General features: G+C 56.1%; 37 protein-coding genes and 2 tRNA genes (2 of these 39 only partly in view). 17 read left to right on the top strand and 22 right to left on the bottom strand.

What is annotated here, in order from left to right; all coding sequences use genetic code 11:
• From FIU92_RS00280 to FIU92_RS00300, 5 genes are all read right to left on the bottom strand, one after another.
• On the bottom strand, positions 1-613 hold the 5' portion of the coding sequence (locus FIU92_RS00280; RefSeq protein WP_152456662.1) for an ion transporter. 347 nt of this gene lie to the left of the window's left edge; 613 of the gene's 960 nt are visible here — the first part of the coding sequence; it begins with the start codon at positions 611-613; the stop codon falls past the left edge of the window.
• Positions 606-1,796: a low temperature requirement protein A gene (locus tag FIU92_RS00285; RefSeq protein ID WP_152456663.1), complete on the bottom strand. Its 1,191-nt coding sequence runs from the start codon at positions 1,794-1,796 to the stop codon at positions 606-608. Before FIU92_RS00285 ends, FIU92_RS00280 begins: the two co-directional genes overlap by 8 nt.
• 198 nt (positions 1,797-1,994) lie before the next feature.
• Positions 1,995-2,648: a DsbA family oxidoreductase gene (locus FIU92_RS00290; protein ID WP_254705331.1), complete on the bottom strand. Its 654-nt coding sequence runs from the start codon at positions 2,646-2,648 to the stop codon at positions 1,995-1,997.
• 3 nt (positions 2,649-2,651) lie between these two features.
• Positions 2,652-3,371: a glutathione S-transferase family protein gene (locus FIU92_RS00295; protein WP_152456664.1), complete on the bottom strand. Its 720-nt coding sequence runs from the start codon at positions 3,369-3,371 to the stop codon at positions 2,652-2,654.
• The gene (locus FIU92_RS00300) at positions 3,358-3,966 is read right to left on the bottom strand and encodes an NAD(P)H-dependent oxidoreductase (protein ID WP_152456665.1); all 609 of its coding nucleotides are present in this window, start codon (positions 3,964-3,966) and stop codon (positions 3,358-3,360) included. The genes FIU92_RS00295 and FIU92_RS00300 overlap by 14 nt, the downstream gene beginning before the upstream one ends.
• 213 nt (positions 3,967-4,179) lie before the next feature.
• Between FIU92_RS00300 and FIU92_RS00305 the strand changes: the two genes are divergently transcribed.
• The 5 genes from FIU92_RS00305 (at position 4,180) to FIU92_RS00325 (ending at position 10,754) form a co-directional block, all read left to right on the top strand.
• Positions 4,180-4,458, top strand: a complete 279-nt coding sequence (locus FIU92_RS00305; RefSeq protein WP_254705332.1) for a helix-turn-helix domain-containing protein — start codon at positions 4,180-4,182, stop codon at positions 4,456-4,458.
• A gap of 506 nt (positions 4,459-4,964) precedes the next feature.
• Positions 4,965-6,260 carry a DUF3300 domain-containing protein gene (locus FIU92_RS00310; RefSeq protein WP_152456667.1) on the top strand — a complete coding sequence of 432 codons (1,296 nt, stop codon included), beginning with the start codon at positions 4,965-4,967 and terminating at the stop codon, positions 6,258-6,260.
• Between the two features lies 1 nt (position 6,261).
• Positions 6,262-7,152, top strand: coding sequence for a DUF2950 family protein (locus FIU92_RS00315; RefSeq protein WP_172978440.1), 891 nt, complete (start codon positions 6,262-6,264; stop codon positions 7,150-7,152).
• A gap of 236 nt (positions 7,153-7,388) precedes the next feature.
• A complete protein-coding gene (locus FIU92_RS00320; protein ID WP_152456669.1) occupies positions 7,389-8,687 on the top strand; it encodes a TAXI family TRAP transporter solute-binding subunit in 1,299 nt (432 codons plus the stop codon).
• 192 nt (positions 8,688-8,879) lie between these two features.
• Positions 8,880-10,754 (top strand): DUF3604 domain-containing protein, encoded by a 1,875-nt coding sequence (locus tag FIU92_RS00325; protein ID WP_152456670.1) that lies wholly within the window; start codon positions 8,880-8,882, stop codon positions 10,752-10,754.
• 556 nt (positions 10,755-11,310) lie between these two features.
• Here FIU92_RS00325 and FIU92_RS23160 read toward each other — a convergent pair.
• The gene (locus FIU92_RS23160) at positions 11,311-11,514 is read right to left on the bottom strand and encodes a DUF6538 domain-containing protein (protein ID WP_371419724.1); all 204 of its coding nucleotides are present in this window, start codon (positions 11,512-11,514) and stop codon (positions 11,311-11,313) included.
• 43 nt (positions 11,515-11,557) lie between these two features.
• Positions 11,558-11,633, bottom strand: a tRNA-Thr gene (locus FIU92_RS00330).
• A 145-nt stretch (positions 11,634-11,778) separates the two neighbouring features.
• Here FIU92_RS00330 and FIU92_RS00335 point away from each other — a divergent pair.
• The gene (locus FIU92_RS00335; RefSeq protein ID WP_152456671.1) at positions 11,779-12,684 is read left to right on the top strand and encodes a hypothetical protein; all 906 of its coding nucleotides are present in this window, start codon (positions 11,779-11,781) and stop codon (positions 12,682-12,684) included.
• Between the two features lie 111 nt (positions 12,685-12,795).
• On the opposite strand, the gene FIU92_RS00340 is transcribed toward FIU92_RS00335, so the two are convergent.
• The 4 genes from FIU92_RS00340 to FIU92_RS00355 all read right to left on the bottom strand — a co-directional run bounded on the left by FIU92_RS00340 (position 12,796) and on the right by FIU92_RS00355 (position 17,138).
• On the bottom strand, positions 12,796-13,515 hold the full coding sequence (locus FIU92_RS00340) for an alpha/beta fold hydrolase (RefSeq protein WP_152456672.1): 720 nt from the start codon (positions 13,513-13,515) through the stop codon (positions 12,796-12,798).
• Positions 13,512-15,053, bottom strand: a complete 1,542-nt coding sequence (locus FIU92_RS00345) for a proline/glycine betaine ABC transporter permease (protein WP_152456673.1) — start codon at positions 15,051-15,053, stop codon at positions 13,512-13,514. The genes FIU92_RS00340 and FIU92_RS00345 overlap by 4 nt, the downstream gene beginning before the upstream one ends.
• A complete protein-coding gene (locus FIU92_RS00350; protein WP_152456674.1) occupies positions 15,050-16,105 on the bottom strand; it encodes a glycine betaine/L-proline ABC transporter ATP-binding protein in 1,056 nt (351 codons plus the stop codon). The genes FIU92_RS00345 and FIU92_RS00350 overlap by 4 nt, the downstream gene beginning before the upstream one ends.
• A 67-nt stretch (positions 16,106-16,172) precedes the next feature.
• Positions 16,173-17,138: a glycine betaine ABC transporter substrate-binding protein gene (locus FIU92_RS00355; RefSeq protein ID WP_152456675.1), complete on the bottom strand. Its 966-nt coding sequence runs from the start codon at positions 17,136-17,138 to the stop codon at positions 16,173-16,175.
• Between the two features lie 242 nt (positions 17,139-17,380).
• On the opposite strand from FIU92_RS00355, the gene FIU92_RS00360 reads away from it, so the two are divergent.
• Complete coding sequence (locus tag FIU92_RS00360) at positions 17,381-18,292, top strand: LysR family transcriptional regulator (protein ID WP_254705333.1); 912 nt, start codon at positions 17,381-17,383, stop codon at positions 18,290-18,292.
• A 53-nt stretch (positions 18,293-18,345) separates the two neighbouring features.
• Here FIU92_RS00360 and FIU92_RS00365 read toward each other — a convergent pair whose 3' ends face one another.
• Together FIU92_RS00365 and FIU92_RS00370 are read right to left on the bottom strand one after the other, a co-directional pair.
• On the bottom strand, positions 18,346-19,053 hold the full coding sequence (locus tag FIU92_RS00365) for an aspartate/glutamate racemase family protein (RefSeq protein WP_152456677.1): 708 nt from the start codon (positions 19,051-19,053) through the stop codon (positions 18,346-18,348).
• Between the two features lie 3 nt (positions 19,054-19,056).
• Positions 19,057-20,070, bottom strand: a complete 1,014-nt coding sequence (locus FIU92_RS00370; RefSeq protein ID WP_152456678.1) for a D-cysteine desulfhydrase — start codon at positions 20,068-20,070, stop codon at positions 19,057-19,059.
• Positions 20,071-20,192: 122 nt separating this feature from the next.
• Here FIU92_RS00370 and FIU92_RS00375 point away from each other — a divergent pair, with 122 nt between their 5' ends.
• The 3 genes from FIU92_RS00375 (at position 20,193) to FIU92_RS00385 (ending at position 25,556) form a co-directional block, all read left to right on the top strand.
• On the top strand, positions 20,193-21,116 hold the full coding sequence (locus tag FIU92_RS00375; protein WP_152456679.1) for a LysR family transcriptional regulator: 924 nt from the start codon (positions 20,193-20,195) through the stop codon (positions 21,114-21,116).
• A 127-nt stretch (positions 21,117-21,243) separates the two neighbouring features.
• Entirely contained in the window at positions 21,244-22,581 is a 1,338-nt protein-coding gene (locus tag FIU92_RS00380) for a serine hydrolase (protein WP_152456680.1), read from the top strand.
• Between the two features lie 182 nt (positions 22,582-22,763).
• A complete protein-coding gene (locus FIU92_RS00385; RefSeq protein WP_152456681.1) occupies positions 22,764-25,556 on the top strand; it encodes a bifunctional aconitate hydratase 2/2-methylisocitrate dehydratase in 2,793 nt (930 codons plus the stop codon).
• A 194-nt stretch (positions 25,557-25,750) separates the two neighbouring features.
• Here the strand turns inward: FIU92_RS00385 and FIU92_RS00390 are convergent, their stop codons facing one another.
• The 6 genes from FIU92_RS00390 to FIU92_RS00415 all read right to left on the bottom strand — a co-directional run bounded on the left by FIU92_RS00390 (position 25,751) and on the right by FIU92_RS00415 (position 29,718).
• Positions 25,751-26,272 (bottom strand): GNAT family N-acetyltransferase, encoded by a 522-nt coding sequence (locus FIU92_RS00390; protein WP_152456682.1) that lies wholly within the window; start codon positions 26,270-26,272, stop codon positions 25,751-25,753.
• A complete protein-coding gene (locus FIU92_RS00395) occupies positions 26,269-26,823 on the bottom strand; it encodes a helix-turn-helix domain-containing protein (RefSeq protein WP_152456683.1) in 555 nt (184 codons plus the stop codon). Before FIU92_RS00395 ends, FIU92_RS00390 begins: the two co-directional genes overlap by 4 nt.
• Before the next feature lie 117 nt (positions 26,824-26,940).
• The gene (locus tag FIU92_RS00400; protein ID WP_152456684.1) at positions 26,941-27,957 is read right to left on the bottom strand and encodes a Fe(3+) ABC transporter substrate-binding protein; all 1,017 of its coding nucleotides are present in this window, start codon (positions 27,955-27,957) and stop codon (positions 26,941-26,943) included.
• Between the two features lie 195 nt (positions 27,958-28,152).
• Positions 28,153-29,313 carry a sialidase family protein gene (locus tag FIU92_RS00405; RefSeq protein ID WP_152456685.1) on the bottom strand — a complete coding sequence of 387 codons (1,161 nt, stop codon included), beginning with the start codon at positions 29,311-29,313 and terminating at the stop codon, positions 28,153-28,155.
• Positions 29,314-29,427: 114 nt separating this feature from the next.
• The gene (gene ykgO / locus FIU92_RS00410; RefSeq protein WP_008755722.1) at positions 29,428-29,553 is read right to left on the bottom strand and encodes a type B 50S ribosomal protein L36; all 126 of its coding nucleotides are present in this window, start codon (positions 29,551-29,553) and stop codon (positions 29,428-29,430) included.
• A 90-nt stretch (positions 29,554-29,643) separates the two neighbouring features.
• Positions 29,644-29,718, bottom strand: a tRNA-Val gene (locus tag FIU92_RS00415).
• A gap of 148 nt (positions 29,719-29,866) precedes the next feature.
• On the opposite strand from FIU92_RS00415, the gene FIU92_RS00420 reads away from it, so the two are divergent.
• The gene (locus FIU92_RS00420; protein ID WP_152456686.1) at positions 29,867-30,727 is read left to right on the top strand and encodes an N-formylglutamate amidohydrolase; all 861 of its coding nucleotides are present in this window, start codon (positions 29,867-29,869) and stop codon (positions 30,725-30,727) included.
• A gap of 2 nt (positions 30,728-30,729) precedes the next feature.
• Here the strand turns inward: FIU92_RS00420 and FIU92_RS00425 are convergent, their stop codons facing one another.
• Both FIU92_RS00425 and pyrF read right to left on the bottom strand, forming a co-directional pair.
• Positions 30,730-31,983, bottom strand: a complete 1,254-nt coding sequence (locus tag FIU92_RS00425; RefSeq protein WP_152456687.1) for a DNA polymerase IV — start codon at positions 31,981-31,983, stop codon at positions 30,730-30,732.
• Between the two features lie 336 nt (positions 31,984-32,319).
• Entirely contained in the window at positions 32,320-33,033 is a 714-nt protein-coding gene (pyrF, locus tag FIU92_RS00430) for an orotidine-5'-phosphate decarboxylase (protein ID WP_152456688.1), read from the bottom strand.
• Between the two features lie 100 nt (positions 33,034-33,133).
• Here pyrF and FIU92_RS00435 point away from each other — a divergent pair, with 100 nt between their 5' ends.
• From FIU92_RS00435 to dgt, 4 genes are all read left to right on the top strand, one after another.
• Positions 33,134-34,114: a tetratricopeptide repeat protein gene (locus FIU92_RS00435; protein WP_152456689.1), complete on the top strand. Its 981-nt coding sequence runs from the start codon at positions 33,134-33,136 to the stop codon at positions 34,112-34,114.
• A gap of 100 nt (positions 34,115-34,214) precedes the next feature.
• Positions 34,215-34,529 (top strand): hypothetical protein, encoded by a 315-nt coding sequence (locus FIU92_RS00440; RefSeq protein WP_152456690.1) that lies wholly within the window; start codon positions 34,215-34,217, stop codon positions 34,527-34,529.
• Positions 34,530-34,654: 125 nt separating this feature from the next.
• Positions 34,655-37,273, top strand: coding sequence for an ATP-dependent chaperone ClpB (clpB, locus tag FIU92_RS00445; protein WP_152456691.1), 2,619 nt, complete (start codon positions 34,655-34,657; stop codon positions 37,271-37,273).
• A gap of 101 nt (positions 37,274-37,374) precedes the next feature.
• Positions 37,375-38,712 carry a dGTP triphosphohydrolase gene (gene dgt, locus FIU92_RS00450; RefSeq protein WP_172978441.1) on the top strand — a complete coding sequence of 446 codons (1,338 nt, stop codon included), beginning with the start codon at positions 37,375-37,377 and terminating at the stop codon, positions 38,710-38,712.
• A gap of 8 nt (positions 38,713-38,720) precedes the next feature.
• Here the strand turns inward: dgt and FIU92_RS00455 are convergent, their stop codons facing one another.
• Positions 38,721-39,536, bottom strand: coding sequence for a cyclase family protein (locus FIU92_RS00455; RefSeq protein ID WP_152456693.1), 816 nt, complete (start codon positions 39,534-39,536; stop codon positions 38,721-38,723).
• Positions 39,537-39,867: 331 nt separating this feature from the next.
• Between FIU92_RS00455 and msrP the strand changes: the two genes are divergently transcribed.
• Together msrP and msrQ are read left to right on the top strand one after the other, a co-directional pair.
• Positions 39,868-40,770: a protein-methionine-sulfoxide reductase catalytic subunit MsrP gene (gene msrP / locus FIU92_RS00460; RefSeq protein ID WP_152459796.1), complete on the top strand. Its 903-nt coding sequence runs from the start codon at positions 39,868-39,870 to the stop codon at positions 40,768-40,770.
• Positions 40,771-40,774: 4 nt separating this feature from the next.
• Positions 40,775-41,026, top strand: the start of a protein-coding gene (gene msrQ / locus FIU92_RS00465) for a protein-methionine-sulfoxide reductase heme-binding subunit MsrQ (protein WP_152456694.1). The gene runs 363 nt beyond the window's last position; the window shows 252 of its 615 coding nt (coding positions 1-252); it begins with the start codon at positions 40,775-40,777; its stop codon lies beyond the right edge, outside the window.

A 41,026-nucleotide genomic window follows, 5' to 3' on the forward strand; every position in this document is an offset into this window, starting at 1 on the left:
CGGTCGTAAGCGTTGCCATCGCCCACCACATCGCCGCTGGGATCGATCCAAATGCCTCCGGTTGCGCCTCGTGCTCTGCCAGCCATGCACCGCTGGCAGCAAAGATCAGCATCACCATCAGGATGAAAAAACCTGCAAAAAAGGCGCCGGCCTCTTCCTCAAACACAGCGAGCAGCATTCCGAGTGCAGGCGAGTACCGAGTGAGTTTGAGGAGCCGCAACATGCGGAAGGTCCGCAACAGACGCAGATCAACCGGGAAGATCAAATAGAGCAGCGCAGGTAAAATCGCTAATAAATCGATGATGGCGATCGGGGAGACGGCCCAGGCAGCGCGCGTTTTGTAACTTGGATTTTCGGTGGCGACCCACAGTCTTGCCGCGTATTCGACAACGAATACGAATAGAGAAAAACCCTCAAAGAGGTTCAGCGCCAGGCCCCAACGAGTATATATGGAGTCGACCGTTTCCAGGATAACGGCGGCCACGTTCAGTGTGATGAGGGCAATTAGAGCTATTTCAAGCAACCATGGACCGGTGGCCGCCCTGTCCGGGCGCTCGAGCCACCAATAGACTTTCCTTTTTAGATAGCCCGAATTTGTAACTGCCTCACTCATGTCGAAACTGCGTCCAGGCGCGCGTCAGGGGGATCGCGATTTGCGATAGCAAGGCTGTGCCCCAGATCAGATTGCCAACCAACGAGGGAACATGGGGGACGATAAAGAAACAGGCAATAGCCAGAACGATCCCAAATACCCGCACATCCCAGCGCCCAAAGTCCGATGCAAGACGGTGTTCAATAACGTTCTGGAGCACCCAAAGCATGGCGATATATCCTGCAAGGCCGAAACAGCCAATGGCGGCATATTCGGTCGGGTATGGCTCCCAAAAACCGACTTTGACCTCGGCAGCTAAGGCCACGCCTACCATGACGCCGCATAACATCAATATCAGATGCGCAAGCCACCAGATGACCAATGTCGACACCTTCTTGTCGTTGGGCTTGGCGTTGCCGACAAAGTCAAAATAAATCCAGCACATGACGAACATCGAAACGCCACCGATGACGAAATTAACAAGCACATCAAGTGAGACTTTGTAGATGCCTTTCTCGGACAAAGTAACGACGAGTTTGAAGAACCCTTCGCCCAGAACGATCAGTGTCAGCAGAGCAAACCGTTCCGCCATATGGCCAAGGCGCGGGACGAAACGTTCGAAGCGCAATACAGTGAGGCCTGGGATCATATACATCGCCTGTGTGGCCGCCATTGCGGCAGCAAACACCCAATAGGCCAAGGGTGTTGGCAGAAATGCCGTGATGGCAAAGATCACCGCAAAAACCGAAAAATTCCGGATCTGGGCCGTCGACATGGACTCGCCAGATGAATTGACCCGCCGGGCGCGATAGTACAGCGCCGCAAGCAGGACCCTGTTCGCGGCAAATCCTAACGCGAAGAAAACCCAACCCTTTCCGTCAATAGCCGGGATCGCCGCTGCCATGAACATTACCGTGCAGATCATCACGGCCATAATCAGCCGGTGCCAGAAATCGGTGCTGACGAAGATCGAGTTGAATATGCTGAGTTCGCCCCACGCGTACCAGAGCGTGATGAAGACCCCAGCGAACACAAGAAACCCATGCAGATCGAGATGATGCGACAAGTAATTTCCCAGCAGAAAGATCGTCACGACATGGATCAGGTCGTAGAACAGCTCGGCCCAGTGGACATGATCATGTGCATGGTCAAGGTCCTGGTGATGTTGGGGCTTTCGCCACATGGGGTGGTCATGCAATGCCATAAAATGGGAACTCTTCAAGGTTGAAAGGCTGTGGTGGCCGACAAGCGGCCACCCAGATTGAGTTTCACTATAAGATGAAGGTTGTCGCGGAGACTTTCGTCATGCAACCCCCACAATGGTTGTTCAGCGATGGCATGCCAGGCAATACCCGCCCGATCGTGGGTTTATTGCGCTGGCAGTGCCCGGTATTCACGGATGTCACGCGGCCCTGTCGTCTCGTAGATGCAGCAGGATGCGGGCGTAGTTTTCCTCGCCCTGCGCGCCGGTCACAAGGTGACGTTTGTCGAACACCATTGCGGGCACACCCTGAACTCCTCGGCTGATCCAAAATTGCTCTTTCTGGCGCACGTGATTGGCCCGATCTTGGCTTTGCAACATGTCCAACGCATCCGCGCGGTTCAGCCCGATGCCAGCAGCCGCATCGGCCAGAACCTGTATGTCCGAGACGTTTTCGCGGCGTGTAAAGAACGCCGAAAAAAGGGCCTGCTTCATTTCATGGCCGTTGCCTGGTTCGGCGGCCCAGTCAATCAATTGATGCGCACGGAAGGTGTTATACATCCGCATGTCATCGGCGTAATTGAACGTGAACCCCAGTGCCGCGCCCATCTCTGTCAGGCGGGCTCGTGCCTTGATCGACCCTTCCAGCGTCGTCCCGTATTTCGATGCCAAGTGGTCGCGCAGGTTCTTACCACCCTCGGCCATCTGTGGATTCAACTCGAATGGATGCCAATGGATATCCAGTTCGGTCTGAGTGTCGCGCGCGGCTTTGGCAAGTTGGTGATAGCCGATCACACACCAAGGACAAACAACGTCTGACACGATATCGACGCGAATAGGCAGAGCAGCTTGCACGGCTCAGGTTCCTCTCACGTCGCCGGAAAAACGCGCCGCGTTTTCCTTGGCAAAGGCGCTGGCATCTGCGTCAGCATCCCAGAACTGTGGGTTAGCCTTGGGGATGGTTAGCGCTCGCTGGACGGCAGGTCGCGCATCCATACGGTCGAACCAGGCGTTCAGATGCGGTAGGTCCGACACATCCACCCGTGCCCAGACATAAGCACGCGCCCACGGGTACAGCATCATGTCGGCAATGGTGTATTCGTCCGCTGCGATCCAGTCCCGCCCGTCCAGACGCGTATTCATCACCTCCATCAACCGGCGGCTTTCTTCCACGTAGCGACGGATTGAAAAGGGCTCTTCATGGCCATTAGGCGCAGCGATGTGCTGGAAATACATCGCTTGTCCCATCATCGGCCCGACGTGACCGACCTGAAAAAGCATCCACTGCATTACCTCGGACCGCTTGGCCGGGTCCGAAGGCAGGAATTTTCCGTATTTCTCGGCCAGATGCCACAGGATCGCGCCGGATTCGAAGATCGCGCGGCCTTCCGAACGGTCCTCAATCGTTGGGATCTTTCCGTTCGGATTAAGCGCTAAATAGTCTGGCGCCTTCTGCTCGTGTTTGGAAAAGTTGATATGGGTCAGGTCGTAGGCGATACCTGCCTCTTCCAGAAAAATGACCGGTTTGTAGCCGTTCATCGTGCCTGCGGTATACAGGTGAATATCAGGCTGGGACATGTTCAACCTCGGCAAATGTGGTTTTCAGATGTGCGTCAAATCGAGCAAAATCGGCCTCGATTTCCGGGTTCTTCATAACATCGAATGCAGCAAAAGTCGTAAGGGGCTGCATGGCAAAGAACTTTGCGTTCAGGTGCATTGGCGCTAGCAGGTCGTCGACGCTGGCACCCGCAAAGAAAGGCTCGGACTCGTCATCGAATGCTTCTTTCGGGGCGTTGAAGGTAACTGACAGCATGTATTTCTTACCGTTTAGCGTGCCGCCGGTACCGTAATTGACTTTGGGCGCGTCGGTCGTTCGGCCGTCACCTGCACACAAGCGGCCGTCCATACCGGTCGTGTACACCTCATCGATGTATTTCTTGAAAACCCAAGGAACGCCCATCCAGTTCACCGGGAACTGCATGATGACTGTATCGGCCCACAGGTGCGCGTCGACCTCTGCATTCGCGTCATATCCATCAGCGACAGTGGTCACGCGCACGTCGTGCCCCATTGCTGCCAGCGTATTCCGCGCACGTTCAACGAGGCTTGCATTCAACTGTCCGGGGGCGAATTCGTAGGGCTGGGTGCCGTTCACGATCAGGATTTTGCTCATGTCCATATCCATATGTGCAGTTTCTGAACCCTTGACTTTCGCCGGGTTCAGAAAGCATTTGAGAGTGTAGGTATGAGAAATCAACCAGTATACTTTTGGTAACCTGGCTATCTGAGCGGAAGGATGACAATGCGAGCGCGGATTGAAGAGGACGCCAAAGGCCGTCGACAGGTCTCGGAGGCCTGTCTGGAGCCATGCGCAATCGAAAGAGGTATGCGGATCATTGGCGGAAAATGGACCGGATCGATTTTGTGGCACCTCAAAGATGGCCCCGTGCGTTTTAACGATCTATCGCGTATGATCGGTGGGGCTAGTAAGAAGATGATCGCTGAGAGATTACGCCAACTTGAGGAGCAGGGTTTGGTTGCAAGACAAGTGATGGATACTTCCCCTGTTTCGGTTCAATATTCCATCACCGAGTTTGGCAGCACAGCCCTTGGATTCCTCGATAAGCTAAGAAAGTGGAGTGAAGAGCTGCCTAACGATTTATAGCGATGACTTTTATATGCTTGCTCTTACCTTAAAGCTTAAGTTTTTAATGACCCCGCAACAAACTTGTAATTTCTTCAACACTGCAAATGAAGGGGCTTGGCGACGCAGAACAGAATTCCGCGAGACTGTTGTTTATGAAAGCTATTTGCGCGAGTTTTGACAAGAAATGATCGAAATATACCAAAGCGAAGCTTTGGTGCAGCAGTGTGTTTTGGAACGACTTTCTACGGGGCCGTTCAATGACATTTGAACTGACACGTGCCGTAACAGCCGGCCCGCAGACTGCTAGTTCTGCCAAATCGAGTTCTCGCATCCGCAGCGAACGGCTGCTTTGTTCGCAAAGCTGTCATTCGAGGTATTGTGTCAAACGTCCAAATCGAGCCCAAAGAGGCCACTCGCTCAAACTTGGCTGGGTGCCGATAATTGTCCCATAACCGTCTATTTGACTGATTGGTTGCCAGAATCGCAGTCTTAGGTGATCCTTCAAGAAATCGAAGGATCGCAATATGTTCAGGTTTCTATTAATTGCATTCGGTATTTGCGTATCTACTTCCGCGTTAGCGCAAGAGTCGTCCGAAGATGTAGCGGCAAAAGATGATATCTCGGCGACCTCATCCAGCCTGCTAACTGGCGCTGAGTTGCAGACATTGGTCGCCCCGGTTGCTCTTTATCCCGACACGCTTCTCATACAGATATTTGTCGCGGCCACCCAGCCGTTGGAAATTGTTAAGGCTGAACGGTATCTGCTGGACAACGCCGATCGCGACCCTGCTGAGCTTGAGCTGGAAATCGAAGCAATGGGATGGGATCCTTCCGTCAGTGTGTTGGCGACGGCGTTCCCCGAAATTGTTGGTCAGATGGCCACCCATATTGACTGGACCGAGACAGTCGGCACAGCCATGTTGGCCCAGTCCGATGATGTGATGGATGCGGTGCAGGTCATGCGGGATCAGGCAATTGACAGCGGCGCTCTTGTTTCAGGGCCCGAGCAAACTGTCGAAGTATCTGACGACGACACAGTGATAATTACACCGACGGAGCCCGAAACGGTATACGTCCCACAATACAATCCCGAGACTGTTTATACTGGCCGGTCAACCGGGGATGTTGTGGGCGCCGCATTACTGACTTTTGGCACTGTTGCCCTGATCGACGAGATTTTTGACGACGACGATGATTGGTACGACTATTGGGGGTGCCGAAATTGTGGTGGTTGGGGCGGCGGTCCAATTTACAGAAATCCAGACATCGATATTGACGTCGATGGCAACGTCAATATTGGCAATGATATAGATTTAGGTGACCGAACGAATATCGGATGGAATCCCGATCCTGACCGGCAACAGGAGGCCCGGAACAAAATAGCTGACCACAAAAGACCTGAAGGTGGCCGTGGCGACTTGCCGGTTAACCGTCCTGACGGTCGCACCGATGAACTGCGTGCAAAGTTGAGCCGAGAATCTGGTGCTGCGGATATTAGCCTAGACCGCGGGGCGGCCGCGGCTGCGGTCGGTGCAGGGGCTGTAGCAGGCGGGGCTTTGGTGAACCGTGGCAACGCTAATCGGGACAAGGTCGCCGCAAAGCAACAGGCTATTGATCGCACCAAACGTCCAGATGCTACGAAAAAGCCAGTCGCGCAAGGACCGCAGACTGCGAAGAAGCCGTTGGCGAAGAAGGCCGTATCGGCGCAGGGCAAGCCCAAGGCATCCAAAGGGCAAGCGATGAAGAAAAAAGCGTCCGGTAGCAGAACGCAAAGCGCGTCCAAGCGTGGACATGCAGCTAAAGGCAAGCGGAGACGGTAAGGTGCGTAGATCAGTATTTACAATTTTGTTGCTCGCCGGGAGTGCAAGCCCGGCCCTCTCTGGCGGGGCCAACTTCGATACCCCGCAATCCGCACTGGATGCTTTTGTTGGTGCGTTGAAGGCCAATGATCAGAGCAAGATGCTCGAAGTTTTTGGTCCTGAAGCCGAAGACTTGGTGGGAACGGGCGATCCGGCGGAAGACCAAGAAAGAAGGCAGGAAGTGCTAAGCATGTACGCTGAGGGGTATCGCTTTCAGCCTGAGGATGAAGGGGTTGTACTTCTCCTGGGTGAAGACAGTTGGCCTTTTCCAATTCCAATTCTGCGTACAGATGACGGTTGGCGCTTTGACCTGGAAGCAGGGATCGAAGAGCTTTCAGCCCGCGAAATAGGTTTGAATGAGTTGGAAGTGATCGAATTGCTTGAGGCCTATGTCGATCTGCAGGCAGCTTTCCGGCTTGTGGATCATAACGGGAATGGCGTTATGGAATTCGCTCAGACGATCATTTCAGATCCGGAAGAGCAAAACGGACTCTTCTGGCCTGGAAAAGACAGCCTTGTCGGTGCAGCGCTTGCCCGCGCCGCAGCTTCGGGGTGGAGTGACGGTCAGGTTGACTATGAAGCCGAACCGTTTCTTGGCTATTATTACACAATCCTGCAAGAGCAGGGCCCTAACGCTCCGGGGGGTGCCTACTCTTATTTTGTCGGTGATCACTTTGTTGCAGGACATGCCTTGCTGGCAATACCGGCAGACTATGGAGAAACTGGCATCCATTCCTTTCTGGTTGGCGAAAACGGCATAGTCTACGAGGCAGATTTTGGCCCGGAGACACTCAGTATTGCAGCTGAAATTTCTGCCTATGATCCAGGCACGAATTGGTCGCCGGTCGAATAGTATTTGGATTGATAGTGGCGCTTAAGCTCTGCGCTTTGCTGCGACAGCCAGTTTTTGATTTCAAACTCCTTCAAGCGCATTTGGTTTTTTGCGCACCCACTAAATATGTCGGGATACTTGAACCGAAGAACTCGAACTTTCGAGTGCTTCTCACTGTGATCGGTTTCTCGGTGGCAAAAAGATTGCTATCAAATGAGAACGAATTATCGATTCCGATCATCTGAATGTGAGAATAAATGCGCTTAGCTCTTTTCATTCTCTTTCCGATTATATTTGTCGGTTTGCTTGTTTTTCTGATCTTTGGCTTGAAGCCGCCCAACAGTATTAAGCTAGCTGCTGGCATAAACGGCGGGGGATATTGGCAAGTTGGACAACTCTACAAAGCAGAACTTGCACGTGACGGCATTCAGGTAGTTTTAGTAGAAACCGAAGGGTCCGTTGAGAATATTCAGAGACTTGTTTCTGGCGAAGTGGATGCCGCATTTGTTCAAGGCGGCCTCGAACTCCCTCAGGACGAAAGCTTACAGTCTCTGGGTGCCATTTTTCTTGAACCCATGGTGGTGTTTCGCGGAAAGTCTAGTCCAGTCGGAGCTAATGCAGGAGAATGGGGAGACATACGCTTAGCTGCAGGATCTCAGGCGTCTGGTACTCGCGCCGCCGCTTTAGCGCTAATTGAGGCCGCTGGGTTGCAAAATGTCGGCATAGACCTCGTCGATGTCGGGGGCCATGATGCGATAGGGGCGTTGTATGCCAACGAAGCGGATGCCGCGTTGTTTGTCGCTCCACTCGATGCACCTTACCTTATGGATGCAATTTTTGATCCAGAAATCATTTTCGTCCCTATGGCTTTGGTCGACGCCCTTGCATTGAAACTTTCCGGAGCGAATTCGGTAACTGTGCCGGCAGGATCAATCACACTCGACCCTCCGAGACCACCAGAGGATGTTAAGATCTTAGCATTGCGAGCTTCACTTATCGCCGCATCCGATCTGCACCCTGCAGTAACCGATAGGTTGGTAAATGCAGCAAAGAACATTCATAGCGAACCTAATATTTTGCAAAGTGCGCGCGAGTATCCAAACACGGCTTCGCCACCTGTACCATTAAACAAGATTGCCACAGAACTTATAAACTCTGGGCCAAACTTTTTGCATGGCGTCCTGCCATATTGGATCGCGGCGCAGTTTGGCAGCGTATTGTTATTGCTGTTGCCTTTGTTGTTCTTAGTACCGTTTCTGCGGATCGTTCCGTCTAGTTACGTGTGGTTTCAAAAGCGCCGGGTCTGGCGTTTTTATCAGCGCATCGCTGCGCTTGAGGAGGAACTCGGCAAGGCACAGACCTCAACTGAAGTAGAAGAGGTCGCCAAAAACATCGAAGAAGTGGACACCGCCCTTGCAAATCTGAATCTGCCTCTCGCATACCGCCAGGGAGCATATGATGCACGTTTGCACATAGATCTAATTCGACAGGAGATTGCGCGTCGTCGAACTGCCAAAAATGATGGAACCCCGGCCTTCTCAAGCAAACCAACTTAAAATACCATTTCTATTTGAGACTTAGGTACGGTCGTATGCTTTAATCATTGCGGGACAGTACTTTGGGCTCGCAGCCATCATTAGCAGAGTTTTCTTTTGCGGCAGCTATGCTAGGCGAAAATAGTTTAGATTTTGCGTCATGGTTACTTGTATTGAGCGTTGTAAGCTCTGAACAAAATAAGAGGTTAGGAAATGTTCCGTTTAGCATCTATTTTGACTGTTGCTTTTACTGCTGCCGCGCATGCCGAGGACATCCCGAACACTCAACCCGGTGACAGAGAGTATTCCCCCTACCCACAACAAAACTTCCTTAATCAGGTCTTTTTCGGCGACACCCATTTGCATACATCATACTCTGCCGATGCTGGGATGATCGGAAATGTACTTGGCCCTGATGAAGCGTACAGGTTTGCCAAAGGCGAAGTCGTTACATCCAGCACCGGCGTCGAAGCGAGGTTGCGCCGACCATTGGATTTTCTGGTTATTGCCGATCACGCCGAGAACCTTGGTCTTGCGCCGCTGCTCTCAGCCAAAGATGCCACGTTGCTCTCTACAGAGTTTGGCCAGCAATTGAACGCGGCTGTCGAGGCCGGTGATCCCGTCGGCGCATGGTCGATTTGGAGCCAAGCCAAGTCCACTGGCACAGACCCCTTGGCGGATTATCAGGAGATTTACCAAACAGCGTGGAGCAACATTATCTCTGCCGCAGAGGCACACAATCAACCGGGTTTGTTTACTGCGCTTATTGGGTTCGAGTGGACCTCAAACCCACAGCGGAACAACCTGCACAGGAATGTCATATTCAATGGTGGCAAAGAGGGCGCTGACAAGATCATCCCGTTCTCGAACTTTGACAGCTTCGACCCCGAAGACCTTTGGGCATGGATGGAACAAGCCGAAGAGACAACAGGCCAAAAGCTGCTCGCGTTCCCGCACAATGGCAATTTGTCCAACGGGTTGATGCTCGACGAAGTGCGCTTGTCCGGCGAACCGTTCGATGTTGAGTATTTCAAACAGCGTGCCAAGTGGGAACCGATCTACGAAATCACACAAATGAAAGGTGACGGCGAAGCACATCCCATGCTGTCACCTGACGATGAATTTGCCGACTTTGAAACGTGGGACAAAGGACAACTTGGACCAGAGCCCAAGACACCGGAGATGCTTCCACGCGAGTATGCACGCGCGGCATTGCGTCGTGGACTAGGATACGAGGCGGAAACTGGGACAAACCCGTTCAAGTTTGGCGTGATCGGCTCAACTGACGCTCATACATCGCTGTCCACGGTTGGCGAGGACAATTTCTTCGGGAAAGTCGCGGCTGTTGAACCTACTGCTGACCCGATCCGATTTGAAGAAGTCGTCGGCGGTATTGGTGGTGACGAGAGTGTTGCACAATATGCATGGCAGACTTCGGTGTCGGGTTTGGCGGCCGTTTGGGCAAGGGAAAACACCCGCGAGGCGATTTGGGATGCTTTTGCTCGGAAAGAAGTCTATGCAACCACGGGGCCGCGCATGCGTGTTCGCGTTTTTGCCGGATTTGAATTCGACGAAACCGACCTGCCACGTGCGGATTTTGCCGCGTATGGATATGAAAATGGCGTCCCTATGGGGGCGGATTTGCCAGTTGATAGTGATGGTCGATCTCCGCGATTTCTCATCCGTGCTCTCCGCGACCCCGATGGGGCCAACCTCGACCGTATTCAGATTGTCAAAGGCTGGCTGAACAGTGACGGCACAACGTCGGAACGTATTTATGATGTTGCTTGCGGCGAGCGTGAACTTGTAAACGCGGCGTGTGACGGCCCGGTTGGCAATATGGTGGATGTAGAAAACGCGTCTTGGACAAATGACATCGGCGAGGCAATTCTCGCCGGATATTGGGAAGACCCGGACTACGACCCGACGCAAAGCGCGTTCTACTACGTCAGAGTGCTGGCCATACTAACGCCGCGCTGGACGACATACGATGCCAAGGTGTTCGGGACAGAAATCCCTGACGAAGCCCCTTGGTCGATACAAGAAAGGGCTTATACGTCGCCTATCTGGTACACAACTCAGGGATGATTGGTATTAGACTAAGATTGAAATTCACTTAGTCTGCCCTGGGTTCGAAGCCCTCTTCCAAGTGTTTTATTTAACGTCAGCTTTCGGACCATTTGCAGACGCCGATTCCCGTGCGTTCAAGGTAGCGAGGTCAGACATTTTGCGGATGTGTCACATCTTTATTGGCGGTGGCCACAGATTTCTGAACTCAGAACCCTCACTTTGTTTAATAGAAGCGGATCGAACTTCCTCGTGCCGCAGTGAGCAAATGAGGTTGATATACCAAACATGACGCAAGATCAGCTGGCGGAGCGGTGGCACATGGTGACTGCGATGGGCTGTGATCTGACGGTTGCAGCACGCTGCGCCATCACCAAGGGTCTCTACGTAACGCGGTCCTACAGGCACTTGGGCATGGCCCTTCAGTCGAAGATAGTTGGCCCAGCCTTCGATAGCTTGACCGTCTCCCGCATAGTGGAAAACGCAACGAACGTCACCGGAGCGGTATTGGCGTATTGCGCCGTCGAAGCATGTGTTTGCCCGGTAAGTCGCTGTCCTTGACCCGAAGGTGATACCATTATTCGTCAAGATATTGTGCAGCTCTTGTAGCCCTTAGTGCTGTCACTGAAGCTGATCTGGTTCTCAGTATGTGTGAGATTTTCGACCACGTGTAGAGTTGCTTCAGATCCTTCGGGACTATCCGCACAAAGTAGAAAACGCCATCTTTGACAAATGAGTGGGGTGCAGTTTTGTTCTCCGCCACGTTCTGCGGTGGCTCCATCCTGAGATAAAGTTGATGATTTACAATGTTTTAGCGGATGCTGTGGTGCCCCCACACGGACTCGAACCGCGGACCTACTGATTACAAATCAGTTGCTCTACCAGCTGAGCTATAGGGGCACTGGCTGTCGATTACTTCCTCTGGCAGTAGACTGCAAGCCTGAATTTTAGCCCAAACTTAGACATTGCCCGATTTCCTGAGAACGTGCAAAAAAACGCTGAATTCATCCGTTGCAAATATCTCGCGAGTGTAACGGACGCGGCTATGCAGAAAAGCCAAGGGGTAAAGGAAAAAATGCAGGTTGCCATACACGCCGGTGTTGCCTTTTCGGATGAAGGGCTGGTGATGTCCTCGCTTGGCGCGAACAGGAGCGTACTGGCCAAATACCGAACTGCGGTTCTGGGGCCGCGTCGGTCCCGGCTATTCGTCAAAGTGATGTCTGACTCGATTCTGCAGGGTGTATCTGATGCAGACGCACGGAACAGATTGTCCGAGCTTGTTGCCGGAAACCAGAATCTGGACCGTGTGGTTGTGTCGAGCGACAAGTTCTTTGGCCCCAGGCGCACCGCGCTGCAAGACGGCCAGATCTATCCGTTTGCAGGGAATAGAACAGCCCATACGGGCACTCTGCTGGACGGCGTGCAGGTTCAAGTGTTTGCAGGGCTGGTGAACCCCGGGGTTTTTATCCCAAAGATTCTGGCCTCGATCCATGAAGACCATCGGCGGGACATTCTGGCCAGCACTGATTTAAGCTGCCTCAGCTGGCTTGGCATGATCGAAGACCTGCGGGATCTTGCGCCTCAGGTTCAGCTCACCTTGTGGGAACACGAGAACTCCCCGCTTATCTGGGGCGATATCATCCGCGCCATAGCGGGACTGCCTGATGAGGCTGTGCTTCATGAAGAGTTTGCATTCCTGTCCTCCCTTTTGACAGAAGCCGGACAACGTCATGTATTGGACATCGTGAGAAAAGGGAACGCCATCGATCACGGCCGCCGACGTGAAGAGATGGCGAATACTCTGGACGAATACGCCCGGCCGGAGCAAATCGAAGAAGAGCTCGATTTACCGGGCTGGAATTCCGACATAGTTGAAGCGTTCACAGAGCTTTACGAACAGGATCTGGCCACGATCCGGTCCATGCCTGACGTTCGTTTTTTGCAAATCTGATCGGTTTGCGCAGTGCCGTTGGATTGGGTGCACAAATGGCGCGAAGGGAGCTTTTTTCACGAATCCAGCGTGATAGCAGGAACGCATGGGTATTTGGGGCCCTGCCGAATATCAGGCAACTAAGTAATCTCGCAATATCCCGTTGAACAGTTCAGCTTTTTCCAGATGCGTCGCATGTGCAGAGTTTGGTATCACCGCTAGGTTTGCATTCGGGATGGATTGCCACAGCTGTTCCGTCTGACTCCATGGGTAGGTGCGATCACGATCCCCCCAGATAATCAGCGTCTTGGTCCTGATTGCCGGCAGGTTTTCAGCACCGCTCCACGAATGCATCGCATCCAAACCTGACAGCATGGCCTTCAGGTTGCTTTTCTGGGCTATCGTGGCGCAAAGCTCGTATTCCAAGGCATTTTCGCGTTCGAGAAACCAGGTTGCCGCAATCCGCCGCGCCGTCACTTTCGGCCCGTCTGCACAGGCACGGGTTTTCGAGGTGTCGATGGTCTCAAACCGCCCGGGCAGCACACCTTCGGACCCGGTGCCATAAAGAACCAAACGGTCAACACGCTCGGGCGCACGGGCAACCATTTCCTGCACGACCATTCCACCCATCGAGTGACCAACCAGGTGGAATGTCTCGATGTCGCGCGCCTTCAGCTCATTCAGCGCCCAGTCCGCGAATCCCGAGATGCTGCAAAACGCGTCACGTTGCGCATTTTCGCCAAAACCCGGCAGATCCAGCGTGATGACATCGTAACCTTGCAAAGCCTCGACCTGCCGCTGCCATTGCCGACTGCCGCCCAGGAACCCGTGAACAAACACGATGGGTGTCATTTCCGGCCGCCCTGCACAATCCGATCGAGGATCATGGCACAGAACAGGATTGAGAACCCCGCAAGAATACCCTGGCCCACATTCGCGTATTGCAACGCTTCAAGAACATCCTCGCCCAGCCCTTTGGCACCGATCAGAGACGCAACAACAACCATTGCCAGTGACAACATGATTGTCTGATTGATCCCCGCCCGGATCGACGGGCTTGCCAGCGGCAAGTCGACTTTGGTGAGCAGGTACCATTTGTTGGCGCCGAAACTGATCGCCGCCTCGCGTACGCTTTCGGGCACGCCACGCAAGCCCAGGACGGTCAGGCGCACCACTGGCGTACCACCGAAAATCATCGTGACCACAACCGCCGCCGGCTTGCCGACACCAAAAAACGCGATCACGGGGACCATGAAAACAAAGGCGGGCATGGTTTGCATGAAATCCATGATCGGCTGGATGAAAGCGTAGAACCGAGGGCGACGCGCCGCGAACATGCCCAGTGGAATTCCGATGACAATCGACAGGCATGCCGCTGTCCCCAACAAGGCCAGCGTGGTCATTGCGCCCTCCCAAAAGCCCAACAGCCCCATATAGGCCAGAAACGCGCCCGAATAGATTGCCGTGCTGACGCCCGCAGTCAGCCATGTCAGCAGAATGATGAGACTGGCGATCACGATCCATGGCGTCTGCACCAAGATGACCTCAAGCGCGTCCAGCAGGGTGCGGATACCGAATGTCAGCCCGTCAAAGAACGCTTCGCTGTTGCGCACGCACCAGGCGATGAAGTCTTCCACCCAGGTGATGCTGGTCAGGCGGATATTGGGGTCTGTCGGGAAATGGCTGAGCAACGAGAAACGCCCCGGAAAGCTGTAATGCATCATCGCCGCAGCAACGATCAGCGCCATGAAGATCGCGCTGAACACGATCTGCGATACCGGCATTGCTGATCGGATTGAACGATCTGACAGCCATTCCGAGAAACGCGCCTCGAGCGCCCAGTTTGCCACCTGAGACTGAACAAGCTTGACAATGATCAGAATGATCAGGCCGGTCAGAACGATGTAAGGCCCTTCAGCAGCCATTGCTTCGGCTTCGGCGCGGATGCCGCCTATGTTTTCCTCGAGCGAGTCCACCGTTCGCTGATAGACGTCGATCTTGTCCGAGTTGTTTTCGATGGCAGCGGCCAACTGCTGACGGCGCAGCTCAAGCGTCCCTTCAATTGACGCGATGCGTTCCATTGCCTCGGCCGCCAGGTCGCCGAACATCCCGCGCGCGATCTGCACATAGGCTATTGTTTCGAGGATCAGAAATGGCAACGCCCATGACCACAAGCCCCGTGCACCGAACCAGACCGGGCCAAACAACCCGGCCATCAGATTGAAAGTCGGCGTAAATCGGGACGACGCGCCGATCTTGTCGAAGTTGCGGATGTAATAGTCGGGGCTGGTGCGAACGAAGGCACGGATGTTTTCGCGCCGTTCTTCGGCATATGCCTGGGCTGCTTCGCTCTCGGTATCTTCCAGCGGGTTCACATCTGAAGAACTCATGACACTTCGGTTCCTTCGATCACGGTGCGCAACAGATCGGCACGGGTTATGACGCCAACATCCACGCCGCCGTCCTCCACAAGGATCGCGCTGTCGGTGTCGATTGCCAGATTGATCAGCGTGCTCAGGTTTTCGCCTTCATTCACACGCGGGGCGTCCGAGGGCAGAGGGCCATGGGTCGCGACATGTTCCGGTATGGGCCGCATGACGGCGTGGGCACGCACCACCTTGAGCCTTGAGATACCCGCCACGAAATCGGCGACATAGTCATCGGCGGGGTTCATTACGATGTCTTCGGCCGTTCCGATCTGCACCACCTTGCCGTCGCGCATGATCGCGATCCGGTTCCCGATGCGGACGGCTTCATCCAAATCATGGGTGATGAAGATCGTCGTCTTTTTCAGGATTTTGCTCAGTCGAATGAACTCATCCTGCAATTGCCGCCGGATCAACGGGTCCAACGCCGAGAACGGTTCGTCCATCAACAACACATCCGGGTTCGCTGCCAGTGCCCGGGCAAGGCCCACACGTTGCTGCATACCCCCGGACAGCTCGTGTGCGAATTTCGATCCCCAGGCTCCGAGTTCGACGATATCCAGAATAGCAGCGGCCTGACGCATGCGTTCATTCTTGCTGACCTGCCGGATCTCCAGCGGCATTGCGACATTGTCCAGCACAGACCGATGCGGCATCAGCGCAAAGTTCTGAAAGACCATGCCAATCTTGTTGTTGCGAAACTGCTGAAGCTCTTTCGGGCCCAGGGCCATCACGTCAGTGCCTTCGATTTCGATCTTGCCTGCGGTGGGTTCCAACAGCCGGTTGAAATGGCGAACCAGAGTGGACTTCCCGCTGCCTGACAGGCCCATGATGCAGAATATCTCGCCCCGATTGACCGAAAGACTGACATCCGCGACGCCCACAACGCAGTTGTATTCCGCCAGCACCTGGGCTTTGTCCAATCCACGGTCGCGGATTGCCTGCAGCGCCACCTCGGGCCTGCCCCCGAAAATCTTCCAGACATTCGAGATTTCAATAACGGTATCGTCGCTCATAAGTCCCCCAGAGGTCTGCTTTTGGGTGGCGCCAACAGATGCCGCCACCCTGTTTCTGGAAGCTCGATCAGAGGCCCAGCCAAGCGTCGACACGATCCGGGTTCGCCTCGACCCACTCGCGTGCAACCTCTGCCGGATCACGGCCCTTGCCGCTGATCTCATAGGCGAACCCGCTGACATCATCCGCCGTCAATGCGAAATTCGCCAAGAAATCGGCAATCGCCGGAGAACGCTCTGGCAGCGTGTTGGACCACGCAATCTGCACGTTCTTGAGGGCGTCCTTGGTCGCGACATTGGATTTGTTGTACCAGTCCGGGTCATCAGACGGTTGGACCATCACGTATTTTGCCGGGTCGAATTGTGGCTCGGTCAACATCTGGACGTCGAACATGTACCAGACGGCATGCGGCTTGTAGCAATAAAAGGCGTAGCCTTCGCCCTTGGCGATGCTGTCCTTGATCCGCGCGGTTTTAACGCTTTCCTCGGCGCGTATCGGCTCAATGAAATCAAGCAGGCCATAGTCGCGGGTTTTGACTTCGTTCACGTTGGCCGAAGCCCAACCCGGCGCGCCAATCCACATTTCACCTTTGCCATTGCCGTCACTGTCCATCAATGCGGCCACATCCGGGCGGCCCAGATCGGCGATGTCGGTGATGTTGTTGGCCTCACCAAAGTCTTTGCTGACGCAGAAACCCTGATTGCCCTCGTAGGGGTTCGATGACAGGGTGACGGTGCCCGCTTCGTCCACATATTTCTTGGTGAAGCTTTCCTGGTTTGGCAGCCAAACGTCGGGATGAACGTCGATATCGCCCTTGCCCTGATCCATCGCCTGAAAGATCGTGGCGTTGTTGCCGGGCACATATTCCACTTTGCCCCCGATGCGCATTTCCACGACCGCGCCCAGCACATGGGCAATCGCTTGGGCGCCGGTCCAGGATGGCACGCCGATTTTCACCTCTTCGGCTGCGAATGCCGGCACAGCGCAGACGCTGAGCGCAGCAGCCATCCCCAGCTTTTTCAGATTTGTTCTCATGGTCTTCTCCTCTGTTGAAATGCGCCGTGGTTCGGCGTCGTTTTTTTCCGTCGTTCGATTTTCCTATCGCGCAATAGGGGGGCGCCAACTTGCCTTTGGCGACACATTCGGACGGAAGGCTGAAACAAGACCAACCGCCAGACCCTGCCCGGAAGTCTAGAACAGGAGCTTTTCTGAGAGCCAATTCGAACATTTCATCAAACTATTCTGTTTCTGCATAGTTTTCTGTATCGTTGCTGAAGATGCTCTTTCACAAGCGGGGATACGCATTGGATCTGAATTGGCTACGCGATTTCGAATGCCTCGCCCGGACCTTGAACTTCACCCGTGCGTCTGATGAATGTAACATCACGCAATCCGCTTTCAGCCGCAGAATCAAAGCCTTGGAAAGCTGGGTGGGGCTGCCTTTGGTCAATCGGGCAACCTATCCGGTTCAATTGACCGAGGCCGGCAAACAATTCCTGCCTGTTGCCCAGGCGGCAATTTCACAGCTGTCTGAATCCCGCCAATCCCTGCGGGACGCCGACCGGGGCGACAGTCGGTTCATCCGGTTTTCGGTTCTGCACACCATTGCGGTTAATTTTTTGGCAACCCGCATAGAAGAGTTGCAGAAACAGATCCCCGATTTGCGCACGCGCGTCCTGTCCGATTCTCTGAGCACCTGTTGTGATCTTTTGGTCGAAGGCGCGGTGGATATCCTGCTGTGCTACTATCACCATACTGTCTCGCCCATGATCGACGAAACCGCGTTCGAGCGTAAGGATCTGTTGAAGGATCGGCTGATACCGGTGGCTGCCGCACAGCCGGTGCGGACACTGGGTTGGGATTTGTCCCGGCAGGATGGTCCACCGATCCCCTATCTGTCCTATGACCGATCGTCCTTCTTGGGCATGGTCGTTGAAAACACCGTTGACCGGAAACCCCAGAATACCGAAACGATATATGTCGATAGCCTCGTCGAAACGATCAAGCGAAGATTGATGACCGGCAGCGGATTTGCCTGGATGCCCGAAACGTCGATCTCCGCGGAGCTGGATCAGGGGTTGCTGGTGCCGATCGGTGACGATGCATGGTGTGCAACATTGACGATTTCAGCCTTTTCCAATCCGGCCAGTTTGGATCAGATCGCGCACCAGCTTTGGCAGCGTTTGTGACCGGACGGATTCGTTTTGACGCACCACCCGGCCGTTGAACGGAAAATGCGCCTTTACCTTGTATGCCGGCCCGTCTGAGAAAAATTGACGATCGCGCGGACCAGCAGATCGATCGTATCCACTGCATTGGCGTCATCCGCGACGCTGTCGGCAATGAGGGAGAATTCAGAGCAAGCGACAAACTGCAAGTCCGCCCCCGCCTTGACCAAGGCCCTTGAGGATGCTCGCAGCGTTTCGCGTGCCTTCTCGCTTTGACCGTTGACCTTGATCGCGCGGATCGCCGCCAGCATCGCGTCGTCATCCGTTGGCCAAACGGTTGACAGCCCGTGCGCGTGCAGGGCTGTTTCGAAAAGACAAATACGGCGCACCGCCGGAGAAGCGAGCACACCAACGCACCCACCCTTCCCGAGCGTCCCGACGGCGTGATCCGCGGCCAGTTCAACCATGTTCAACAGCGGAACGGTCACGGCATCGGTGATCGCCTTGGCATAGTGATGCGCCGTGTTGCAGGGAATTGCCAGCGCCACGGCGCCGGCATCCTGAAGACGTCGCGCCATCGCCGCCAGTGTCGGCCCCGGATCTTCGCCCGCCCCGTCGATCAGATGCGCGATCCGTGACGGGACCTGAGTGTTCATGTCGATCAAAAGCGGAATGTGGTCCCGGTCGTCGCTCACCGGCATAGCCTCGACCAGCTTGCGCTGGAGGAGGATCGTTGCCTCAGGGCCCATGCCGCCAAGAATGCCGATGGGGTGCTGCGTCATTGCTCAGATATTCACCCAGCGGTTTTTGTGATCGAAGGCAAAGTCATACCCCGCCAAAGCCGCCGCGCCGCCCGTGTGAAGGAAAACGACCCGCTGGTCTTTGAATTCGCCTTTGCGCGCCAGATCGATCAGGCCCGCTGCACCCTTGGCCGAGTAGCAGGGATCCAGAAGGATACCTTCCAATTCGGCAAACATCTGGATCGCTTCGATGCCGCTTTCAGTGGGCAGGCCATAGCCTTCGCCGACATAGTCGGTATTGGCCATGACATCTTCACGTTTTACCATGCCCGCGCACCCCAGCTTTTCGGCCGTCTCGCAGGCGAGGTCGTACACCATCTGTTCCTGCTTTGGCCGAGGTGCCCTTGTCCCGATGCCAAGCACCGGCACCTGCGCATTCATGGCGCACATTCCCGTCACCAAACCTGCCTGTGTACCGGACGACCCGGTCGCATGTACCAGCCGGTCAATCCGCAATCCGCTGTCATTGGCCTGACCCAACAGTTCAAAGGCCGCGTTTACATAGCCCAGCGCCCCGGTCGGGTTCGAGCCGCCGCCGGGAATGACATAGACATTGCGGCCTTCTGCCCGTTTCTTCGCGGCAGCCTTTTCCATTTCGCCCGGCATATCGTGACCCCCGGGAAACTTCTGGGTGGTCGCGCCGTGCAAGTGATCCAGCAGAACATTGCCGTTTGTATTGTAGTTGCCATCTTGATAGCCGGTGCGATCTTCCAGAAGAATATGGCAATCAAGGCCCAGCTTGGCGGCAAACGCTGCGGTTTGTCGACCGTGGTTGGTTTGAGTGGCACCTTGCGTCATCACCATGTCGGCGCCCTGCGCTTCTGCTTCGGCCATCAGAAATTCCAGCTTGCGGGTCTTGTTGCCGCCGGTTGACATGCCGGTGCAATCGTCGCGCTTGATCCAGATTTCCACCCCCAGCTCTTTGGAAAGCCGCTTCATCGGTTCAAGCGGTGTCGGAAGATGGGCGAGGTGAAGGCGGGGAAAGCGCGCAAGATGCATGTCACAATTCCTAATATTGATTTTCGTCAATTTACGATGTGTTCTGCTGCTCTGCTAATTCGAAATTCAGTGATTATGTTGCAAAAATTGCATATTAGTAAGGCCTGCGCTATCTGGTTCACATGCGTTTGGAATGGATCGACGACATATTGGCCGTGCTGGACAGCGGATCGCTGACACGGGCTGCGGAAAAACGGCTGCTGACCCAATCTGCCTTTACCCGTCGGGTGCGGCTCATCGAAGGCAGTATCGGTGCGACCCTGTTTGATCGTCGCCGCAAACCCGTATCCCTGATGCCGGGCGTTCAGGCGTTGGAACCTGAAATGCGCGAGCTGAGCGCGCGTCTGCACAAACTGCGTCACAGTTTGAAAACAGAAAGCGATCAGGCCAGCCAGTCTTTGTCGCTCGTGTGCCAGCATGCGTTGACGACAACCGTCTCGCCGAAAGTGGTCCGGATGTTGACCGAAAACAGCGATATCTCGGTTCAGGTGCGATCGGGGAACCAGGACGAATGCCTGTTGCAGCTGATCTCGAAAGAAGTCGATTTCGCGATCATGTACGCGGCATCGGACGGTGGGGTGCAGAACCTCGAAAGTGCGTTTCAGGCGAAGACGCTTGGTGCCGACACATTGATCCCGGTATGCGCACCTGCAATGCGCGGGGAATTGGATGGCAAGACCATTCCTGCGATTGTCTACCCGCCTGATGTCTTTCTTGGCCAGGTATTTTCCCGATTGATTGCACCGCGGTTGCCCGACGAAACCAGCCTCGTGGCCAAGGCCGAGACGGCCCTGACGCTGGCGATGCTGCATTATGCCGTGAATGAAATCGGCGTTGCCTGGTTGCCCTATTCTTTGGTTGCCACGCCGCTTGCTCAGGGACAGCTTGTAAGCGTTGAAGACGCCCTGCCTGCGCAGGCGCTGACAATAAGAATGGTCCGTTTGGCCGAAGCGAAGCCAGAGTTCAGTGAACAGATTTGGCAACGTCTTGCCGGGCAATCGCAAAGCTTTTGGTTGTCGCAGGATCAAAACGACGAGGCGACCTGAGCCGTTCACCGAGAAAGGTGCCGGGCCTGCCGATCAGCATCGGAAGAATACGCAACGGAATAGTGGCAAAACCGAGCTGGATGTATCTAACCTGTGCTGAAATGACAGCAACAGGGCAGGTCAGCGGATGTTCGGGAAGGTATTGAAAACGGGTATAGGTGTCGCGGTTCTGGGCGTCGTGGGGCTGCTTGGTTATCTTCTGATCGCCCCGCCCGATTTGTTGAAAGTAGGCACGAATTACTCGGCCAAGATTGTCTGTTCGAATGTTTTCATTGCCGGACGTGATCCGGAAGAGGTCCTTTCGGTGGATGTGCAGGCCCCGGGGCATCCGCTGCTCAAACATGTTTCGATTGAGGTCGATCGAGAGGCGCAGACTGTTCATGCGCGACTCTTTCGGTTCTTCGCGCCCGCCACATCGCAGTTCCGGCAGGGGCTTGGCTGCACCAACGTGCATGCTACATCCCTGAGTGCGCAGCGACTTGAGGCCGCCAAGCCCGCGCCGACAGGTCTTTGGCCAGGCGGAAACGACGTTGCACAGTCTCAGGATCCCAAAATTCAGGCCGTCTTGTCGGATGATACGCTGCTTGGCGAAGGGTACCGCGCCATAGTGGTGGTTCAAGGCGGGCGCATCGTGGCCGAACGCTATGCGGAAGGGTTCGACGCCGACACACCGTTGCTGGGCTGGTCCATGACCAAGACGGTCACGGCCGGGCTGATCGGAACGTTGATCAACGCGGGTCAGATGAATGTATCGGACACCCTTGTCGACAGCTTTCCCGAATGGGCAGAAGACGCAAGGCGAGACATTACTGTTGCGGACATGCTGGCGATGACAAGCGGTCTGCAATGGAATGAAGAATACGGAGACGTGTCAGACGTGACCAGGATGCTGTATCTCAGCAATGACATGGCCGTTTTCGCTGCCGACCGTGCACTGGAAGCCGGCATTGGAACCGACTTCAACTATTCCTCCGGCACGTCCACCGTGTTGTCCCGGGTGTGGCAGGACAAGCTGGCCGATGGCGGTTTGAGCTATCCTCGGGATGCGCTTTTTGAACCGCTTGGCATGGCTTCGGCGATCATCGAGACAGATGTCGCCGATACATTCATCGGATCCAGCTATATGTACGCCACGGCCCGAGACTGGGCGAAGTATGGCCAGTTTCTGCTGCAAAAAGGGGTTTGGGACGGCGCACAGATTTTGCCCACAGGTTTTGTGGACTGGATGTTCGAACCCGTTGCGGCGTCTGGTGGGGAATATGCCAAAGGTCATCTTTGGTTGAAATCGCCGGGCGACCTGCCACCGTTTGAAGACGCGGTTTGGTTGCAAGGGCATGACGGTCAGTCCATCGGAATTTTCCCGTCGCGTGACATGGTCGTCGTGCGGATGGGGCTTACACCTTCACGGGTGGGCTATTCTTCTTTGCCCTTGGCGAAAGCGCTTATTGCGGCTTTCGGGGGGTAGGGGATCGAACATTCCCATCGACGCACCGCCCGACATTGCGGCGGGCATCGCCGGTAGGGCAGGACACTGGGTCGCAGATCGGTATCTTGCACGCCGGTACAGTTTGGTATACCGCCGCATACAAATTCAAGGTGCCGGGCTTTCACATGGCCCGGTGCATCAGCTAAATGGTCGGAACCGTCATGAGCCTTTACACAGAATACCTGAACGAAATCGAGACGCGCAAAGAACAGGGTCTGCACCCCAAACCCATCGAAGACGGTGCTCTTTTGCAGGAAATCATCGGGCAGATCAAAGATACGGGTCACGCTCATCGTGCCGATTCACTGAACTACTTCATATACAACACGCTTCCGGGCACAACCAGCGCCGCAGGTGAAAAGGCGCGCTTTCTGAAAGAGATCATCCTGGGTGAAGCGACGGTCGAAGAAATCTCGCAGGATTTCGCGTTTGAATTGCTGTCGCATATGAAGGGCGGCCCATCGGTAGAGGTTCTGCTTGATCTGGCGCTGGGCGATGACGCAGAGATTGCGCAGAAAGCGGCGGCAGTTCTGAAAACCCAGGTGTTCCTGTACGACGCAGATACCAACCGTCTGAAAAAAGCCTTTGAGGCCGGGAACGCCGTTGCCGGGGACATTCTGGAAAGCTATGCCAAGGCCGAGTTCTTTACCCGGCTTCCCGACATCGAAGAAGAAATCAAGGTTGTGACCTATGTGGCGGCCGAAGGGGATATTTCGACCGATCTTCTGTCGCCCGGCAATCAGGCGCATTCGCGGTCGGACCGCGAATTGCACGGCAAGTGCATGATCTCACCCGAAGCACAGGCCGAGATTCAGGACTTGCAAAAACAGCACCCGGACAAGCGCGTCATGCTGGTTGCTGAAAAAGGGACGATGGGCGTTGGATCGTCGCGCATGTCCGGTGTCAACAACGTTGCATTGTGGACCGGAAAGCAAGCTAGCCCCTATGTTCCATTCGTGAACATCGCGCCGGTTGTTGCCGGTACAAACGGGATTTCACCGATCTTTCTGACCACCGTCGGCGTCACCGGCGGGATCGGCATCGATCTCAAGAACTGGGTCAAGAAAGTGGATGCCGACGGCAATCCGATCCTGAACAATGACGGCAATCCTATCCTCGAGCAGAAATATTCCGTCGAGACCGGAACGGTACTGACCATCAACACCAAGGACAAAAAGCTGTACAATGACGCAGGTGACAAAGAGCTGGTCGATCTGTCATCATCCTTCACGCCGCAAAAGACCGAGTTCATAAAGGCCGGAGGATCTTATGCCATTGTCTTTGGTAAAAAGCTCCAGACATTCGCAGCCGAGACGCTCGGCATCGAGCTGAAATCCGCTTTTGCACCGTCCAAAGAGATCTCGCATGAAGGGCAGGGCCTGACGGCGGTTGAAAAGATATTCAACAAGAACGCGGTCGGCGTAGCCGAAGGCAAAGTTCTGCATGCGGGCTCGGATGTTCGGGTGAAGGTCAACATCGTCGGTTCGCAGGACACCACCGGCCTGATGACGGCGCAGGAACTGGAAGCCATGGCGGCTACGGTGATCTCGCCCACCGTTGACGGCGCCTATCAGTCTGGCTGTCACACTGCTTCGGTTTGGGATTCCAAAGCGCAGGCGAATATCCCAAAACTGATGAAATTCATGAACAACTTTGGTCTGATCACCGCGCGTGACCCCAAAGGTGTTTATCACTCGATGACAGACGTCATCCACAAGGTTCTGAACGACATCACCGTGGATGACTGGGCGATCATCATCGGTGGCGACTCGCATACACGTATGTCCAAAGGCGTCGCGTTTGGCGCTGACTCGGGTACTGTCGCACTGGCGCTGGCCACTGGCGAAGCCACCATGCCGATCCCGGAATCGGTCAAGGTGACATTCAAGGGCCAGATGGCGGATCACATGGATTTCCGCGATGTGGTTCACGCCACCCAGGCGCAGATGCTGAAGAAATTCGGCGACAACGTGTTCCAGGGGCGGATCATCGAAGTTCACATCGGCACATTGCTGGCGGATCAGGCATTCACCTTTACTGACTGGACGGCCGAGATGAAGGCCAAGGCCTCGATCTGCATCTCAGCGGATGACACTTTGATCGAATCTCTGGAAATCGCGAAAAGCCGTATCCAGATCATGATCGACAAGGGAATGGACAACGAGGCCCGGACACTTCAAGGTCTGATCGACAAGGCCAACGCTCGGATCTCGGAAATCAAGTCGGGTGAAAAGCCTGCCTTGAAACCGGATGAAAATGCCAAGTATTTTGCCGAGTTGGTGGTTGATCTGGATGAGATCAGCGAACCCATGATCGCCGACCCGGATGTCAATAACGCCGATGTCTCAAAGCGGTATACCCATGATACGATCCGGCCGGTTTCCCACTACAAGGGGGAAAAGAAGGTCGATCTGGGATTTGTTGGATCGTGCATGGTGCACAAAGGCGATCTGGTCATCGTCTCGCAAATGCTGAAAAACATCGAGCAGGAGAAGGGCACAGTAGAATTCAAGGCCCCGCTGGTTGTTGCTGCGCCCACCTACAACATCATCGATGAGCTGAAAGAAGAAGGCGAGTGGAGCATTCTTCAGAAGTATTCAGGCTTTGAATTCGACGATCTGTTCCCAAAGAGCAAAGCACGGACGGAATACGAGAATATCCTGTATCTGGAGCGTCCGGGATGCAACCTCTGTATGGGCAACCAGGAGAAAGCCGCAAAGGGTGACACTGTGCTGGCCACGTCCACACGACTGTTCCAAGGGCGTGTTGTTGAGGACGCGGCGGAAAAGAAAGGCGAATCCCTGCTGGCATCGACCCCGGTGGTGGTGCTGTCGGCTGTTTTGGGCCGAATGCCGACCGCCGAGGAATACAAATCGGCCGTGAAAGGTATCGACCTCACCAAATTTGCGCCTCCGATGGAAAAGCCCGCACGCACGAAGTCAGCGCATTTCTAAACGCAAGGCACTAAGTTGATTGCTCGGTCATCCCTTCAGGTGGCCGGGCGATTGAGTTCCGCTGTGTTCAGGCCTGGTTGCAGCGCGCGCCGCGCAAAAGCGCGGCATGGGAATGCCCCGGACCTTTCGCACAACTTCGCGTGGACCATTGGGGAAAAATCCATGATCCACGGCCATACGGTCGCTGTTTGGCGTCAGGCTGACAGCTCTTTATACATGTAAGTTGTGGGTTCCAGTCTGGTTTCGAACGGGTTCCGGCAATAGTTCGGAATTTCCCCAGCAATCTGAAATCCAAGGTCCAGATAAAGCAATCGAGAAGGGTCGGTGCTGCGGGTATCCAGAACCAGCATCGTGCGCTCCAACTCTGTCGTTCGTTGAAAGAGGGCTTCCATCAACGCGCGGCCAAAACCGCGCCGTCTGGCGTTCGGGTGCACCAGAAGTTTTGCGACATCCGCGCGGTGCGGCTGATTGGGCATGGTCGCGGGGATCAGTTGCACCGTGCCCTGAATGCGCCCTTTGTGGTGGAGGACAAACAGCTCCAATGCACCGGATTTCAGCCCAGGTCGAACGTTTTGCAGCCAGTATTTTCGTGCGTCACCCTCGGTAAACGGAAGGACAAAGCCGATGCTGGCCCCTTCATGCACACAGGCGTGGAGGATTCCCGCCAGATCATCCACTGCCGCGCTGAAATCGAGATCGGTCAGACGCGAGATCATATCAGCACCAAGAGATAACGCGCACCGCGAGATGCCCCGGTTTCAAACCGGGTTGGGCCCGACAGGTGATAGCGCAGGCAATCTCCGGCGCTCAGCGCATGGGGTGTTCCGTCAACTGTCAGTGTCAGTGCGCCGTCGATCAGGATCAGATGGTGTTCCTGCCCGGATTTGGGCGGCGCATCGTAAGTGATGACCGTATCGCGCGGCAGGTGACATTCCACGACCTCGGCGTTCAAGCCGTTTGCAGGCGGTGAAACTGCACGGCGGGTAAAGCCGGTTTCGGGATCCCGCCATTCGGTCTGGCGTTCAAACGCCACTTTGGGGTCAAAGCTGTCTTCGACCATCATCAAAAGCCGTGACACCGGCAGATCATAAGCGGCACAGAGGCGGCCGAGATTCTCAGCGGTGGGGCTGACCTCTCCTTTCTCCATGCGGGACAGCGTGGCGCGGCTGATTCCGCTGTGGGCGGCCAGTTGATCCAGGGACCACCCGCGCCCGTGGCGGAGTTCGTTCAAACGGACGGCAAGGCGGTTTGAGAGGTTGTCGAGCATGGATCACAAACGAGAAGATTTTTCATTTAAGGGAAAATTGCATAAAATTATGTATGTGTAAATGAAAAAGGGCGCAGAAACTCCGCGCCCTCTGCCAGCTTTTGACGAGGCAGTGGATTACTTCCAGCCGACTTCGTTAAAGATTTTCTGTGCTTCCGGGATGTTCTTTGCGACTTCCGACAGGTTCACGTCGTCAGCTTTGAACTCACCCAGTGCCTTTACCGATTCCGCCAGTTCAACACTCTGCACTGCCGGGAATTCGTCATTGCCCGCCGAGAAGTACTTCTGCGCCTGATCGCTTGCCAGATACTCGAGGAAAAGGATTGCGTTTTCCTTGTTCGGCGCGTGTGCCGCGACGCCACCGCCCGACAGGTTCATATGCGCACCATAGCTGTCCTGATTGGGGAAGACCCAGCCGATCTTGTCGAGATCAGAGGACAGGCCTTTGACGTCTTTGCGGATAGCCCGCGCATAGTAGTAGGTGTTCGATACAGCGATGTCGCATTCACCCGAAACGATGCCACGCAGCTGGTCGGTGTCACCCCCCTGCGGGTCTCGGGCCATGTTGGCGACAACGCCTTCGGCCCAGGATTTTGCAGCTTCTGCGCCTTCATGTGTGATGATCGATGCGAGCAGGGTCTGGTTGTAGGTGTTGGTCGAGGACCGGATGCAGATCAGGCCCTTGTATTCCGGCTTGGCCAAGTCCGCGTAAGTGGCCGGCGGATTGGCAACATTTTCTTTGTTGTAAAAGATGATCCGACCGCGCTGCGAGAAGCCGAACCACTGGTTGTCTTCGTCCTGAAGGTTGGCGGGGATGCGCTCCTCCAGGGTTTCGCTGTCGATGGCTTGCAGAATGCCCGCATCTTTGGCGCGCGCCAGGCGAGACGTGTCGACCGTCAGCATGACATCTGCCGGAGAGTTCGCGCCTTCGGCTTCCATGCGCGCAATCAATTCATCCGCCTTGCCTTCGATCCGGTTGATCTTGATGCCGGTCGCTTCTTCGAAGTCCGTGTAAAGACGTTCGTCAGTGTCATAGTGGCGCGAGGAATAAAGGTTCAGCTCGCCTTCAGCCGCGGCTGATGTTGCGATCAATGCCGACAGAGCGGCAGCCAGGCAGGTTGTGGATTTCAGCATAGTTTGCCCCAACAATTGAATTTCGCGTCGGTCGATATCCCGACTGATTTGCTCAATTATACGATTCTCAGCGAGATGCAAGAAAATCCGACAGATTTACTTGGTCAAATGAGCGCAGGCGCACTTGCGAGGCTTTTCCGGGCGGGCGCGATTTGTGTTGAACGGAAAGATCCGCGTCACACGGCAGTGTCTGGATCACTCACGATCAAGTACCTCAACTGAAAGGATCGTGGGCAAATGGCGCGCGACTTCCGTCCATGTGTCCCCTTCATCAACACTGGCAAAAACCGAGCCGCTGTTGGTCCCGAAATAGACACCGGCGGGGTCTCGGTGGTCTCCGGCCATGGCCTGTCGCAGAACAGTGAAAAAACAGCTTTCTTGCGGCAACCCACGCCGCTGGTCTTGCCATGTTGCGCCTCCATTTGTGGATTTCCAAACTGCCGCAGCGGCATCCGGTGGATAGCGCCCGATGCTGTCTCCGTTCAAAGGTAATGTCCAGATCGTGTCAGGATCACGTGGGTGCACATGAATCGGAAATCCAAAGGTGGATGGCAGGCCTTTGGTGATGTCATCCCAACTGCGCCCTCCGTCGGCCGAGCGCCAGACACCGTGATGGTTTTGCTGGTAGAGCAAATCCGCGGTTCCCGGAGCTTGAACCATGTTGTGGACGCAATGACCCGTTTCACCATCCCTGGGGGCAGCGGGATGATCATGATGCGTGCAAGATTCGGCGTTGGACAATCTGTTGCGCCGCTCCCAGCTTGCGCCGCCATCCTCGGTTGCAAACACACCCGCAGCGGAAATGCCGACCCAGAGCTTTTTCGAATCACTTGGGTCAGTCACGATTGTATGCAGGACCAGTCCCGCACCGCCGGGATTCCAATCGGGTGCTGAGGGGTGGTTTGTCAGGCCCTCAAGCGTGTCCCATGTCCGACCATTGTCGTGGCTGGCAAGCAGGCGGGCCGGTTTTGTGCCAGCGTACAACGTTCCATGTTGATAACGCAAAGACCAGACCTGAGAAAACTCATCGGCGAATGGTGCGGGTTCTCCGGTCCAGCCAATCATCTGGGCAAAATCCTGATCGTTGGCGGCCCACTCGTCCATTTGGCCCTTGGTGAGTTTTGCGACCTGCCAAGTCACACCGCCGTCTTCGGAACACCAGACACCGGCGCCATGCCAGTCACCACCGCCCCCGGCCCAAAGCGTGCCCGTTTCCTTGTCGCCGATGACGTGGTTGATCGGCCATCCTTCGCAATGCGGGCCCGTCACTTTCCAGTCTGACCTGTTCTGATCACCAGAGATAATGAACGTTCCCTTGGTCGTCCCCACCAGTACGTCGATGCCGTGTTCGCGCATGGGTTTTACACTCCGCAATATCGAAGCAAGGGTAGCACGTCGGGCGCACAGGTGCAGAAAACAAAAAAAACCGCGCTCAAGAGCGCGGTTTTCTAAAACGGTGTTTCGCTGTTCTCAGCCCTGACGAGCTTTGAACTTGCGCTGCGTCTTGTTGATAACGTAGACGCGGCCTTTGCGACGCACAATACGGCAGTCGCGGTGCCGATTCTTGAGCGAGCGGAGCGAGTTCTTGACCTTCATGGTCTGTCTCCAATCTGCGGCGCCTTCATCAAGGACGTGGCCAGCGCCTGGGTTACTCGGGTGTCCCGGATTTCCGGAACAGTGAAATCATGGTGGGCGGTACAAGGATCGAACTTGTGACCCCTTCGATGTCAACGAAGTGCTCTACCGCTGAGCTAACCGCCCACTTTCCCTTTGCGCGCCCAGCCCCATAACGAAATGGGGCGCGGAACCCCGCGCCGGTAGCGGGGTCTATAAAAGGAGTCGCAAAGGGGTTCAAGGGGTTTGGTAGAACTATTTTCCGGTCTATGTTGATTGCGAACATGGAGGGATCATGCAGAACGCAGCCTTTGTATTGGATATGCCTGAAAACCGTAGTTCATGCGTGGTTTTTTCATCTCCGCATAGCGGGCGGAATTATCCAGAAGCGTTTTTGAAGCGGTCCGTTCTGAATCAAAGCGTGATTCGATCCTCGGAAGACGCCTTCGTGGATCAATTGTTTGCTGCTGCGGCCGAGAATGGCGCGCCTTTGATCAAAGCGACCATGCCACGCGCCTATCTGGACCTGAATCGCAGTCTGGACGAACTGGACCCGGCGCTGATCAGCGGTGCCCGCAGGCATGGGCACAACCCGAGGGTCGCATCAGGGTTGGGTGTGATACCCCGCGTTGTGGCCAATGGACGGGCAATCTACAGCGGCAAGCTGACCATGGACGAGGCGCGGCTGCGTATCGACACCTATTGGCGCCCCTATCATGCACGTTTGAAATCCCTGCTGGCCGAATCACACGAGAAATTCGGCCAGGCCATACTGGTGGATTGCCACTCCATGCCGCATGAGGCGGTGGCCATGGCTGGTACGACCCGAAACAAACGGCCCGAGATCGTGCTGGGTGATCGGTTCGGTGCTTCGGCCTCGTCTGAAATCGTGGACCTCGTCGAATCGGCGTTTGCTGCGGCAGGTCTGAATGTGGTGCGCAATGCCCCGTTTGCCGGGGCCTATGTGACTCAGACTTATGGCCGCCCCACCCGCCAGCAACACGCGATCCAGATTGAAATCGACCGGGCCTTGTATATGGACGAAGAAAAGATTGCGCCGAACGCCAATTTCATGACGTTTTCGAAACTCCTCCGGCAGGTGGTGCGCGACATATCCAGGATCGGTTCAAAACCTCTTCGTCTGGCGGCGGAATAAAACTAGCGCAAAGCACGTCCCTTCACGATGGCTTCCGGGCCGAACCTCTGGCGGATTTGGTCGGTGGCCCGCTCGGCTTGTGATCTGCGGACGGCGCCGGGATCAAGCAGGTCGCCGGAGATGTCAGCCTGATCCGCCGGGCACAGGTCAGACAGGCCACACCCCAACAGGCGGTACGGCCCCTGATCTCCCACCTGATCGAAAAGCCCTTTTGCGGTGCGATAAATCCTGTCCGCGATCTGCGTTGCGTCCCGCAATGATACGCGCCGTGTCAGAACCTTGTGATTGGCTTTCTTCAGCTTCAGCGTAACGACCCGGCCAGCCAGATCCTTGGCCTTGGCCCGGTCCGAGACCTTCAGGGCCATGCGCCACAAATGTCCGTCCAGAACATCAATATTGGCGGTGTCCTCGAAAAACGTGGTCTCATTGCTGATGGATTTCATCGGTTCATGGGCTGAAACGCGCCGTTTGTCCTGACCCCGTGCCAGATGCCAAAGGCGATACCCCATCGAGCCGAAACGCGCAGTCAAAGCCTCCTGATCCCAACGCAGTAGGTCGTTGAAGGTTCGAATCCCTGCCCGGTCCAGTGATTCCTGCGCGGCAGGGCCAATGCCCCAGATCAACCTTACGGGTTTGTCATTCAGAAACTCTGCCGTCTCTGCCTTGCCGATCACCGAAAACCCGCGGGGCTTGTCGAGGTCCGAGGCAACCTTGGCCAGAAACTTGTTGTGACTCAGCCCGATGGATCCTGTCACGCCCAGTTCATCCTTCATGCGTTTGACCAGGCGCGCGAGCATGACGGCTGGGGGGGCTCCGTGCAGGCGCTCGGTGCCGGACAGGTCCATGAAAGCTTCGTCCAGGGACAGGGGTTCGACCACTGGTGTCAGTTCGTCCATCATGGCGCGGATGTCCCGTGACACCTGGGCATATACGGACATGCGTGGTTTGATCACGACGGCATCGGGGCACAGTTGCAGCGCTTTGAACATGGGCATGGCGGATCGCACACCGCGAATTCGGGCCACGTAGCATGCCGTGGACACAACACCGCGTTTGCCGCCGCCGATGATGACGGGCTTGTCTGCCAGTTCCGGATTGTCCCGCTTTTCCACCGAAGCATAGAAGGCATCGCAATCCATATGCGCGATGGACAGATCAAACAGTTCGCGATGAGACTTTACCCTGGGGCTGCCGCAGGCCGTGCAGCGCCGTTCGTTGGTCAAAGGGGTCAGGCAATCTCGGCAAAGACCGGGCATCTGCGTCCTCGTGTGTTCCGCAGTTGTCTTGGGGGTTCCTTATATCATCCAGTGATATCGATCAAAGATCATTCCGAGAAAAGAAACCCCCCGCGCTTCGCGGGGGGAAGTAACGAACCTCAGGAAGAATAGGTTCGTTGGGGAGTAAATCCCCCTAAGAATCGCCAAGAATTTCGGGCTGAGATAGGGTTAAGCGCGCTTTTCAAAAACTCGCTTTTTGAATGTGTGTTTTCTGGCACAGGGACGATTTGGCGCGGATTCGCGAAAAATTGACGTAAGGTCAACCTGTTGCGGCGGTTTTTTCAGCGTGAATCCCTGTTGAAACGATGATCCTGCTCATCTCGTTTTCAGAGAATTTAACTCGGTCAAAACGGCCGCGGCCGCGGATTTCGGATCTTCGGCCTGATAAATGGGGCGGCCAACTACGATATGATCCGCCCCGTCCTGGATGGCGCTGGCGGGTGTGGCCACACGTTTTTGATCGCCCAGTGCCGCGCCTGCCGGACGCACGCCGGGGGTTACGATCAGCCGGCCCGTCGCCTGGGGCAGGGCGCGGATCAGGGCGGCCTCCTGCGGGCTGGCGATCACGCCGTCGGCCCCGGCCTCGAAGGCGTGGGCGGCGCGTTCCACCACCATGTCCTGAACGTCACCGGCCTTCATCATGCCGGCATCCAGGTCGTCGCGGTTCAGCGAGGTCAGGATGGTCACCGCCAGGATTTTCAGATCCTTGCCTGCTGCGCCTTCCTTGGCGGCGCGCACCACATGCGGGTCGCCATGCACGGTCAGGAAATCCAGATCGAACTGCGCCAGCCCCCGCACCGCGTTTTCCACCGTGTTGCCGATGTCGAACAGCTTCATGTCCAGGAAGATGCGCTTGCCATGTTCCTGCTTGAGCTCATTGGCCAGTGCCAGCCCGCCCCCGGTCAGCATGCCCAGACCGATCTTGTAGAATGAAACGACGTCGCCCAGCGTCTCGGCCAGCTTCAGCCCTTCCAGCGCGTTGGGGACGTCGAGGGCGACGATCAGGCGGTCATCGGCGGTTTGGGGCATTGTATCGGCCTTTCAAGCTTGACGGGATCGGCGCTTCTGTAGAGCGTGTGACGCATTGAGACAAGAAAAGACGCAGGAAAATACGGGATGATACGGTTGGGTGTGGTGGCCTCGGCCGGAACCCGACCCCGACGATCCACCGCAGGACCCCGACTATTCGGATGGAGAGTGTGACTGCCTGATGGCCGCTGCCGCTCCGGGGCAGTCGCCCTATTTCGACGGGGTGAAATGGGCCGACATGGACGCCGAGAATGCGATGGCGATCTGTGCCGATCTGCTGCTTAAAGACCAGGATGTCGATGCCGAGGTCGTGGCCGCCTTTGGCCGGGCGCTCATCAAAGGTGGCAAGCTGGAAATGGCGCTCGAGTTTTCGGAACTGGCCGCAATGGAGGGCAGCGGGCTGGCGATGAACACGCTCGCTTCGCTCTATAATGATGGCGAGATCGTTCCCACGGAACACGAGACCGCGTTTGCCTGGTACATGACCGCTGCCGAAACCGGTCTGCCGATGGGGATGCACAACGTCGCTTATGGCTACGAGAACGGGAAAGGTATTGCGCCCAACATCGACAAGGCGCTGTACTATTATGAAAGGGCCGCATTCTTCGGATATGAGCCGTCTCTGCTGCACCTCGGCGTAATCTATCGCGAAGACACGCATGTCGCACGCGATATGCAGCGCACGGTCGACTATCTGAAGATGGCGGCCCCAAACGGCAGCGCCGATGCCGCGGCGCGTCTGGGATACATCTACGAGATCGGCGAGAACGGCTACTTCAAGGACATCGAACAGGCGCTGGATTATCATTTCCAGGCCGCCAGGCAGAACAATGTCGTGGCGCTGCACAATCTCGGGTCTTTGACCTATCACGGGCGGGATGGTGTGCCACAGGACACGGAAGCGGTCTTGTTGTTCTGGGGCAGGGCCGCAAAGCTCGGCGATGTGAAATCTCAGCGCAAATTCGGCCGGTTGCTCTATGAAACCGGCGATGTCGAAGAGGCGCTGAGGTTTCTTCGCCTCGCGGCCGAGCAGGGCGATGACGAGGCGCAAAAGCTGATCCGGCAGATCGAAGGCGGTTGACCCCCACGGCTGACAAAGGAGCCAGCGGTGTCCCCGCTTTGTCCCAACTGTGCTATGGTGCTGCCATTCTGAAACGAAAATTGCATCAAAGGGACAGACCATGAAGCACCTTGTTCCGCTGGCCGTCGTCGCCACGCTGGCCGCCTGCGACGACACGCCGCCACAGACCGAAACAGGCGCCGCGCCGCCCCCGACCAATGATGATTTGTATCTTGTTCGGGGCTATCGGTCCGAAGATGACTGGTGCCAGTTGACCGGAGAAACCGCCTTTACCGGCAATTTCCTTGACCACACCGCCGACCTTGTATCCTGCCCCACGGGCAGCGCCGCCGCGCAGTCTCTGGTCGAGACGAACGATGCCCAGCAGGTGGCCGAAACCGGGGGCTACACCGTCTATACGATTCCGCGTGGTTGAGGCGTTTTTCACTCTCTAGCCTCTTGAAGCGGCGGAGAAGTTTCCCAGATTGAGGTCAAGGCCCGGACCACTGCGTGCTGCCAAGCGGGCGCAAATTCACCGGGCGCTTGGAAAAGGAGAATACCATGGACTTGAACAAGTTCACCGAACGTGCACGGGGGTTCGTGCAGGCGGCGCAGACCATTGCGCTGCGCGAGGGGCACCAGAGGCTGGAGCCAACACATATACTCAAAGCATTGATGGATGACGATCAGGGGCTGGCAAGCAATCTGATCACACGCGCGGGCGGCGCGCCGAACCGCGTGGTCGAGGCGCTTGACGCAGCTATGGGCAAGATCCCGAAAGTCAGCGGTGATGCCGGCCAGATTTACATGGACGGCCAGACGGCCAAGGTTCTGGACGAGGCTGAAAAGATCGCCACCAAGGCGGGCGACAGCTTTGTTCCGGTCGAGCGCGTGTTGATGGCGCTGTGCATGGTCAAATCCAAGGCCAAAGAGGCGCTGGAGGCGGGTGCCGTATCTGCGCAAAAGCTCAACGAAGCCATCAACGACATCCGCAAGGGGCGTACTGCTGACACCGCAACGGCGGAAGAGGGCTATGACGCGCTCAAGAAATATGCCCGCGACCTGACCGAGGCCGCGCGCGAAGGCAAGATCGACCCGATCATCGGCCGCGACGAGGAAATTCGCCGCGCGATGCAGGTTCTGTCGCGCCGCACCAAGAACAACCCGGTTCTGATCGGTGAACCCGGCGTCGGTAAAACCGCGATCGCCGAGGGCATGGCCCTGCGCATCGTCAACGGCGACGTGCCGGAATCGCTGAAGGACAAGAAGCTGCTTGCGCTTGACATGGGGGCGCTGATCGCTGGTGCGAAATACCGTGGTGAATTCGAAGAACGCCTCAAGGCTGTTCTGACCGAGGTGACCGAGGCCGCCGGTGAGATCATCCTGTTCATCGACGAGATGCACACGCTGGTTGGCGCGGGCAAATCGGATGGTGCGATGGATGCCGCCAACCTGATCAAGCCTGCGCTTGCACGGGGTGAGCTGCACTGCATCGGTGCGACCACACTGGACGAGTATCGCAAATATGTCGAAAAAGACGCGGCCCTTGCGCGCCGCTTCCAGCCGGTGATGGTTCAGGAACCGACGGTCGAGGACACGATCAGCATTCTGCGTGGTATCAAAGAGAAGTACGAGCTGCACCACGGTGTGCGCATCTCGGATTCGGCGCTGGTGTCGGCGGCGACCCTGTCGCATCGCTATATCACCGATCGGTTCCTGCCCGACAAGGCCATCGATCTTGTCGACGAGGCAGCGTCGCGTCTGCGGATGGAGGTGGACTCCAAGCCCGAAGAGCTTGATCAGCTGGATCGTCAGATCCTTCAGATGCAGATCGAAGAAGAGGCGCTGAAGCTGGAAGACGATGCGGCATCGAAGGATCGCCTGGAAACCTTGCAGAAGGATCTTGCAGAACTTCAGGAAAAATCCGCCGAGATGACCGCGCAGTGGCAGGCCGAACGCGACAAGCTGGCTGGCGCGCGGGATTTGAAGGAACAGCTCGACAAGGCGCGGGCCGATCTGGAAATCGCCAAGCGCGAAGGCAACCTCGCCAAGGCGGGTGAGCTGTCCTATGGCATCATCCCCGAGCTTGAGAAAAAGCTGTCCGAGGCCGAGAATGCCGAAAGCAACGCCATGATGGCCGAGGAAACGGTGCGTCCGGAACAGATCGCAAGCGTTGTCGAACGCTGGACGGGCATCCCGACCGCCAAAATGCTGGAAGGCGAACGCGAGAAACTGCTGCGGATGGAAGAAGAACTGCATTCGCGCGTGATCGGTCAGGATGCGGCTGTCACCGCTGTTGCCAACGCAGTACGCCGTGCTCGTGCGGGTCTGAATGACGAGAACCGCCCGCTGGGCTCGTTCCTGTTCCTTGGACCGACCGGCGTGGGTAAGACCGAGCTGACCAAGGCCGTGGCGAATTTCCTGTTCGACGACGACAACGCGATGGTGCGCATCGACATGTCCGAGTTCATGGAGAAACACGCGGTTGCCCGCCTGATCGGTGCCCCTCCGGGCTATGTCGGTTATGACGAAGGTGGTGTGCTGACCGAAGCCGTGCGGCGCAGGCCCTATCAGGTCGTGCTGTTCGACGAGGTCGAAAAGGCGCACCCGGATGTCTTCAACGTGCTGTTGCAGGTTCTGGACGATGGCGTTCTGACCGATGGTCAGGGCCGCACCGTGGACTTCAAACAGACGCTGATCATCCTGACGTCGAACCTTGGGTCTCAGGCGCTCAGCCAGTTGCCCGAAGGTGCGGACAGTTCACAGGCCAAGCGCGACGTGATGGATGCGGTCCGGGCACATTTCCGGCCCGAATTCCTGAACCGTCTGGACGAAACGATCATCTTTGACCGCCTCAAGCGGGCCGATATGGATGGCATCGTCGATATTCAGATGGCACGTCTGCAAAAACGTCTGGCCGCCCGCAAGATCGAGCTGGCCCTGGATGACAGAGCCAAGGAATGGCTGGCCAATGAAGGCTATGACCCGGTCTTCGGTGCCCGCCCGCTGAAACGCGTCATACAGCGCGCCTTGCAGAACCCGTTGGCCGAAGCTCTGCTGGCCGGGGAAATCAAGGATGGTGACGTCGTTCCGGTCACTGCCGGGCCCGATGGTTTGATCATCGGCGATCGTTTGGGAACTTCCGAGCGACCCCGCCCGGACGATGCCGTGGTGCATTGACGGACCCCTGATAAAACTATGAAACCCGCCCTTTCAATCGGCGGGTTTTTCTGACACCTAAGTATTGAATTTACCTAAAGGATTTCTTCTCTATGGCGAGTATGGATTGGGCGCGACTGCTGAACACGGACACGTATGATAAAAAACCGGAACAGGCCGAGCGCCCTTCATATGTGATTGGAGCAGACAGAATTACCTTTTCCGCGCCCTTCCGCCGCTTGGCGAATAAGACGCAGGTTCATCCGCTCTATGACAACGACCATCTGCGTCATCGTTTGATCCACTCGGAAGAAGTGGCGAGCGTTGGACGCTCGATTGGGATGCAGGTCGGGGTTTGGCTTGCGAATGAGACTCTCATTCCGTGTGAAGACGCCCATAAAGTGGCTGGTGTCGTGCAAGCCGCCTGTCTGGCGCATGATGTTGGTAATCCGCCGTTTGGGCACTCTGGTGAAGAAGCGATTGGAAAATGGTGCTCGGAAAAGCTCCGTGGGTGTTCGCCTGCCTTCCGGGGCATCGCGGGTGATCGCTGGCAAGAGTTTGAGGAGTTCGAAGGTAATGCGCAGGGCTTTCGGATTCTGACCCGGTTAGAGATGTACCGGAATGAAGGTGGTATGTGTTTACCGAACGCGGTTCTGGGCGCGTTCATGAAATATCCTATGGGGGCCGAGACCTCAAAACGCTTCAATGACAAACACGACGACCCCTATGTTGGCGCCAAGAAATTCGGCTTCTTTGAAGCCGAGCGCGGGTATTTCATCCAAGCGGCACAGGCGATGGGGTTGATTGAGGCGCAGGGTCTTGATGGTCAAAGCTGGTGGCGGCGGCATCCGTTGGTCTATCTTGTCGAGGCGGCGGATGATATTTGTTACAATATCGTAGATCTTGAAGATGGGTATTCTGCCGGTGACCTGTCTTTCAAAGCTGTCGAGGAACTGCTGTCGGCCATCGCGTTACCGCCAAGCCGAAATCAGTCTGATTATACTGAATACGAAAAGATCGGCTATTTGCGTGCTCGTGCCATTGGCGGTGCGATCAAAGCTTGCGTTGAAGCGTTCATTGCTAACCATGACAGCATTTTGGATGGCAGCTTTTCGGATTCTCTGATTGGCGTTTCCGGCAAGGCCAAAGCCTTCAAAGAGATCAAAGATCTGGCCAATAGCCAACTCTTCACTGCACCGCGCAAAACCCGGCTTGAGGTAAAGGGGCGCAATGTGATCCGAAAGGTTCTGGACGGTTTGTGCCCAGTTTACGAGGAACTTGCCCGGCGTAACTGGCAGCAGGATGAGTTGCCTGATTACGAGAGGCAACTCATCAATGCGGTTCAGCTTGATTTGCGAGGAGTCGATGACGCCTATTCTGCCTTGCATTCGCTGACCGATTTCGTCTCCGGCATGACTGACCGATATGCAGTGCAGGTCTCAGACATGCTTTCCGGCTAGCCCTCCATCTACACCAACGCAAAGATCCGGGCCGGCCCGCCGGTGCCGCCTTGGTGCTTGGGTGCGCCGATCACCAGCGTTGCACCCGACGCAGGCACGCGATCCAGCCCAGCCAGACATTCGATCCCGAACCGGCCTGACGGCAACCACGCGTAATGCGTCGCGAAATCTGCGGACATGCCGTGATCAAGAGACAGGGTATCAACGGCAATTGATCGTGCTCCGGTCTCCTCCATCAGCATCTGCGCGGCTTCAACGTGGAAGCCCGGGTAATGCTGCGCTTCGCCGTCGAAATTGCGGAACTCATCCGTGGCGGTTTTGCCTGCCCATCCGGAATGCATCGCCACGCAGGCACCATCTGGGATATCACCATTGGCCGCAACCCAGGCTTTCAGATCGTCCGGGGTGACGCGCGTGTCAGCGTCCTCGGCCGCTCGGGCGGCGATGTCCACGACGCATAAGGGGGCGACTAGATCCGTGACGGGGATTTCATCAACCGACGTCCCATCCGCCGAAAAGTGAAGCGGCGCATCGATATGCGTGCCCGTATGTTCGTTGATTGAAAGGTTGAACAGATTGAAGCCGTGATCAGCAAAGTTGAATGCTTGCTCGGCGGAAATGCCGGGTTCGCCGCCCCATGTCGGGAAATCCGGGCTCAGCGTATGGGTCATATCTTCGACACCGCCATGCCCGGCTGCCAGTGCTGCCGGCGCGACGGCCCCGGTTGCGGCTGCTGCAACACCCGAAGCGGCGGCAGCTTTGAAGAACCCGCGACGAGACAGCATCTTGTCTTTGACGGCATTCATTACGCAGATATCACACATTTTTCTTCCTCCCATTGCGGCCAAAAGGCTGCAGTCGCAGCCTTGCCTCGCGTTCGGCTTGGCATGGCGCCCGTCTGACAGAGTGCAGCCTTGCGCCCGCAGTTGTAAAGTTTTGTACCCGTGTTCTGACTGTAATCCACGAAAACCGCGGTTTTCCGCCGGGCTCCAAAAGCTCTCTAGTCTATGGTTTTCGGTGCTGAAAACGATACCCGAATGCCCGGTCATATTGGAACGTTACAATCACTTCGCTCAATCGTTACGCCTGTTTCCGTGGCTCTGTGCTATCAGCACACTACGTCAATAGCGACCACTGAAGATGACGGAGACCCATATGGCGCATCGCTGGACCAATACTTTGACACATGCCGACGTCACCCCCCGGGCGGCGTTCCTCAACCGGCGGCAGGTTATGGCCGGGCTGGCAGGTGTCGGCCTGACTGCGATGGCCAAACCGGCGGCAGCACAGGATGGGTTGGAGCCGAACACGTGGGAAGAGATCACCACCTACAACAACTACTATGAGTTCGGGACCGGAAAAAATGACCCGGCGAAATATGCTCATACGCTGGTGACCGAACCCTGGAGCGTCACGATTGACGGTCTGGTCGACCGTCCCGGCGACTATGATTTTCAGGCCATCCTGTCCGAGATGACGATAGAGGAGCGGATCTACCGCTTCCGCTGTGTGGAAGCCTGGTCGATGGTAATTCCGTGGAACGGGTTTGAACTGGCCGACCTTCTCAATATGGCGGGCGTGCAAGACGGCGCGAAATATGTGGCTTTTGAGACGGCCTATCGCCCGGACGAGATGCCGGGAACGCGGTTTCCCGTTCTCGATTGGCCGTACCGAGAGGGCTTGCGCCTGGACGAGGCGATGCACCCCCTGACAATCATGGCAACCGGAATTTACGACCGCCCAATTCCCAACCAGAACGGTGCCCCCTTGCGTCTGGTCGTCCCTTGGAAATACGGCTTCAAATCGATCAAGTCGATTGTTCGGATCACGCTTACAAAGGATGAACCGCCCACCAGCTGGAACATGTCCAATCCACGCGAATACGGGTTCTACAGCAATGTGAACCCCAATGTGGACCATCCACGCTGGTCTCAGGCTTCAGAGCGCGAGATCGGGGGCGGGCTTTTCGCGTCACGCAAGCCGACCCTGATGTTCAACGGCTATGAACAAGAGGTCGCCAGCCTTTATGAAGGCATGGATCTGGCCAAGAACTATTAGGACCATGTTGGCGATTAACCAGACACTCCGCCGTATTCCGGTATGGGTCATATATCTGCTGGGGGCGTTGCCCGCGCCCTGGCTGTTTTATCTTGGCCTGACCGGTGGTCTGGGGGTCGAACCGATCGAGGCGTTGGAGCACAGATATGGGGAACTGGCCCTTCAGTTGTTGATTGCCGGTTTGGCGGTCACACCCCTGCGCCGGTATGTCGGCCTCAACCTGATGAAGTTTCGCCGCGCGATCGGGGTGCTCACG

It is taken from the genome of Ruegeria sp. THAF33 (assembly GCF_009363615.1).
GTDB lineage: Bacteria > Pseudomonadota > Alphaproteobacteria > Rhodobacterales > Rhodobacteraceae > Ruegeria.

What these genes read in the sequence shown, in the direction of transcription:
- FIU92_RS00370 (WP_152456678.1), bottom strand. Translation starts at nt 20,070, where the DNA reads ATGCATCTTGCGCGCTTTCCCCGCCTTCACCTCGCCCATCTTCCGACA.
- FIU92_RS00350 (WP_152456674.1), bottom strand. Translation starts at nt 16,105, where the DNA reads ATGAGCGACGATACCGTTATTGAAATCTCGAATGTCTGGAAGATTTTC.
- FIU92_RS00340 (WP_152456672.1), bottom strand. Translation starts at nt 13,515, where the DNA reads ATGACACCCATCGTGTTTGTTCACGGGTTCCTGGGCGGCAGTCGGCAA.
- FIU92_RS00360 (WP_254705333.1), top strand. Translation starts at nt 17,381, where the DNA reads ATGCTCTTTCACAAGCGGGGATACGCATTGGATCTGAATTGGCTACGC.
- clpB (WP_152456691.1), top strand. Translation starts at nt 34,655, where the DNA reads ATGGACTTGAACAAGTTCACCGAACGTGCACGGGGGTTCGTGCAGGCG.
- FIU92_RS00375 (WP_152456679.1), top strand. Translation starts at nt 20,193, where the DNA reads ATGCGTTTGGAATGGATCGACGACATATTGGCCGTGCTGGACAGCGGA.
- FIU92_RS00400 (WP_152456684.1), bottom strand. Translation starts at nt 27,957, where the DNA reads ATGCTGAAATCCACAACCTGCCTGGCTGCCGCTCTGTCGGCATTGATC.
- FIU92_RS00455 (WP_152456693.1), bottom strand. Translation starts at nt 39,536, where the DNA reads ATGTGTGATATCTGCGTAATGAATGCCGTCAAAGACAAGATGCTGTCT.
- FIU92_RS00365 (WP_152456677.1), bottom strand. Translation starts at nt 19,053, where the DNA reads ATGACGCAGCACCCCATCGGCATTCTTGGCGGCATGGGCCCTGAGGCA.
- FIU92_RS00335 (WP_152456671.1), top strand. Translation starts at nt 11,779, where the DNA reads ATGCAGAAAAGCCAAGGGGTAAAGGAAAAAATGCAGGTTGCCATACAC.
- FIU92_RS00355 (WP_152456675.1), bottom strand. Translation starts at nt 17,138, where the DNA reads ATGAGAACAAATCTGAAAAAGCTGGGGATGGCTGCTGCGCTCAGCGTC.
- FIU92_RS00390 (WP_152456682.1), bottom strand. Translation starts at nt 26,272, where the DNA reads ATGATCTCGCGTCTGACCGATCTCGATTTCAGCGCGGCAGTGGATGAT.
- FIU92_RS00440 (WP_152456690.1), top strand. Translation starts at nt 34,215, where the DNA reads ATGAAGCACCTTGTTCCGCTGGCCGTCGTCGCCACGCTGGCCGCCTGC.
- FIU92_RS00405 (WP_152456685.1), bottom strand. Translation starts at nt 29,313, where the DNA reads ATGCGCGAACACGGCATCGACGTACTGGTGGGGACGACCAAGGGAACG.
- FIU92_RS00310 (WP_152456667.1), top strand. Translation starts at nt 4,965, where the DNA reads ATGTTCAGGTTTCTATTAATTGCATTCGGTATTTGCGTATCTACTTCC.
- FIU92_RS00325 (WP_152456670.1), top strand. Translation starts at nt 8,880, where the DNA reads ATGTTCCGTTTAGCATCTATTTTGACTGTTGCTTTTACTGCTGCCGCG.
- FIU92_RS23160 (WP_371419724.1), bottom strand. Translation starts at nt 11,514, where the DNA reads ATGGAGCCACCGCAGAACGTGGCGGAGAACAAAACTGCACCCCACTCA.
- msrP (WP_152459796.1), top strand. Translation starts at nt 39,868, where the DNA reads ATGGCGCATCGCTGGACCAATACTTTGACACATGCCGACGTCACCCCC.
- FIU92_RS00345 (WP_152456673.1), bottom strand. Translation starts at nt 15,053, where the DNA reads ATGAGTTCTTCAGATGTGAACCCGCTGGAAGATACCGAGAGCGAAGCA.
- FIU92_RS00380 (WP_152456680.1), top strand. Translation starts at nt 21,244, where the DNA reads ATGTTCGGGAAGGTATTGAAAACGGGTATAGGTGTCGCGGTTCTGGGC.
- FIU92_RS00425 (WP_152456687.1), bottom strand. Translation starts at nt 31,983, where the DNA reads ATGCCCGGTCTTTGCCGAGATTGCCTGACCCCTTTGACCAACGAACGG.
- dgt (WP_172978441.1), top strand. Translation starts at nt 37,375, where the DNA reads ATGGATTGGGCGCGACTGCTGAACACGGACACGTATGATAAAAAACCG.
- FIU92_RS00395 (WP_152456683.1), bottom strand. Translation starts at nt 26,823, where the DNA reads ATGCTCGACAACCTCTCAAACCGCCTTGCCGTCCGTTTGAACGAACTC.
- pyrF (WP_152456688.1), bottom strand. Translation starts at nt 33,033, where the DNA reads ATGCCCCAAACCGCCGATGACCGCCTGATCGTCGCCCTCGACGTCCCC.
- FIU92_RS00295 (WP_152456664.1), bottom strand. Translation starts at nt 3,371, where the DNA reads ATGTCCCAGCCTGATATTCACCTGTATACCGCAGGCACGATGAACGGC.
- FIU92_RS00300 (WP_152456665.1), bottom strand. Translation starts at nt 3,966, where the DNA reads ATGAGCAAAATCCTGATCGTGAACGGCACCCAGCCCTACGAATTCGCC.
- FIU92_RS00305 (WP_254705332.1), top strand. Translation starts at nt 4,180, where the DNA reads ATGCGGATCATTGGCGGAAAATGGACCGGATCGATTTTGTGGCACCTC.
- FIU92_RS00420 (WP_152456686.1), top strand. Translation starts at nt 29,867, where the DNA reads ATGCAGAACGCAGCCTTTGTATTGGATATGCCTGAAAACCGTAGTTCA.
- ykgO (WP_008755722.1), bottom strand. Translation starts at nt 29,553, where the DNA reads ATGAAGGTCAAGAACTCGCTCCGCTCGCTCAAGAATCGGCACCGCGAC.
- FIU92_RS00385 (WP_152456681.1), top strand. Translation starts at nt 22,764, where the DNA reads ATGAGCCTTTACACAGAATACCTGAACGAAATCGAGACGCGCAAAGAA.
- FIU92_RS00285 (WP_152456663.1), bottom strand. Translation starts at nt 1,796, where the DNA reads ATGGCATTGCATGACCACCCCATGTGGCGAAAGCCCCAACATCACCAG.
- FIU92_RS00320 (WP_152456669.1), top strand. Translation starts at nt 7,389, where the DNA reads ATGCGCTTAGCTCTTTTCATTCTCTTTCCGATTATATTTGTCGGTTTG.